Consider the following 55,395-nt stretch of genomic DNA (forward strand, 5'->3'; position numbering starts at 1 on the left):
ACCGCCCGGACGATCGGCGAGGACCTCCCACCGGCGGTGGTCGACTGCCTGGCCCGGCTCAACCGGGAGCCGGCGGTGAGCCGGATCCGGCTGGCCGGTCTGAGCACCGAGGACGTCGGGGTGCTGATGGCCGGGCAGCTGGGCGCCGTGGGCGGGCGCTCGCTGGCCGGGACCGTGCACGACCGCACCGCGGGCAACCCCTTCTTCGTGGTCGAGCTCGCCCGCTGGATGGTGGGCGCCCACGACCTGCACCTCGACGGCGTCCCGGTGCCGCCATCGGTCGGCGAGGTGCTGCGGCACCGGCTGGAGCGGCTGCCGGCCGGCACGCGGGAGGTGCTCGAGCTCGCCGCCGTCGCCGGGCGTGAGGTGGGCCTGGACCTGCTGGAGGCTGCCGGCACCCCGGCGGAGGACGCGCTCGCCGCACTGGACTCCGCGACGGCCTACGGGCTGGTGGTCGAGGGTGGCCGGCCGTGGAGCTGGCGGTTCACCCACGCCCTGGTGCAGGAGGTGCTGTACGCGGACCTGCCGCGGCTGCGGCGGGCCCGCCTGCACGCCCGCCTGGCCGCGGCGCTGGAGCGGCCTGCCACCGGCCGGGCCGACGACGCGCTGGTCGAGCGGCTGGCCCACCACTTCGTCGAGGCGGTCCCGGTGGCCGGCCCCGGGCCCGCGCTGCGCTACTCGACCGCCGCCGCGCAGGCCGCCCGCCGGCGGCTGGCGCACGGCGAGGCCGCCGCGCACGTGCGCCGGGCCCTGTCGCTGCTCGACCCGGCCGCGGCCGACGCCGCCCGCACCCGCCACGACCTGCTCACCGCCCTCGGCAACGACCTGCTGCGCAGCGGCGAGCCCACGGAGGCGCGCGACGTGGTCGCCGACGCGATCGCGGTGGCCCAGGAGCTGGACGACCGCCGCTGCCTCCTGGAGTCCGCGGCCGTCTGGGGCTCCCCGACGCTGTGGAACTGGCGGCCGCACGGCGTCGTCGACCACGAGATGGTGGCCCTGCTGGAGGACCTCCTCGACGACCGGGAGGAGAGGGGTGGGTGGGTCGCGGACACAGCCGGGCCCGAGGAGCAGGCCCGGCTGACCGCCCGGTTGCTCGGCACCCTCGGCGTGGAGCTGGCCTTCAGCGAGGACCTGCAGAAGGGGCCGCGCTATGCCGAGCGCGCGGTCGCGCTGGCCCGCGAGGTCGGGGACCCGGAGCTGCTCGGTCGCACCCTGAACAACCACTCCCTCGCCGTGTGGGGGCGCCCGGGCGCGGCCGAGCTGCGGCTCGCGGCCACCGACGAGGCCCTGGCGCTGGCCGGGCGCGGGCTGCCGCGGCGCACCGAGTTCTACGCCCGGCTGCACCGGGCGGCGATCCGGCTGCACCTGGCCGACCTGCGCGGCTTCGAGGCGGACATGGACGCCGGTCGCCGGCTGTCGATCTCGCTGTCCGGCCCGGAGGTGCGCCCGCACGTGCTCTGGCAGCAGGCGGGGGCGGCCTGGCTGGGCGGGGACGCGGCACGCGCGGAGGAGCTGACGACCGAGGCGTACGAGCTGTACCGCAGGGTCACCCCGCACGCCCTGCACGCCTACGCCGCGCACCAGTTCACCCTGCGGCGCGGCGACCACCGCCTGCCCGAGGCCGTGGACCTGCTGGTGCGCACCGGCGACGAGGGCAACCCGGTGCTGCAGCTGATGGCGGTGCTGGCCGCCGCGGAGTCCGGGGACCTCGCCACGGCGCGGCGGCTGCGCAAGCGGTGGGGTCGCACCCACGTCCGGGACTGGGCCAGCGACGTCGCCACGCTGCTGGAGGCCGAGGTGGCGCTGCAGATCGGCGACGTGCCGGAGATCGAGATGGCCACCGTGCAGGTGCTGCCGTTCCGCGGCCGGCAGGCGGTGCTCGGGACGCCGTCGTTCAGCCTGGGCGCCTACGACGAGCTGCTGGGCCGGATCGCCGAACGCACCGGGGACACCGTCGCCGCGCGCGAGTGGTGGCGGGCGGCCCGCCGGCAGGGCGTCGCGGTCGGGTCGCCGCACCAGGTGGCGCTGGCCGACTCCCACCTGGCGCGGGTGCCCGAGGAGACGGCCACCCGACCGCGCCGGAGGCGATCCAGCGCACCCAGGTCGGCCTGACGCCCGCCGCGGCGATGATCACGGCCCCTGATCGTCGCTCGGCACCCGCACCGTGGTCGTCACCCGCACCACACTGGGCCGGGGCGGGACCGAGCCGAAGCCGAAGCTGACCGGCGGGCGGACCGGCGCCAGCCCGCCCAGCGGCTCGCCGTCCCACGACCCGTCGGCCGCCGTCACCGCGTGCAGGTCCTGCACGCCGTACCACTCGGTCCGGCCGTTCCCGGCCGAGCCGGTGGTGCGCAGGCCGGTCACCAGCCGCGCCGGCCGGTCCAGCAGACCCACCCAGGCGGGGGTCCGGGCCAGCGGCGCCGGGACGGCGCGCAACAGCCACCCCAGCGGGGGACGCCGTCCGGTGCGGACAGTCAACCGCAACGGTCCGGCCGACACCGTCCAGGTCCGCTCGTCGGGCCGGTGGACGCCCACGTCGAGGACCCGGACCTCGTCGAAGGCGTAGGTGGCGGCGATGAACTCCGCGGCCGCCGCCGACGGGGCGAGCAGCACCCGGTGCTCGTCGGGGCGCTGCACCATCACGTCGGAGAGCGGCCCGAGCGGCGACCGGGGCCAGTGCCCGACGACGACGCGGGTGCCCGACGTCGTGCCGGCACCCAGGATCCAGCCGTCGAAGCGCAGTCGCCCGGTCATCGGGCTCAGCGGGTCGTGGCGCGGCTACCGGTGACGACGGTGACCTCCCCGGTCGGGTCGAACAGGTCCACGGGGCCTCCGGCCCGGTCGGCGGGGGTGGGCCAGCGCACCCTACCGAGGGCTCCCCCGGCGCCGATGCCCCGACCGGTCGGGGCGGACGCATCGTCCGCTCCGCGTGAGGCGCCCGCCCCCGGCGGCGGCCAGGCTGCTGCGCGGGGCGGGACGGTCCCGCCCGGGAGGGAGCGACGCCATGTCCAGCGCCTCGCAGAGCTTGCCGGAGGCCAACTGGCAGGCCGAGGCCCACGTCGGCGCCTACGGCTACGACGACCGGCCCACCGGCTGGGCGTCGTGGATCACCTTCGCCGGCGTGATGCTCGTGCTGATCGGCCTGCTCTCGGCGATGGAGGGGGTCACCGCGCTCGTCAACGACGACTTCTACGTGGTCCGGGCCGACGCGCTGCTCGTCGCGGTCGGTTTCACCACCTGGGGGTGGGTCCACCTCGTCCTCGGTGTGGTGGGGATCGTCACCGGCGCGGGCCTGATGCGGGGCGTCCGGCTCGCCCGCGTCGTGGCGGTGGTGTTCGCCGTGGTGAGCGCGCTGGTGCACCTGGCCTTCCTGCCGGCCTACCCGGTCTGGTCGACGCTGGTGATCGCGTTCGACGTCGTCGTCATCTACGCCGTCACCGTGCACGGGCAGGAAGTCGCCTCGCCGCGCTGACCGCGACCGGGCCGGGCGGCCCCGGCGCGCGCGGTGTGCCAGCCTGCCCCCATGAGCGCACCCGCCGCCGAGACCGCCGTCCTGGGCGCGACCAGCGAGGTCGGACCGCTGCGGACGGTGCTCCTGCACCGGCCGGGGGCCGAGCTGCGCCGGCTGACCCCGCGCAACAACGACGAGCTGCTCTTCGACGGCGTGCCCTGGGTGCCGCGTGCGCAGGAGGAGCACGACCGCTTCGCCGCCGAGCTGACCGCCCGCGGTGTCGACGTGCTCTACCTGGACCGGCTGCTGGCCGAGGTGCTGGCGGTCCCGGCCGCGCGCGACGAGCTGGTCGCCGCAGCGGTCGACGATCCGCGGCTGGGTGCCACGCTCACGCGGACGGCGGCCGCGTACCTGGCCGACCTGGCTCCCGATGAGCTCGCCGGCACGCTCATCGCGGGACTGGCGCACGACGAGCTGCCCGGCGCGCGTGGCCTGTCCTACGAGCTCATGGACCGGCACGACTTCGTCGTCCGCCCGCTGCCCAACCTGCTGTTCACCCGCGACTCGTCGGTGTGGGTCGGCGACCAGGTGGCGGTCACCTCGCTGGCGATGCCGGCCCGGCACCGCGAGAGCACCATCACCGCCGCGGTCTACGCCCACCACCCGCGGTTCGCCGGCGCCGCGCAGCTCTACGACGCCTCGCTGGAGCACCTCGAGGGCGGCGACGTGCTGCTGCTGGCGCCGGGCGTGGTGGCGGTCGGCGTGGGCGAGCGGACGACGCCGGGCGGTGCGGAGCGGCTGGCGCGGCGGGTGTTCGCCCGCGGGCTGGCGCACACCGTGCTCGTCGTCCCGATCGCCCAGCAGCGGGCGACCATGCACCTGGACACCATCGCCACGATGGTCGACGTCGACGCGCTGGTCATGTACCCCGCGGTCGCCGACTCCCTGGTGGCCTGGACGGTCACCGGCGAGGTCGCGCCGGAGGACGGGGACACGACCGACCTCACCGTCCGCGGGCCCGCACCGTTCGTCGAGGCGGCCGCGACGGCGATGGGCATCGACCGGCTGCGGGTGATCGACACCGGCCTCGACCCGGTCACCGCCGAGCGCGAACAGTGGGACGACGGCAACAACACCCTCGCGCTGGCCCCGCGGCTGACCGTCGCCTACGAGCGCAACACCGTCACCAATGCCGCGCTCGAGGCGGCCGGGATCGAGGTGGTGCGGATCGCCGGGTCGGAGCTGGGCAGCGGCCGGGGCGGCCCGCGGTGCATGTCCTGCCCGGTCCGCCGCGACCCGCTCTGAACCCCGCTCGCTCCCGGAGCGAGGCCGGCCGTCCCGGGGAGGCGGCGCAGCTGCGGGTGGGCAGCCGTGCCCGGCTCTGCCACCCTCCTGTGCACCGACCCCGAGGCGGGGTCGTGGACCGGGCGTACCGCCTGGCTGCCTGGTTCCCGGAACCGGCGCCGAGGAGAGACCCATGTCCGACGTGATGCGCGCGTTCGTGATGCTCGAGGTCGGCAAGACCGCGGTGGTGGAGAAGCCGGTCCCGACGCCGGGGCCGGAGGAGGCGGTCGTGCGGACGACGGCGGCACTGATCTGCACGTCCGACGTCCACACGGTGAAGGGCGCCCTCCCGGTGGAGAACGGGCGCACCCTGGGCCACGAGTCGGTGGGCGTGGTCCACGCCCTCGGCTCGGCGGTGTCCGGGTTCACCGAGGGTCAACGGGTCGCGGTCAACGCCGTGACCCCGTGCTTCCGGTGCAGCTACTGCCAGCGGGGGTTCACCAGCCAGTGCGGCGGCGCCCTCGGCGGCTACCGGTACACCGCGCAGATGGACGGCAACATGGCCGAGTACTTCGTCGTGCCCGCGGCCGCGGCCAACCTCGCGCCGATACCGGACGACGTCACCGACGAGCAGGCGGCCTACACCTGCGACATGCTCTCCACCGGCTTCATGGGGGCCGAACACGCTCGTCTCCAGCTCGGCGAGACGGTGGCTGTCTTCGCGCAGGGACCGGTCGGGCTGTGCGCGACGATGGGGGCCAACCTGCTCGGCGCCGGGCGGGTGATCGCGGTGGAGTCACGGCCCGAGCGCAAGGACCTGGCCCGGCGCTTCGGCGCGGACGACGTCGTCGACTTCACCGAGGGCGACCCCGTCGAGCAGATCATGGACCTCACCGGCGGCGAGGGGGTCGACGCGGCCATCGAGGCGTTCGGGTTCCCGGAGACCTTCGAGGGTTGTCTGCGCGTCACCAAGGCCGGCGGCAGGGTCTCCAACATCGGGTACCACGGGGAGAACCCCGCGCCGCTGCAGCTGCCCCTCGACAGCATCGGGCTCGGTATGAACGACAAGTCCATCCACACCGGGCTGTGCCCGGGCGGCAGCGAGCGGATGGGCCGGCTCCTCCGGTTGCTGCAGACCGGGCGCATCGACCCGACCCCGCTGACCACCCACCGGTTCGGCTTCGACGAGGTCGAGCGCGCCTTCGCGATGATGCAGACCAAGGAGGACGGCATCCTCAAGCCGCTGATCACCTTCGCCTGACCGTCCCGGCGGTCCACCGCCCGGGCTCAGGTGGCAGGTGCCCACCAGGCCGGCGAGCGGACTACAGCCCCTGGGCGAGCCGGTGGTAGGCGGCGCTCCAGCGCAGCTCCTTGGCCAGCGACCGGCGGGTCGTCTCGGCGTCGATGAGCACCAGCTCGGTGGAGAACACCTCCGCGAGATCGGTGAGCTCCTCGGCCCCCAGCGCCGTCGACAGCACGGTGTGGTGCGGGCCGCCGGCGGTCAGCCAGCCCTCGGTCGCCGTCGCGAAGTCCGGCCGCGGCTGCCACACCGCGCGGGCGACCGGCAGGTTCGGCAGGGGCTCGTCGGGCTCGACGACGTCGATCTCGTCGGCCACCCAGCGGAACCGGTCGCCCAGGTCGCACCAGCCCACGACGACGCCCTCGCCCGGGGCCGCGGTGAACACCAGCCGCGCGGGGTCCTCGCGGCCGCCGATCGACAGCGGGTGCACCTCCACCCGCGGCGTGTCCCCGGCGATGGTCGGGCAGACCTCGAGCATGTGCGCGCCGAGGATCTTCGGGGTGTCGGTGTCCAGGTGGTAGGTGTAGTCCTCCATGAAGGAGGTGCCGCCGGGCAGCCCGTGCGCCGCCACCTTGAGGGTGTGCAGCAGCACCGAGGTCTTCCAGTCGCCCTCGCCACCGAAGCCGTAGCCGTCGGCCATGAGCCGCTGGACGGCGAGGCCGGGGAGCTGGCGCAGCCCGCCGAGGTCCTCGAAGTTGGTGGTGAAGGCGCCGAAGCCGCCATCCTCCAGGAAGCGTCGCAGCGCGGCCTCGATGCGGGCCTGGTAGCGGACCGCTTCGTGCTGCTCCCCGCCCGGGCCGGCGTCCTCGGCGAACCGGTAGAGGTCGCCGTACTCCTGCACGAGCGCGTCGACGGCGGAGTCCTCGACGGACTCGACCACCTCCACCAGGTCGTTGACGCCCCAGGTGTTCACCGAGACGCCGAACCGGATCTCGGCCTCGACCTTGTCGCCCTCGGTGACCGCCACGTTGCGCATGTTGTCGCCGAAGCGGGCCAGTTTGAGCGTGCGCACCGCGTCCGCGGCCGCCGCGGCGCGCGCCCACGAGCCGACCCGGGTGAGGACCCGCGGGTTGGCGACGTGCCCGGCCACCGTCGTCCGCGGCATCCGCAGCCGGGTCAGGACGAACCCGTACTCACGGTCCCCGTGGGCGGCCTGGTTGAGGTTCATGAAGTCCATGTCGATCGTCGCCCACGGCAGGGCGGCGTCGGCCTGGGTGTGCAGGTGCAGCAGCGGCTTGCGCAGCGCGTCCAGCCCGGAGATCCACATCTTCGCCGGGGAGAAGGTGTGCATCCAGGTGATGACCCCGACGCAGGACGGGTCCTCGTTGGCCTCCCCCATCGCCCGCCGGATGGCCCCGGCGTCGGTGAGCACCGGCTTCCAGACCACCCGGATCGGGACCTCACCGGCCGCGTCCAGGGCCTCGGCCACGCGCCGGGACTGCTCGGCGACCTGCTGGAGGGTCTCCTCGCCGTACAGCCCCTGGCTGCCGGTCAGGAACCAGAGCTCGTGCCCGGCGAAGGGGTCCGTGCGCATCAAGCAGCCTTCCTCACTGTCCGTAGACGTTCTGGTAGCGCGCGTAGAGGGAGTCGACGTCGGCCTGCGCGATGGGCAGGGGCTCACCGAGCTGGCGCGACAGGTGCACGGTGCGCGCGACGTCCTCGGTCATGACCGCGGCCTTCACCGCCGCGCGGGCCGAGGGGCCGATGGTGAACACACCGTGGTTCTGCATCAGCACCGCGGGCGAGCGGGAGCCCGACAGCGTGGCCACGATGCCCTGGCCGATCGAGTCGTCCCCGATGAGCGCGAACGGGCCGACCGGGATCGGGCCGCCGAACTCGTCGGCCATCGCGGTGAGCACGCACGGGATCGGCTCGGCGCGGGCGGCCCAGGCGGTGGCGTACGGGCTGTGCGTGTGCACCTGACCGTTGACCTCGGGCATGGTCCGGTACACGTAGGCGTGCGCGTCGGTGTCGCTCGAGGGCTTCTTGACCCCGTCGACGACGGCGCCGTCGAGGTCGCAGACGGTGATGCCCTCCCAGGTCAGCTCGTCGTAGGAGACGCCGCTGCCCTTGATGACGAACAGGTCCTCGCCGGGCACCCGCTCCGAGACGTTGCCCGAGGTCCAGGTGACCAGCCCGTAGCGGGTGAGCTCGGCGTGCAGCGCGGCGACGTGCTCACGCTGCTGCCGGTGGGTGCCGCGCTCGGTGCGCGGTGCGGTGGTGGTCATTCGCTTGCCTCCTCGGTGGGGATGGCGGAGGTCGTCTCGGTGTCGGCGGTCCGCCGCTGGCCGACGCCCACGTGGTCCACGGCGGCCCGCTCGACCGGGAGTGCGGCGACGTACCGCTGCATGAACGCGTCGAAGCCCGCGACGTCGATCGGGTCGGGCTCGACCGTCCGCAGGCTCGCGCTGGTGAAGACCGTGGTGTCCAGGTGGTCCGCCAGGCTCCGGTCCGGCGCGCGGTCGGCGGTGAACGCGGCCAGGACGGCGATGCCCCAGGCGCCCCCCTCGCCGGCGACGTCGCCGACGGAGACGGGGGTGTCGATCGCGGCGGCCAGGAAGCGTTGCGCCACGCCCTCGGTCTTGAACAGGCCGCCGTGCGCGAACATCCGGTCGAGCCGCACGCCCTCGGTCTTCTGCAGGACGTCCATGCCGATCCTGAGGGTGGCCAGGGAGGCGAACAGGTGGGTCCGCATGAAGGTGCCGAGGTCGAGCCGGCTGTCCGGGGAGCGCAGGAAGAGCGGCCGGCCCTCCTCGAGGTCGGTGATCGGCTCCCCGGAGAGGTAGTTGTAGGCGAGCATCCCGCCGCAGTCGCTCGCGCCGCCCAGTGCGGCGGTGAACAGGGTCTCGAAGACCTCCGACGGGCCGACCTCGGCACCCAGCCCCCGGGCGAACTCGGCGAACAGCCCGACCCAGGCGTCCAGCTCACTGGCCCCGTTGTTGCAGTGCACCATGGCCACCGGGTCCCCGGCCGGCGTGGTGACCAGGTCCAGTTCGCGGTGCACCCGGGCGAGCTCACGCTCGAGCACGACCATGGCGAAGATGCTCGTCCCGGCGGAGACGTTGCCGGTACGCGGAGCGACCGAGTTGGTGGCGACCATCCCCGTGCCCGCGTCACCCTCGGGCGGGCAGAGCGGGATGCCGGGGCGCAGCCGCCCGGTCGGGTCGAGCAGCGCCGCGCCTGCTCCGGTGAGCGTGCCGGCCGGCTGGCCGGCAAGTCTGACGGCGGGCAGCAGCTCGGCCAGGGTCAGCTCGACCCCGACCTCGGCGGCCAACTGGTCGAACCGGGCCAGCATCCCGGCGTGGTACCCGCGGGTGGCGCCGTCGATCGGGAACATGCCGCTGGCGTCCCCGATGCCGAGGACCTTCTCGCCGGTGAGCTGCCAGTGCACGTAGCCGGCCAGGGTGGTCAGGTGGTCCAGCCGAGCGACGTGTTCCTCGCGGTCCAGGATCGCCTGGTAGAGGTGCGCGACGCTCCACCGGTGCGGGATGTTGCAACCGAACTCCGCGCTGAGCCGCTCGGCGGCCCGACCCGTGTTCGTGTTGCGCCAGGTGCGGAACGGCGTGAGGAGCGCACCGTCGGCGTCGAACGCGAGGTAGCCGTGCATCATCGCCGACACGCCGAGGGCGCCGACCGTGGTCAGCTCGACCCCGTGGCGTCGCCGCACGTCGCCGGCCAGGGCCGCGAAGCTCTGCTGCACCCCGGTCCAGACGTCGTCCAGCGAGTACGTCCACAGCCGGTCCACCAACTGGTTCTCCCAGTCGTGGCTGCCGACGGCGAGCGGGGTGTGGTCCGGACCGATCAGCACCGCCTTGATCCGGGTCGACCCGAGCTCGATCCCCAGCGCCGTGCGACCGCCGGTGATCGCCGGCCCGGCATCCATCGTCATGTCAGGAGACCCCTTCGACCACTGCGGACAGGCCCGGTTCCAGCGATCCGGTCGACCGGGGACAACGACGCACGAGCGGATGTTAGCGCTAACACAGACAGGTTCACACCCCGGCGGGCAGGGCTCGGGCGGGCACGGGACCGGTGCTCCCACGGACCAGCAGGGTCGGTGGGACCGGGTCGAGGTGCAGCTCCTCGCCCCTCAGCCGGGCGAGGACCAGGCGCACCCCCCGGCGGCCCAGCTCCGCGAAGTCCTGCCGGACGGTGGTCAGCGGCGGGGTGAAGTACGGGGCCTCGGGCAGGTCGTCGAAGCCGACGACGCTGACGTCCCGCGGCGCGTCCAGCCCCTCCTCGTGGAAGGCGGCGAGCAGCCCCAGCGCCATCTGGTCGTTGGCCAGGAACACCGCGGTCACCTCCTCGCCGGCGCGCACGCGGGCGGCGAGTTCCTTGCCCGCGGCGTACCCGGACGACGGCGTCCAGTCCCCGCGCAGGTACGGGGGGACGGGGGCGCCCGAGGCGCACAGCTCGGCCCGCCAGCCGGCGATGCGGTCGCGCGCCTCCTGCGAGTCGGCCGGTCCGGTGACGTGGTGCACCGTCCGGTGGCCGAGGTCGAGCAGGTGCCGGGTGGCCAGCCGGGCGCCGGTCACCTGGTCCACGCCGACGGCCGGCTCCTCCACCGCGCCCCCGCTCTGCACGGTGACCAGCGGCAGCGGCACGTCGATGAGGTGCAGCGCCTCGGCCGCGTCGTCGTAGGTGGCCAACGCGACGACGGCGTCGACGGACTGCCCGACGAACCGGTCCACCGCCTCCCGCATCGCCTCGGCGGTCGCCTCGTCCAGCACGGTCACCGACAGCGAGTAACCCGCGTTGCGGGCGGCCTGCTCCAAGCCGACCAGCGTCTGCGCCGGGCCGTACTGGTTGATGGTGACGGTGACGAAGCCGATCGTGCGGGTCGAGCCGGTGACCAGCGCCCGCGCGGCGGGGTTGGGCCGGTAGCCGAGTTCCCGGATCGCCCGCTCGACGCGCTCCCGCGTCTGCGGGGCCACGTTGCGGTGCCCGTTGATGACCCGGGAGACCGTCTGGTGCGAGACCCCGGCGCGAGCCGCGACGTCCGACATGACCAACGCTCGCGTCGCCCCCTCGGGCTCCACCGTCACCCCTCCGTGTCGACGGGGCGTCCCTGCCCCGGATGTCGTGGCCGCGCGGGCCGGGGGCGGCCCCGCGGGATCCCGCGGGGCCCCCGCCGACCTCAGCGCGAGGTGCCGGCCCGGCGCTTGTTGTAGACGTCGAACGCGACGGCCAGCAGCAGCACCAGACCCTTGACCACCGACTGGATGGACTGGTCGATGCCCATGAGCTGCATGCCGTTGCTCATGACCGCCATGATCAGACCGCCGACCATGGCGCCGACGACGGTGCCGACGCCGCCGGTGACGGCCGCGCCGCCGATGAAGCAGGCCGCGATCGCATCCAGCTCGAACATGTTGCCCGCGCTGGGCTGGGCACCGTTGGACCGCGACGAGAAGACGATGCCGGCGACCGCGGCCAGGAAGCCCATGTTGACGAAGATCCAGAAGTTGACGGCCCGGACCTTGACGCCCGACAACGTCGCGGCGGCCAGGTTGCCGCCGATCGCGTACACCTGGCGTCCGAAGACGGTGCGCTTGGTGATGACGCCGTAGGCGATGATCAGCACGGCCAGGACGATCAGCACGATCGGCAGGCCGCGGGCGTGGGCCAGCTGCCAGGCGAAGGCCATGACGACGGCCCCGACCGCGACGATCTTCGCGACGAAGAGCGGGAAGCTCTCCACCGGCTGCTGGTACTTGATGCGGGCGATGCGGGTGCGGAAGTTGCTGAACGCGTAGCCCGCGACGGCGACCGCCCCGATGAGCAGGGTGAACGCGTCGTAGCCGTTGCCGCCGAGCAGCCCGTTGAGGAAGCCGCTGGCGATGCGGCCGTACTCGGACGGGAACGGCGACAGCGAGATGTTGTCCAGCACCTGCAGCGTGAGCCCGCGGAACAGCAGCATGCCGGCGAGCGTCACGATGAACGCCGGGATGCCGACGTAGGCGACCCAGAAGCCCTGCCACGCGCCGATGGCCAGGCCGACGGCGATGGCGGCGAGCGCGCCGGCCCACCAGGGCATGCCCTGGCGGATGACCAGGACGGCGGAGACCGCCCCGGTCAGCGCGACCACCGACCCGACCGACAGGTCGATGTGCCCGGCGATGATCACGATGACCATGCCGATGGCCAGGATCAGGATGTAGCTGTACTGCAGGACGATGTTGGTGACGTTGCCGGGGCTCAGCGACGTCCCGTCGGTGAGGATCGCGAACAGCGCGACGATCACCACGAAGGCGACGTAGATGCCGCTCTGCCGGAGGTTGCTCGTGAGCAGGGCCCGGACATCGCTGGTCCCGGTGTGCAGTGCGACAGCGGGGGCGACGTCCTTGGGAGCCGTGGCGGTCTGGGCCTCCGGCTCCGACGCGGGGGGAACGGTCCTGGTCATGCCGCGAGCTCCTTCTCCTTGGTCATGAGCTCCATGAGGTTCTCCTGGGTCGCCTGGCCGACGGGCATCTCACCGGTGATCCGGCCCGCGGACAGGGTGTAGATGCGATCGCAGATGCCCAGCAGCTCGGGCAGCTCGGAGGAGATGACGAGCACCGCCTTACCGTCGGCGACCAGCCGGTTGATGATCGTGTAGATCTCGTACTTCGCACCCACGTCGATGCCGCGGGTGGGCTCGTCGAGGATCAGCACCTCGGGGTCGGTGTACAGCCACTTGGACAGCACGACCTTCTGCTGGTTGCCACCGGAGAGCTTGCCGACGATCGAGGTGACGCTCGGCGCCTTGACGTTCATGCTCTTCCGGTAACCCTCGGCGACCTTGATCTCCTCGTTGCCGTTGACGAAGCCCCTGGTGGCGAGCTTGCCCAGGGCGGCGGCGGAGACGTTGCGCCGGATGTCCTCGATGAGATTGAGGCCGTAGTGCTTGCGGTCCTCGGTGGCGTAGGCGATGCCGGCGTCGATCGCCTCGGAGACGTTGCGGGGCCGGATCTCCTTGCCGTGCACGAACATCCGGCCGGTGATGTTCCGCCCGTAGGCGCGACCGAAGATGCTCATGGCCAGCTCGGTGCGACCGGCCCCCATCAGACCGGCGATGCCGACGACCTCGCCGGCGCGGACGGTGAAGTTGGCGCCGTCGACGATCTTGCGGTCCTGCGTGGGGTGCCAGACGGTCCAGTCCTCGACGCGCAGCACCTCCTCGCCGGGGTGCGACTCGCGCTCGGGGTAGTAGCTCTCCAGGTCCCGGCCGACCATCCCGCGGATGATCCGCTCCTGGGTCACCTCGCCTGCGTGCAGGTTCAGCGTCTCGACGGTCCTGCCGTCGCGGATGACGGTGACGTTGTCGGAGACCGCGGTGATCTCGTTGAGCTTGTGGGAGATCATGATGCAGGTGATCCCGCGCTCGCGGAGGCGCCGGAGCAGGTCGAGCAGGTGCGCCGAGTCGTTGTCGTTCAGCGCCGCGGTCGGCTCGTCGAGGATGAGCAGCTTGACGTCCTTCGACAGCGCCTTGGCGATCTCCACCAGCTGCTGCTTGCCGACGCCGAGCTGGCCCACCGGAGTGACCGGGTACTCCTCCAGACCCACCGAGCGGAGCAGCTCCGCGGCCTCGGCGTTGGCCTTGTTCCAGTCGATGAGCCCGCCACGGCCGCGGCGCTCGTTGCCGAGGAAGATGTTCTCGGCGATCGAGAGGTAGGGCACCAGGGCGAGCTCCTGGTGGATGATGACGATCCCGACGTGCTCGCTGTCGCGGATGCCGTTGAAGCGGACCGGCTGACCGTCGTAGACGATCTCGCCGTCGTAGCTCCCGGCCGGGTAGACGCCGGAGAGCACCTTCATCAGTGTCGACTTGCCGGCACCGTTCTCGCCGCAGATGGCGTGGATCTCGCCGCGGCGGACCTGCAGGTTCACGTCCGACAGCGCCTTCACGCCGGGGAACGTCTTGGTGATGGAGCGCATCTCCAGGATGTGGTCGTCCATGGGACCTCGTCGTCCTGATCGTCGGTGCGCACCGGGCGCGCCCGCGGATGGTGGAGAGTGTGCGCCACCCTCGCGCGGGTGGCAGGTCCTACGGGACGCGCGTCCCGTGGGGCCGGCCGGGCCCGACAGCGACCGCTGCCGAGCCCGGCCGTGCTCAGGTGACGGCGGTCAGTCCGACTGGCCGCTGGCGACCTCTTCGGCCGTCCAGTAGCCGGAGTCGACCAGCACCGACTGGATGTTGTCGGCGAAGACCGTCTCGACCGGGAGGAGGTACGACGGCACGACCTTGACGCCGTTGTCGTAGGTCTCCGTGTCGTTGGCCTCGGGCTCGTTGCCCTCCGCGAACGCCGCGGCGGCGGCGACGGCCTGCTCGGCCAGCAGACGGGTGTCCTTGAAGATCGTGGAGCTCTGGACCCCGTCGGCGATCAGCTTGACCGAGGCGATCTCGGCGTCCTGACCGGTGACGATCGGCATCGGGTTGGCGGCGTCGAGAGTCGGGCCGTACCCGGCGTTCTGCAGGGCGGTGATGATGCCGCGCGAGATGCCGTCGTAGGGCGACAGGACGCCGTCGACGCGCGAGCCGTCGTTGTAGGTGGAGGTCAGCAGGTCCTCCATGCGCCGCTGGGCGGTCTCCTGCTGCCAGCGCAGGATCGCGGCCTGCTCGATGTCGGTCTGGTTCGACTTCACGACCAGCGTGCCGTCGTCGATCTTCGGCTGGAGGACCGACATGGCGCCGTTGAAGAAGAAGAACGCGTTGTTGTCGTCCAGGGAGCCGGCGAACAGCTCGATGTTGAACGGCCCGGTGGCGGTGCCGGCCGAACCGTCGGCGTTGAGGACGCCGAGGCCGGTCAGGAGCGCGGTGCCCTGGGCCACGCCGACGGCGAAGTTGTCGAAGGTGACGTAGAAGTTGACGTTCTCGCTGTCGCGGATCAGCCGGTCGTACGCGATGACGGGGATGTCGTTGGACGCCGCGTTCTCCAGCTGGCCCGCGAGCGCCGTGCCGTCGATCGCCGCGATGACGAGGATGTCGGCACCCTCGGTGATCATCTGGTCGATCTGCTGCGACTGGGTGGGGATGTCGTCACCGGCGTACTGCAGGTCGACGGAGTACCCCTCGGCCTCCAGCTGCTCCTTGACGTTGTTGCCGTCGGCGATCCAGCGCTCGGAGGTCTGGGTCGGCATCGAGACACCGATCGTCAGGTCCTCCGCGCCGCCGCCGCTCCCGGCGCCGCCGCTGCCCCCGGCGCCCTCGCCGCCGCAGGCCGCCAACGAGAGCGCCAGCACCGCGCTCGTGGCGGTCAATCCGAGCCTTGTCCGCACTGCCATCTCCTCCTCGAGACGTCTGCCCGCCGGATGACCGGCGTCCAGGCTCGCCCGGGGCGAGCGCATAAGTGTGAGCGCTAACAACCGCAGCGCGTCAACTCCTCGAGGACAAGAAACCGTCACGTTCTCGTAACGCCTGCTCCATTCGGGTGCACCCGGTCGGGACGAGGTCGCCCTGCGTCGCGACCGCGGACACCCGGCGGGACCTGCGTCGCCCCGAGAGCCGGCACGGGAGCCGCGCCCACCCTCGTGTCACGGCGGGCGCCCCGGACGCACTCGTACCCCGCCCACGAGCGTGGGCGGGGCACGGGTGCGGTCAGGCCCGCCCGGGGGCGCGGACCGTCAGCGGAGCGTGATCTGGCGCGAGAGCAGGCCCGCGCGGGCCCGGCGCTCGTCGGAGGTCAGCGGGTCGGTCACGGCCAGCGCCTGCTCCAGCCGGTCTCCGAACTCCCGGGCCGGACCGGTCCACTCGCCCGCCGAGGCGTCGGCGGGCAGGTCCCACACGGGGACGACGAGCCCGTGGGCGCGGAAGGCGCCGGCGTACCGGGTGCCCTCGCCCAGGGTGATCTGCTCGGCGGCGCGCAGGCGGGCCAGGGCGTCGAGCAGCGGGTCCTCCGCCTCCGGGCGGACCCAGCGCAGGTGGGCCCGCTCCCCGCCGGGACGCACCCAGTAGGCCGCGCCGAGGTCCGGCAGCAGCTCGGTCGGCAGCACGGCCGCGTTGGCCTGCTCGAGGCCGGCCTGCGCGGCCGGCCCGGCGTCGGTCCCCTCGAACCAGAAGCCGAAGTCGGGGTGCACGGTCACCTCGAGCGGCGCGTCGAGGTCGATCAGCTCCTGCAACCGCGGGCCGGCCGACCCGGCGCCGCCGATCGGGCCCGGCTCGACCGGCGCGCCCTTCGGCGCCTCGAGGGCGGCCGCGAGCGCCGTCCCGAGGTCGCGGCTGACGTCGTCGGACGAGGTCTGCAGCTGGGCGCCGAGCACGATCTCCCCGTTGGCGCGCACCAGGGCAGGCGCTCCGCCGGGCAGCACGCTGGCCAGGGTGACCTCGCGCCCGTCGGCGGTCCTCAGTGGCGCGGTCGCCGCGGGCACCAGCTCGCGCAGGGCCACCCAGTGCGGCTCTCCGGGCAACCCCTCGAACGGGCGGGTCACCGGCGGGGCGTAACCCGAGCCGTGGCAGTGCTTGTACCGGCGGCCGGAGCCGCAGGGGCACGGAGCCTTGGGGTTGACGCCGCCGTCGGCGGTGGGGACAGCGGAGCGCTTGCGGGTCGCGGAGCGGGCCATGGGGTCGAGCGTAGTGAGAGGCCCCCGTCCCCCTCCCACCCTCGCGAGCTCGGCGGGAGCCTCTGGACGGGGGCCTTCTACGCTCCCGGGCGTGACGCCCGCCGCGCCCCTCGACCTCACCGATCCCGCCGTCGTCGCCGACCCCTACCCGGCGTTCGCCCGGGCGCGCGGGGTGGCCCCCGTGCAGTGGCACGAGGAGCTGGGCCTGTGGCTGGCGTTCACCCACGCGGAGTCCAACGCCGTCCTGCGCGACCGCCGGCTGGGCCGGATCTGGCAGGACAGGGAGCCGGCCGAGCGTTTCGGCGACTTCAACCTCATCCACCGCAACGCCATCCTGGAGATGGAGCCGCCGGACCACACCCGGCTGCGGCGGCTGATCAGCACCGCGTTCGCCCGCGGCCACGTGGAACGGCTGCGGCCGTGGGTGGAGCAGCTGGCCGGCCGCCTGGTCGACGAGCTCATCGAGCGCTCCGGCGGGTCCGAGCCGGTCGACGTCCTCTCCGGGATGGCCGAGCAGCTGCCGGTCGACGTCATCGCCGAACTGCTGGGCGTGCCCGAGGCCGACCGGCCGCTGTTGCGCCCGTGGTCGAACGCGATCGTGAAGATGTACGAGTACGGGCGGACGACGGCCGTCGAGGAGGCCGCCGAGCGCGCCGCCGGGGAGTTCGTCGCCTGCCTGCGCGAGCTGGCCGCCGACCGGCGTCGGCACCTGGGTGAGGACCTCGTCAGCCACCTGGTGACGGTCCGCGACACCGAGGGCGACCGGCTCACCGAGGACGAGCTGGTGACCACCTGCATCCTGCTGCTCAACGCCGGTCACGAGGCGACGGTCAACGTCACCGGCAACGGCCTGCTCGCGCTGCTGCGCTCCCCCGACCAGCTGGCGCGGCTGCGGGCCGACCGGGCGCTGCTGCCGACGGCGATCGAGGAGCTCATGCGCTTCGACTCGCCCCTGCAGCTGTTCGAGCGCACCGCCACCGAGGACGTCGAGATCGCCGGCGTCACCGTGCGCGAGGGGCAGAAGATCGCCGCGCTGCTGGGCTCGGCCAACCACGACCCCGCCGTCTTCGCCGCCCCGGAGGCCCTCGACGTCGGGCGCACCGACAACCCGCACATCACCTTCGGCGCCGGCGTCCACTTCTGCATCGGCGCCCCGCTGGCCCGCGTGGAGCTGCAGGCCTCCTTCGGCGCGCTGCTCGACCGCACGTCGCGGCTGGAGCTGGGCGGGGAGCCGGTGCGCCGGCCGGAGTTCGTCATCCGTGGCCTGGCGCAGCTCCCCGTCGTCCTCGCCCGCTGACCTCGAGGAGCGCTGCGTACCGACCGGTAGAAGGTGAGCGGTGTCACTGGCACGATCTGTGGCCATGCGTGGGCTGATGCAGGACTACCCCCTGACCATCGATGCGATCTTCCGGCACGTCGAGCAGCACTACGGCGACGGCACGATCGCCACGACCGGGCCCGGCGGCGTCACCCGGACGACGTACGCGGAGTGGGCCCAGCGCACCCGCCGGCTCGGCGGCGTGCTCGACACTCTCGGCGTCAGCGCCGACGGCCGGGTCGGCACGTTCGCCTGGAACTCCCAGCGGCACCTGGAGCTGTACTTCGCCGCGCCGTCCACCGGCCGGGTGCTGCACACGCTCAACGTCCGGCTGTTCCCCGAGCAGCTCACGTACATCGCCAACCACGCCGAGGACGAGGTGGTCTTCGCCGACCGCACCGTTCTGCCGCTGCTGTGGCCGCTCATCGACACGATGAAGACGGTCAGGCACGTGGTCGTGATGGACGACGGCGGCGACAACGAGATCCCCGACGACCCCCGGGTCCTGGACTACGAGACGCTGCTCGCCGAGGCCGAGCCGGTCGACTTCCACGTCGACGACGAGAACCGGGCCGCGTCGATGTGCTACACGAGCGGCACCACGGGCAACCCGAAGGGCGTCGTCTACAGCCACCGCTCGACGTGGCTGCACACCATGGGCGTGATGGCGCCCAACGCCTTCGGCCTGGGCATCCAGGACGTCGCGATGCCGGTCGTGCCGATGTTCCACGCCAACGCCTGGGGCATCGCCCAGGCCGCCCCGGCCGCCGGCTCCTCGCTGGTCATGCCCGGGTCGATGATGCAGCCCCAGTCGCTGGCCGACCTGATCGTCGAGGAGGGCGTGACCTTCACCGCCGGTGTCCCGACCATCTGGCAGGGCGTGCTCCCCCACCTGGCCGGCCGCCCGCACAAGCTCCGGGAGATCGGCTGCGGCGGCTCGGCGGTGCCCAAGGCGCTGTCGGAGGCCTACCGGGAGCAGGTCGGCCTGGCGATCCTGCAGGCGTGGGGCATGACCGAGACCCACCCGGTGGCGTCGTCGGGGATCCTCCCGCCCCGGTACGCCGACGCCGACGACGCGACCAGGGCCAGCCAGCGGGCGCGCGCCGGCATCCCGTTCCTGGGCGTGGAGGCCCGGATCGTCGATGCCGAGACCCTGGAGCCGCAGCCCTGGGACGACAAGGCCACCGGCGAGCTGCAGGTCCGCGGCCCGTGGTGCGCGCAGGACTACTACAACCCCGACGCCGGGGTGGTGCTGTCGACGCCGGACGGCTGGATGAGGACCGGCGACGTCGCCGCGATGGACGAGTACGGCTCGATCCGCATCGCCGACCGCACCAAGGACCTCATCAAGTCCGGCGGGGAGTGGATCAGCTCGGTCGACCTCGAGAACGCGATCATGAGCCACCCGAAGGTGAAGGAGGCCGCGGTCGTCGGCATCCCGCACCCGAAGTGGGACGAGCGCCCGCTGGCCTGCGTCGTGCTCCAGGAGGGCGAGTCGATGACCGAGGAGGAGGTCCTCGACCACCTCAAGCCGCTGGTCGCCAAGTGGTGGCTGCCGGACGCGGTGACCTTCATCGACGAGGTGCCCAAGACCAGCGTCGGCAAGTTCTCGAAGAAGGACCTCCGGAGCCGGTTCGCCGCGTTCCCCATCGAGAGCTGAGCGAGGACCCCTCCCGGGCGGTGCCCGGGAGGGGCCTAGCGCACGAAGGGTGGCTGGCCGGTCTCGCTCACCATGGGCCGGCCGGCCGCCTCCCACTCGCCCATGCCGCCACCGACGTTCACCGCGTCGAAGCCGTTGGCGTTCAGCCAGGCGGCGACCCGCGCGGACCGGCCGCCGCTGCGGCAGACGACGTACAGGGGGTCGCCCTCGGGGAGGTCGTCGAGGCGGGCCGGGACCTCGCCCATCGGGACGTGGGTCGCACCGTCGATGTGGCCGACCACCCACTCGTCGTCCTCACGGACGTCGAGGACGACGGCGTCCTCGGGGACCTCGACGGCGGGGACGGTCGGCACCTGCTGCGGCATCACCCAGCCATCGTGACACGCGTACGGGGGGATGCCGGGCTGCGAGGATGGGCCGCGATGAGCACCGACGCCGCCGCTCCCGTGCGCGACCCGGCCTGGTCCCTGTCCCGCTCGGCGATCGGGTTGTGGATCACCGAGGGGGTGCTGGGCACGCTCCTCTACGGGGCGCTGGTGGCCGCGTTCGTCCTCTTCGTGCCGGTCGGTGGCCCGGTGCCGGTGCTGCGCTGGGTGCTGCCGGCGCTGGTGGCCGTCTACGCGGTCGTGGCGATCGGCATCCGGCCGTGGTTCCGCCACCGCGTGCACCGCTGGGAGGTCACCGCCGAAGCGGTCTACACGCTGACCGGCTGGCTGACCCGCACCTGGACGCTGGTGCCGGTGTCCCGCATCCAGACCGTCGACGTCACCCGCGGGGTGCTGCAGCAGCTGTTCGGCCTCGCCACGGTCGCGGTGCTCACCGCCTCCAGCCAGGGCACCGTGCGGGTCTGGCACCTGGAGGCCGACGTCGCCGCGCGGGTCGCCGACGACCTCGCCCGCCGCGCGGAGCTGGTCCGCGACGAGGCCACGTGACGGGGCCCGGGGCGCAGCCGGGCACCTGGCCCGGCGCGGAGCCGGGGACCGGGCCGCCGACGCCGCCGCAGGCACCGCCCGGGCGGCGGACGTCACCGCGGATCGTGGCCGTGCACACCGCCACCTTCCGCCAGGCCCGCCAGCTGGTGCCGGCGCTGATCCCGGTCGCCGCGGTCGTCGGCTTCGACGACGGGCTGACGACCGTCGTCGTCCTGGCCGTGGCGATCACCGCGCTGTCGCTGGCGGCCGCGGCGTTGAGCTGGTGGCGGTTCAGCTACGCCGACGGGCCGACGGCGGTCGTGGTCACGCGGGGGCTGCTGGCCCGGTCGGTGCGCACGGTGCCCAACGACCGCATCCGCGGCGTGGAGGTCGAGACCCCCCTGCTGCACCGGCTGTTCGGGCTGGTCCGCGTGCGCGTCGACGCCGCGGCGGGCTCGGTCGGCGTCAACGAGGAGGAGGTCGTCGTCGACGGCGTCCCGCGCGCCGAGGGCGACCGGTTGCGGGAGTCGCTGCTGGCCCGCCGGGGCAGCGCGCCGGGCCACGCCTCGGCACCGGCGGACGGCGTCGCCGAGGAGCTCCCGGAGGAGGAGTTCGCCCGCTTCGACAACCGCTGGCTGCTGTACGCGCCGCTGGTCGGCAGCTACCTCGTCGTCCCGCTGGCCGCCGTCGGCACGCTGTTCCGGTTCCTCGACGAGCTGCCCGACGGCCTGGTCCCCCGGCTCGACGGCCCCGACCTCTCCGACGTCCAGGTGGTCGTGGTCGCCGTGGTGCTCGCGGCGGTGCTGCTGGCGCTCGCGGCGGTGGTGGGCGCCGCGGTGGTGAACTGGCGCTTCCGGCTGGTGCGGCGCGGCGGGTCGCTGGTCGCCGTCCGCGGGCTGCTCACCCGGAGGCACACCGAGCTGGAGGTCGACCGCATCCGCGGCGGCACGCTCAGCGAGGGCCTCGGCATGCGCTGGGTGGGCGCCGCCCGGGTCAACGCGCTGGTCACCGGCCTGGGTCAGGCCAACCGGCGGGGCCAGCTGCTGCCGCTCGGGCCGCGCAGCGAGGCCGAGGCGCTGCTGCGCCGCCTGGCCGACGACCCGGGGGTGCTGCGGTCGCACCCGCCGGCCGCCCTCCGCCGGCGGCTGGTCCGCGCCGTCTCGGCCGGCCTGCTGCTGACCAGCGCCGGCGGGATCGCCACGGCGACCCTCGGCTGGTGGTGGGTGCTGGCGGCCGGCGTGGCGCTGACCGTGCTGAGCGTGCCCATGGGGATCGGTCGCTACCGCTCCCTCGGGCACGCCGCCGGACCGCGCACCTTCAGCGTGCGCAGCGGCTGGCTGGTACGCGAGCAGGCGGTCCTGCAGCGGCGCGCCGTGGTCGGCTGGCAGGTGCGGCAGAGCGTCTCCCAGCGCCGGCAGGGGGTGGCCACCGTCGTGGCATGCGTCGGCGCCGGCAGCGGCGGCTACGCCGCGGTCGACCTGGCCGCCGGTGACGTCGCCGGGTTCACCGGGGCCGCGTCGTCGGGGACGTGGGCGGGCACCCTCGCGCCCTGAGGTCCTGTCGGTGGCCGGGCCTATGGTCCGGCGACACCGACGAGAGGAGTCCGACCGTGCCCGACGTCGACACCAACCAGCCCCTCGGGACGCCGACCTGGGTGGACCTCGCCGTCCCGGACCTGCACTCCGCGCTGGACTTCTACCGCGCGGTGTTCGGCTGGGAGTTCCGGATCGGTCCCGAGGAGTACGGCTCCTACACGACCTGCCTGCTGCGCGGCCGCCCCGTCGCGGCGGTGTTCGTCGACCCGGGCCGCACCCCGGCGTGGGACGTCTACCTCGCGACGCCGGACTGCGACGACACGACCGCCCGCGCCCGGGAGGCCGGCGCCACGGTGCTCGAGGAACCGACCGACGTGATGGCCCAGGGCCGGATGGCGATGCTCCTCGACCCGGCGGGTGCCCGGGTCGGGCTGTGGCAGGGCCGCGACCACGTCGGCTGCCAGGTGGTCAACGAGCCCGGCGCGCTGCTCCGCAACGACCTGGTCACGCCCGACGCCGACGCCGCGCGGCGCTTCTACGCCCGGGTCTTCGACTTCGGCCTCGACGGCAACCCCGACATGCCGGGGTTCGACTTCACCTTCCTGCGCCGCCCGGACGGCCACGAGGTCGGAGGTGTCATGGGCGCTCCCGAGGCGTCCGGCTCGGCGTGGAGCACGGTGTTCGAGGTGGCCGACGCCGACGAGGCGGTGCGCCGGGCGGTGGCCGCGGGCGGGTCGTCCCCCGGCGCCGAGGACTTCCTCTACGGGCGGCTGGCCGCGATCGCCGACCCCGCCGGCGCGGAGTTCTCCGTCATCGCCCGGCCGGCGGGCTGAGCACCTCCGCACCGGACAGCGCGGCGGCCAGCCCGGCCGCGGCCGCGGCGTGCCCGTCGGCGAGCAGGCCGGCCGCGGCCAGCACGTACCGGCGGTCGACGACGACGGTGGCGTCGGCCAGCACGCCCCCGGCGCCCCCGCGGTCGGCGGCGACCCGGGCGGCCGCGGCCGCGAGCGCGGCCGGCTCGGCGTGCCGGAACACCCCGCCGGAGAGGACGACCAGGCCCGAGCCGCGCGCCCCCGCGCCGTCCGGCCCGTAGACCGCCTCGGCCCGCAGGTGCCGGCGCAGCGCGATCGTCGCCGCCGCGACGCCGAGGTCGAGCGGGTCGTCGCCGACCAGCGGCACGTCCTCCGCGGCGGCGGCCGCCCTCAGCGCGCCGACGCTCACCGCCACGCCGAGGTCGCCCTCGACCGTGCGCCGCGCCGCCGGGACCCCCACCGCCTCGCGGCCGAGCGTCGACTGCTCCGCGTCCGGGTCGGGCACGCAGTACACGTCGGTGGTCGCCCCGCCGACGTCGACCACGGCCACGCCGGGCGCGGGCAGCCCCGACCGGGCCGCCGCCAGCACGCCCACCCCCGCGAGGACGGCGTCCGGGGTCACAGTGCGCACCCACGCCCGCAACCGCGGGTCGGTGGAGAGCCGCGGGCCGCCGATCACGTGCCGGAGGAACACCCCCCGGATGGCCGCCCGCGCCGGTTCCGGGGCCAGCCGGCCGATGTCGGGGAGCACGTTGTCCGTCGCGCTCACCGGCACCCCGCCCGCCCGGAGCACCGCCGCCACCTCGTCGCGGACGGCGGCGTTGCCGGCCAGCACCACCGGGACGGACAGACGAAGGGCCCCCTCCTCCCCACCCGTCGCACGCTCGGGGCGGGACCCGGGAGGGGGCCGACCCTGCAGCGGAGCCGAGGCGGCCAGGACGGCCGCGTTGTGCCGCAGCACCGATGCCTCCCCGCCGTCGGTGCCGCCCACCAGCAGGACGACGTCGGGCTGCGCGGCGGCCAGCCGGGCCAGGCCCTCGCCGGTCAGCCGGCCGGCCGCCACGTGCACCACGCGGGCACCGGCCGACAGCGCCGCCCGGTGCCCGGCCTCGGCGCTGATCAGCTCCTCGTAGCCGACCACCGCCAGCCGCAGCCCGCCGCCCGCGCTCGAGCAGGCGACCACCGGCGCGGCGGGGAAGCCGGCGGTCGCGGCCAGCACCCCGCGGACGACGTCGGTGGCGTCGGTGGGCGCCTGCGCGGTGGCCAGCAGCTCGCCGGCCGGCAGCCCGACGAGGGCGGCCTTGGTCCAGGTCGAGCCGATGTCGACGCAGGCGACGCTGCTCATGTCCGGTGCAGCCCGGCCGCGGTCGCGGCGGCGGTGAGCGCGTCCAGCCCGAGGGCCTGCACGGGCCCGAGCGCGCCGACGTCCCGCAGCCCGTGCTGGGCGGCGTGCGTGGCACCCTCGGCGAGCAGCTCGGCGGTCAGGCCGTAGGGCTCCGGGCCGGCCAGCTCGACGCGGCTGAGCACCGCACCGGCCCGGTCGCGGACCTCGGCCACGGTGCGGGTGCGCGCCTGCGCGAGGGTGCGCTGAGACGGCGCCTCCCCCACCCGGGCGCCGACCACCGCGGCCAGCCGCTGCGCGCCCTGCCGCGCCAGCGGCAGCCGTCCGATCAGCGGTGCCAGCGGAGCCAGCCGGTGCGCCACCGGGGTCAGCGCGCCGAACCAGTCCAGGTGCACGCCGACCTCGCGCAGCCCGGGGGCGAGCCCCGGGAGGGTCAGGTGCTCCGCGCCGCCCACCGACAGTCCGCGTCGCGGCCGGCCGGCGGCCTCGAACCGCCACACCCGCCGGCCCGCCGCCTCCTCGCGGAGCCGGCCCCCGGCGAAGGCGAACCCGGGCTCGAGCAGGACGCCGGCCAGCGAGACCAGCGTGCCGCGGGAGAACGCCTGCCCCGAGGTGCCGTCGAGGGCGTACCCGATGTCGACCCGGTGCGCGCGGTCGCCGGCCTCGACCAGCGCCAGCGCGCCGGCGAGCGTGCCGGGGACGTAGTCCAGGCCGAAGGCGGGCACCAGCGCGGCGCCGGTGGTCACGGCCCGCGGGCCGGCGTCCTCGAACACCCGGCGGATGAACGGCGGCTCCCCGGTGGAGTCCAGGTAGACCGCGCCGGCCGCGACGGCGGCCTCGACCGCCGGGTCGCCGAGCCGCAGGAACGGGCCCACGGTGGTGACCAGCACGTCGCCGGCGCCGAGCAGCGCCCGTACCGACGCCGGGTCGGTGACGTCGGCCGGCGCCGTCGGCAGCCCGCCGAGCCGGTCGGCCAGCGCCCCGAGGCGGGCGGGGTCGCGGCCGGCGAGCACCGGCCGGGCCCCGCGCGCGACGAGGGCCTCCGCGGTCCGGGACCCCGTGTAGCCGGTCGCACCGAGCAGGACGATCCGCGTACTCACCGGACCGACCCTAGCCAGGCGTGGTGATCGAGGAGCCCGGGTAGCGGGGCCCGCGATGCACTCCGGACGGGTCGCCTGCCGCACCTCACGACTGCGGCCCCCCGGCGCCCCTGCCCAGGTTCACCCGGCCGGCGAGCGCGGCCGCCTCCACCCGGGTCGCGACACCGAGGCTGCGCAGCAGGTGGGCGACCAGCCGCTTCGCGGTCCGCTCCGACACGTGCAGCGTCGTGGCGATCTCCATCGTGCTGGTGCCGTCGGCGACCAGCCGCCACAGCCGCCGCTCGTCGGCGGTCAGCCGCTCGGCGATGCCCTGCTCGCCGGTCGGGGCGGCGTCCTCGAGCAGCCGGCGCAGCAGGTCCTCGGGCAGCACGGACCAGCCGTCGAGGACGGCGAACAGCGGGCGGACCAGCGCCTCGGGGTCGGCGGTCTTCGGCAGGAACGCGGCGGCGCCCGCCCGCAGCGCCTCGATCGCCCCGTCCGCCTCGGCCAGCCCCGACAGGGCGACGACGCGGACCATCGGATCGGCGCGGCGCACCGCGGCGATCGCCCGGCTCCCGCCCGGCGGCGGCATGTGCAGGTCGACCACAGCGACGTCGGCGTGGTGGCGGCGCACGAGCGCGGCCGCCGCCGAGGCGTCATCCGTCGTCCCCACGACCCGCACCCGCCCGTCACTCACCTCGGGCAGCAGCAGGGCCAGCCCCCGGCTGAACAACGGGTGGTCGTCGACGAGCACGACATCGACCGGACGGCGCTCAGCACCGGCGTCGGACAACCCCATCTCACCCCACACGGTCGCTGCGCCCGGCGCGTCGGTGACCGGACCGCACGACGGAGGTGCCCATGACCCTGGCCGCCCACCCATCGACGCCCCACGCCCGCTCCCGGCTCCTGTCCGACCTGCTGCGCCTGTTCCGCGGCCACCTCCACCGGCCCCGGCCCGCGACGCCGGACGAGGCGCCGGTCAGCCCCGAGGACGCCGTCGTCCGGGCGCTGTGCCACGACATGCGCACCCCGCTGGCCTCGCTGGAGGCGGTGCTCGGGTCGCTCGGCGGGAGCGGGAGCACGTCGACCCAGGCGGCCGACCCGGCCGAGCTGCTGGAGCTGGCCCGCGCCCAGACCGCGCACCTGTCGTCGATGCTGCGCACCGCGGCGGCCACCGGCGGTGCCATCGCCCGCAGCCGGGGGACCCGCACGCTGGGCGACGTCGTCCGCGTCTCCGCGGCCACCTCGGGCCTGCCGGCCGCCCAGCTCACCGTGCGTTTCGACGGCGGCGCGGAGGACGTCGCGGTCGCCGACGCCCGGGTGCAGCGGATCCTGGCCAACCTGCTGGAGAACGCGCACCGCCACGGCGAGGACGCCCCGGTGCACCTGGCCGTCACCCGCCGCCCGGCCTGGGTCGACCTGGCGCTCACCCAGGCCGTCGCCCGGCCCGAGCGGCTGATCAGCCATCTCGGCAGCGACCTCCCGCCTCCGGACCTGACCGGCCTGGGGCTGTGGTCGGTGCGGCGGCAGACCCGGGAGCTGGGCGGCCGGGTGGTGTGGGCGGTCGACGGCCCGTCGCTGACGCTCACCGTGCAGCTCCCCGACCGGTGAACGCAGCCGCGCCGGGCAGGCCCCGTCCAGCGGCTCGCCGCGCGAGCCTGCGAGCACTGCGGAGGACGGGTCCTCTCGATTGGCACGCGGGGGCCACCGCTCGGCACGGGCGGGCCACCGGGCGCGGGCAGATCCCTGGTGTCACCGCATCGGCGGTGGTCGCGACGACGCCAGGGAGAACACGCACATGTTCACGCACACCCACGCCCTGCAGTACGAGGCCAAGCCCGACGGTCCCGACCCGGACTTCGCCCGCAAGATGCAGGAGGTCCTCGGCGGTCAGTGGGGCGAGATGACCGTCGCCACGCAGTATCTGCTGCAGGGCTGGAACTGCCGGTTGCCCGGCAAGTACAAGGACCTGCTCCTCGCGATCGGCACCGAGGAACTGGCCCACGTCGAGATGATCGTGACCATGATCGACCGGCTGCTGGACCACATCCCGCTCAAGCCGGACGCCGCCGACCGCACCAAGGAGGCCGCCGCCGGGTACGGCCAGCACAACCCGCAGCACCCGATCGTCAACGGCGCCGGCGCGTCCTACATGGACAGCATGGGCAACCCCTGGACGGGCGCCTACGTCACCGCCAGCGGCAACTTGATGGCCGACTTCATGTACAACGCCACCGCCGAGATGCAGGGCCGGCTGCAGGTGGCCCGGCTCTACAACATGACCGACGACCCCGGCGTCAAGGACCTGCTGCGGTTCCTCATCACCCGCGACCACTACCACCAGCAGCAGTGGCTGGCCGCGATCGAGGAGCTCAAGGACGACGGGCTCGAGGGCATCCCGGTGCCCGAGGCGTTCCCGCTGGAGGAGGAGGTCGGCGACCTCGGTTACACCTTCATCGACGCCTCCGACGGCCCGGACGCCGCCGCCGGCCGCTGGGCCTCCGGTCCGTCCATCGACGGCCGCGGCCAGTTCTCCGCCCGGCCGATCGAGGCGACCGCCGACGCGCCGATCCTGCCCCCGGGCGACCCGCGGCTGTTCCCGACGCCCCAGCAGCCGGGTCAGTCGATGCTGCAGAAGGCCAAGGACATGCTCAAGTGAGCGAGCGCTCCCGGTCCCGCACCTGATCCACCGCCGTCCTGCGCCGTCGCCGCGCCGGTGGCCGGGTCCTCGCCGACCCGGCCGCCGGCCGGCGGGACGCCTCCACCCCCGGAGGAAGCACCGTGCACCTGTCCCTCCCCGCCGTCCTGCTGACGGTGGTCTACGCCGCGGCCGTCGCCGTCGCGGTCACCGCCCCCGGTGAGCACGCCGTGGCCGGACTCGTCGTCCTCGCCGGCCTGGTCACCCGCTGGGCCGTGCGGCACCGCCGCGCCGGGGTCTCGCCCGCCCCCGTCGCACCCGCCGTCGACGCCGTCCTGGCGCCCGACACCACCCCGGCCCGGGCCGCCGCCGCCTGACCGGGTGGTCTGACCGTCCCGTCGCCGCACGACCAGCCTGGCTCACCGTGCGGCGTCCTGGCTGGCTGCCGGAGGTGAGCCAGGACGCGGCGCGATCAGTCGAGCTGATCGTGCGCAGGAGGGCCGGCACGTTCCACACACGCGCGAGGCGCGCGCCCCCGGATGGGGACGCGCGCCTCGGCGGGCTCACCTCAGTGCTGGACGGCCTTCTCCGCACCGATCCCGGTGAACGCCCGCACCTCGAGCTCGGCCCACTTGGCCTCGTCCGGCTTCTCCTTGGACAGGATCGTGCCCAGCCAGCCGAGGAAGAACGACAGCGGGATGGACACCAGGCCCGGGTTGTTGAGCGGGAACCAGGAGAAGTCGACCCCCTGGATCAGCGAGGTGCTCTTGCCGGTCGCCTCGACGATCGGGGCACCCGACACCACCGGCGAGAAGATGATCAGCGTGATGCACGCGATCAGACCGCCGTACATCGACCACAGCGCGCCCTGGGTGGTGAAGCGCTTCCAGAACAGCGTGTAGAGGATGGTCGGCAGGTTCGCCGACGCGGCGACGGCGAAGGCCAGCGCCACCAGGAAGGCGATGTTCAGCCCGGCCTGCAGCGCCAGGATGCCCAGCCCGATGGAGATCGCGCCGATGACGACGGCGGTGATGCGGGCGACCTTCACCTCGCCGTTGGGCGGCACCTTGCCCTTCTTGATCACCGAGGCGTACACGTCGTGCGCGAACGACGCGGACGCCGTGATCGTCAGTCCCGCGACGACCGCGAGGATCGTGGCGAACGCGACGCCGGCGATGATGCCCAGCAGGATCGTGCCGCCGAGCTCGAAGGCCAGCAGCGGCGCGGCCGAGTTCACCGCACCCGGCGCCGCCAGGATCGTGTCCGGGCCCACCAGGGCACCGGCGCCATAGCCGATGACCAGGCTGAACAGGTAGAAGATGCCGATCAGCCAGATCGCCCACACCACCGAGCGGCGGGCGTCCTTCGCCGTCGGCACGGTGTAGAAGCGCATGAGGACGTGCGGCAGGCCCGCCGTCCCGAGCACCAGCGCCAGGCCGAGGGAGACGAAGTCCAGCTTCGAGGTGTCGGTCGCCCCGTACTGCGCGCCGGGCGCCAGGACGTCGCGGCCGGCCACGGCGTTGTCGACCGACGCGCCGAGCAGCGCGGACAGGTTGAAGCCGTAGAGGGCCAGCACCCACAGCGTCATGACCAGCGCGCCGGCGATGAGCAGGGAGGCCTTGATGATCTGCACGTACGTGGTGCCGCGCATGCCGCCGACGAGCACGTAGATGATCATCAGCGCGCCGACGAGGACGACGACCAGCGCCTGGGCCGCCTCGCCGGTGACGCCGAGCAGCAGCGTCACCAGGCCACCGGCGCCGGACATCTGCGCCAGCAGGTAGAACAGCGACACCGCGAGGGTGGAGATCGCCGCGGCCGTGCGGACCGGGCCCTGCCGCATCCGGAAGGCCAGCACGTCGGCCATCGTGAACCGCGCGGTGTTGCGCATCAGCTCGGCGACCAGCAGCAGCGCCACCAGCCAGGCGACGAGGAAGCCGATCGAGTAGAGGAACCCGTCGTAGCCGAAGACCGCGATGGCGCCCGCGATGCCGAGGAACGAGGCCGCCGACAGGTAGTCACCGGCGATGGCCAGGCCGTTCTGGGTGCCACTGATGTTGCGCCCGGCCGCGTAGTAGTCGGCGGCGCTCTTGTTGGTTCGGCTGGCCCGGAACGTGATGACCAGGGTGATCGCGACGAAGACCGCGAAGATGGAGATGTTGACGGCGGGCTCGCCGATGGTGCCCGAGTCGGCGGCGGTGACGAGATCAGCCACGGGTCGCACCCCCACCGACGGAGCTGTCCGGGGCCTCGGTGCCCCGCGCGTACTCGTGGTGCTCCAGCCGGCCGCGCATCTCGTCGGCGATGGGGTCGGTCTGCCGGTTGGCGTGCGCGACGTAGAGGTGCGTGATGACGAACGTCGTGAGGAACTGCCCCAGCCCCAGCAGGAGACCCAGGTTGACGTTGCCGAACACCCGCGTCGACATGAGGTCCGGCGCGTAGGTCGAGAGCAGCACGTAGAGCAGGTACCAGGACAGGAAGGCGACGGTCATGGGGAAGGCGAACCGCCGGAACCGCCGCTTCAGCTCCACGAACTCCGGTGAGTCCTGGGCCTGGCGGTACTCCTCCGGTGTCAGCAACCTGCGTTCGTCGGGTGGTGTCACGGTGCGTCCTCCCCTGTCGGGCCGGTGACCAGCGGGATCGTGATCGCGGTCACTGTAGGCAGCGCTCCGCCCCGCCGTCTCCCCTTCGACACCGAACCGTGTCGCACGACCGTCCGACGGGCGTAACCGTGGGGGAACGCGCAGGCGCTGCAATGGGTCATGGCTGCATCCGGAGAGACGGCGACGGGCTGGTTCCCGGTGGCACGGGCCGCCGACGTCGGGACGACGCCGGTGCCGGTGGGCGCCGGCGGGCGGGCGTACGTGGTGGTGCGGCTGCGACCGGGCGGCGAGGTGAGCGCCTTCCCCGCCCGCTGCCCGCACCGGCTGGTGCCGCTGGCCGCGGCCACGGTGACCGGGGGTCGCCTGCAGTGCCCGTACCACGGGTGGCGGTTCGACGGTGAGGGCCGGTGCGCGTCCATCCCCTCCCTCGGCGACGACGGCACCCCGCCCCCACGCGCGGACCTGGCGATGCCGTGGGCCGTCGACGAGCGGCACGGCTGGATCTGGCTGGCCCCGGACCGCACCGCCGTCGCGACGCCGCCGCGGCCGTCCGCCGGCACCGCCGCCGAGCCGGCACCGCCCCCGCCGCAGCCCCGCGGCCCGGTGTTCGGCAATCTCGAGCCCGCGCTGGAGCACGCCTGGCACCCCGTGGCCCTCTCCGGCGAGCTGCGGGCCGGCGGCTGGCTGCAGGTTCGGCTGCTCGGCCGCACCTGGCTGCTCCGCCGCACCGCCGAGGGGCTGCAGGCCGAGCCCCCGGCGTTCGGGGTGCGGGAACGGCTCGGCGTCATCTGGCTGGCGCCGGCCGAGCCGCAGGACGTGCCGCTGGACGTGCCCGAGGACGGCGACCGGCGGTTCGTGAGCACCTGGCTGCCGCCGGCGCGGTCGCCCGGGCCGGCCGGGCCGCTGGCCGACACGTTCCTCGACGTCGCGCACGCCCCGTTCGTGCACAGCCGCATCGGCGGCCGGCCGGACGACGCGGAGGTCCCGCCGTTCGAGGTGACCCCCGAGGACGGCGGGTTCCGGGCCGCGCTGGAACGGCCGTACGAGACCCCGCACCACCCGGACGGCATCGACGGCCCGCCGGTCCGGCGCCGGGCCACCTACACCTACCGGGCGCCGTTCCAGCTGCGGCTGCGGCTGGACTCCCCGGCCACGGGCGCCGTGACCACGGTGCTGTGCCTGCTCCAGCCGGAGGACGCCGACTCGACCCGCGTCTACACGCGGATGCTGCTGTCCGCCGGCCCGGGTGCGCGGCTGCCCTGGCCCGACGACGTCGCCCGGGAGGTCGCCATCCAGCGGCACGTGCTCGCCGAGGACCTCGCCGTCCAGGCGCTGCTGCCCGACACCGGCCTGCCGCTGGACCTGCGCGACGAGCTGCACGTGCGCTCCGACCGGCTAGGGGTGGCGCTGCGGCAGGCACTGGGCGACTTCGCCGCCACCCTCCCCCGGCTGCGCGGCGTCGCCTGAGCCCGGGCCCGCCCTCACTCCGCGGGCAGCAGCTCCCCGCAGCCGGGGCACCGGGTGGGCGGGTCCTCGTCGGCCATGCGACCGCAGGCGGGGCAGACCCGCCGCAGCCAGCAGGCCGGGTCCCCGCCCTCGGGCTCGGCGGCCGGTTCCCCGGCGGACGTCGGCGACACGGTGCCCATCGTGCGCAGGGCGGGCCCCGGGGACAACGCCGGGCCCGGCCCAGGCCGGTGCCGCGCACCGCGCCGGCTCGGTCGCGGCGGGACGGCCACCCCGGCTGGGATGCTGGCGGTCGTGCCGTCCGCCGCCTCCCGCCGCACCGCGTTCGCCGTCGTCGCCACCCTCGCCGGGCCCGCCACCTGGGTGGCCCGCGCCGCCTGGGGCCTGCCCACCGCGCTGGGGGCCAGCCGCCGCGAGGTGCGCCCCTACGCCGCGGGCTCCCCGCAGTTCGCCCACGGCCGGTTCCACAACCGCCTGAGCACCCCGCAGCTGCCGCCGGCCAGCGCCCGGCGCGGCCTGCTGCGGCAGATGCACGAGGAGCGGCACACCGGCCTGCCGGCCCGGCCGGTGCCGCTGGCTAGCGCGGAACTCCCCGCGGAGGCCGGGGAGCTGGCCGTCACCTGGTTCGGTCACTCCACGGCGCTGGTCGAGGTCGACGGGCGGCGGGTGCTGGTCGACCCGGTCTGGGGTGAGCGGGTCTCGCCGTCCCCGCTGCTCGGCCCCACCCGGCTGCACCCGGTGCCGGCACCGCTGGCCGCGCTGCCGCCGGTGGACGCCGTCCTGGTGTCGCACGACCACTACGACCACCTCGACCTGCCGACGGTGCGCGAGCTGCTGCGCACCCAGACCGCCCCGTTCGTCGTGCCGCTGGGCATCGGCGCGCACCTGCGCGGCTGGGGCGTGCCGGAGGAGCGGATCGTCGAGCGGGATTGGGACGACGCGGCCGAGGTGGCCGGGCTGACGCTCACCTGCACCGAGGCGCGGCACTTCTCGGGCCGGTTCCTCACCCGGGACACCACCCTGTGGGCCTCGTGGGTGATCGCCGGCCCACGGCACCGGGTGTTCTTCGGCGGTGACACCGGCTACACCCCCGCGTTCGCCGGCATCGGCGCCCGGCTGGGTCCCTTCGACCTCGCCCTGCTGCCGATCGGCGCCTACAACGACGCCTGGCAGTACGTCCACATGACGCCGGAGGAGGCGGTGCGCGCCCACGGCGACCTCGGCGGCGGGCTGCTCGTGCCGGTCCACTGGGCGACGTTCAACCTCGCGTTCCACCGCTGGGCCGAGCCGGTGCAGCGGCTGTGCGCGGCGGCCCGGCGGTCGGGGGTGCAGGTCGCCGTACCGCGCCCGGGCGAGCGGGTCGACGTCCTCGCGCCGCCCCCGCTGGACGACTGGTGGACTGCCATCGGCTCGGTCGCCGACGAGCCGACCGATGCCGGCGACGCCGGGGTGGGCAGCTCGGTGCTGGCACGGGCGGCGTCCTGGCTGGTCGCCCGCCGGCAAGCCTGAGCGGGTGGCTCCGTCGGCGTGACGTCGACGGGTCCACTCCGCTCAGCGCAGCAGGCCGGCCACCTCGGGCAGGTCGGCCGCCTCGCGTCGCGGTGTCCCGCCGTCGGGGTCGAGCGTGTGACCCGGACGGCGCAGCCGGACGACGTCGATGCCGGCGGCCAGCGCGCCGCGCACGTCCCGCGCCGACGTCGCCACGTGCGTGAGCCGCCCCCCTGCCAGCTCGACGGCCCGCCGGTAGATCCCGGCCGCGGGCTTGTAGGCGCCGAGCCGCTCGGAGGTCAGGACGGCGGCCGGGTCGAGCAGGCTGCCGACCAGCGGCGCGACGCGGGTGCGGGCGAACACCGCGTCGTCGACGTTGGAGAGCACACCGACCGGTCCCAGCCGGGACAGCGCGGACAGCCCCTCGGGGACGTCGGGCCACAGCGGCCAGTCACCGACCGAGTCCAGCAGCGCGACGCTGTCGGCGGTGGCGTCGCGGTCGACGCCGAGGTCGGCGTAGGTGGCCGCGAGCGCGCGGCGGCTGTGCTCGGCGAACGGGATCCAGGCCGGCTCGTCGCGCTGGGAGGCCTTGTTGGCGGCGTCCCAGCGGTCGTAGAGCCGCCCGCCGTCCGCGCCGGTGATCCGCGCCAGCGCGGCCGACCCGCCGGTGCGGGAGTCGATCAGTGCGCTGAACAGGTCGACGGTGACGAGCATCGGCCCAGTTTGGCGGAGTCGCTCGGTGCCGGTCCCCCGCACTCGAGCGACTCCTGTGACCGTTCACTTCGAATGAGCATCGATGGAGCACTCACGAGCGGCTTGGGTCCAGACCTGACCACCGCGACGCGCACTCGGTATGAGCAACGGCCGCAAGTCATTCACGTTGGGTGAGCCATACAGCGGCAGCGACGTTCACCTATTGCGATCACGGAGCGTAGGTCTGGGTTCAGCAGCACGGCGCAGCGGAACTCTCCGGACGAGGCCTCGATGCGGTGAGGGCACCTCGTGCGGCTGGACCTGGACCATGATCGCGACTTCACCGGTCTTGGCCGCCCGCGTTGGTGTCAATGGCGTCCGTCAGCTTCGCCCTCGAGGTCAAGGGCGAAAGCCAGGCCGCCAGCGAGGCGGTCACCACCAGAGCCGTCGAGATGTGCTCCCAGCTCGACTCAGGAGCAGTTGCCTTGGGCGACGTAGCGCTTGGCAGTGGTGGTCGAGGGGGCGCTCGACCAGTTCCATCTCGCTGCGGCCACCCGGTAGTAGTACTCGAACCCGTCGGTCCGCGCCCCGCTTGTCCAGATGGTGTTGGTGACGCCGGTGGCGATGGTCGTGAAGGTGCCGTTTGGGGAGGTTGCCTGCGAAACGGTGTAGCTGGTGGCACCGGCCGCGGCGGGCCAGGCGAGTTGGATGGTGCTCCCCGTCGGCGAGACGCAGCTGGCGGTCACCTCGGTCGGTGCGGTGAGGGAACCGGCGTGCGCGTGCGCCTGTGACCCATCGGCGAGCCCGGCCGACCAGGCGGCACCTGCCGGTTGGGCTGGTGCCGCCATCACCGCGGTTACGACGGCGACCACTGCGGTGCGGTGGGCGACTCGGACACGCTGGATCACGAGGCCGGGGGATTCTGCTCGATCAAGGGGGTCAGTCAGTTGGCGGATGCCGTCAAGGAGGTGGACACCGGACTGGTGGTGGTGGACACGCCCTCGGGTGCAGGGCTGGCGCTGATCCCCGTGAATGACGGCATCGAGAAGTAGGCGCCTTGGCACTCGTTCGGGCTCTCGCTGCCCATGCTGGCTGCGTCTGTCAGGGTGACGGAGAGTTGACCGTTGGCCGCGACGACCAGCGGAGCGGCGAGCTCCCGGATGGCGCCCGACGTGGCGGCGGCCTGCGTGTAGCTGACCAGGCTCCGGCTCGAGTCGCACAACGCGATCAGGTCGTCGTCGTGCCAGGGGTCGTCTTTGTACCCGGGTGCATAGGTGGTGTGGGCCGGCAGGTACAGAGCAGAGACGACCACCGGGAACGGATTGGGGTTCTTGATCGCGGCGGTGACGTCGCCGGTTCCTCCCGGGTAGAGCAGCCCGTTGAGACCCGGGGTGGAGGCGGCGGTGATCGACAGGTTGTCGATCTTCGCCGCCTTCGCCTTTCCGTTGGATCCGGCGTCCAACCCGACGAGCCATGTCGCAGTGGCGACACCCCCGCACAGCATCAGGATCGTCAGTGCGGTCACCACGCGCGCGCGCCGGCCCACAGACAGTCCGGGCCGGTGCGTCGCGCGGAGTCCGCTTCGGCATCTGGTCCGGGTCATGGCTTTGCGCCTCTCTCGTGGAACCGAGTCGTCTCGCTGGGTCTGCACATGTGATCGGCAGGAATGCGAGGACCTTGAGTCGAGCACCGGATCTCAAAACGGCCGAGCCGCGCACCCCATCGCCCGCCGCGGCGTCGCCCACGGCTCCGGTCTGGGCAGGAAGCGATGGGTGGTCGAGCGCGGCTTCGCCTGGCTGCACGCCTTCAAACGACTTCGGACCCGTTATGAGCGCCGCGCCGACATCCACCTCGGCCCGCCAGCTCACGGTCGTTCTGCATTGAGTTCTGAGTGAATATCGCCTCGGAAGACAGAAATGCTCACCTTGAGTGCACGTTGGCCGTTCACAGTGAACGGTCACAGCTCCGCTCAGCGCAACAGCTTGGACAGCCGCCGGTCGGCCAGCGGCTTGCCGCCGGTCTGGCAGGTCGGGCAGTACTGCAGCGAGGTGTCGGCGAAGCTGACCTCGCGCACGGTGTCCCCGCACACCGGGCAGGGCAGGCCGGTGCGGGCGTGCACCTGCAGCCCCGACCGCTTCTCGCCCTTCATCGTCGCCGCCTGCTGGCCGACCTGGCGCTCGAGCGCCTCGGTGAGCGTGGCCCGCATCGCCTCGTACAGGCGGAGCACCTCGTCGTCGCTGAGCTTGTCGGCCATCTTGAACGGCGACAGGCGGGCGGCGTGCAGGATCTCGTCGGAGTAGGCGTTGCCGATGCCGGCGACCAGCGTCTGGTCGGTGAGCGCGCCCTTGAGCTGCCCGGAACGCCCGCCCAGGAGCGCCGCGAACGTCTCCCGGTCCACGGCCAGCGCGTCGGGGCCGAGCCGGGCGATGCCGGGCACCTCGGCCGGCGTCCGGACGACGTACACCGCCAGCCCCTTGCGGGTGCCGGCCTCGGTGAGGTCGAAGCCGTCCGGCGGGGTCTCGTCCTCGGCGGCCAGGTGGACGCGGAGCGCCAGCGGCCCCTTGCCCGGCTTGGGCGGGGCGGCCGGCAACCCGGTCCGCCAGTGCAGCCAGCCGGCCCGCGCCAGGTGGACGACCAGGTGCAGGCCGGACACGTCCAGGTCGAGGAACTTGCCGTGCCGGGCGACGCCGGTCAGCTCCAGCCCACCGAGCGCGGACAGCGGCGGGTCGAAGGTCTTGATCGCCTGGACGGCGGCGAGGTCGACCCGCGTCACCACCCGGCCGACGGCGTTCTCGCGGAGGAACGCGACCAGGGCCTCCACCTCGGGCAACTCGGGCACCCGGTCATGATGCCCCCGACCTCCCCCGCCGCGCCGTCCCCGATCAGGGGACTTCCGGCCTCCATCCGTCGGTTTCCGGAGCGGGTGCCAGGCCTGGCGCGCACCCGAACCGGGCAGGAGACACGCCGACGCCGGGTACCCGGTCAGCGACACCGCGCGAGGGGACGGTTAACGCGGCGGAAGAGGAACGCAAAAAGGGGGGAAAGTCGGGCGAGGAGGCCTGAGGAGCGCGCTGACACGCGCAGGATGCGGCGATCCGGAACGAGCGAGGTCGAGGTGCCGCACCACCTCTCCGCCCTCACCTCCGAGATCGCGAAGCTCCTCTCGACGGGCGGTACCTGATGACTCACGCGCACACCACCGTCATGGGCAAGGTCCCCGACACGCCTCCTTCCGCGCCCATCAAGGACCGGTTCATGGGCGTCGACGTCGGCCGGGGGGTCGCCCTGCTCGCGATGCTGGGGGCGAACGTCTCCTACGTCACCCTCACGGACGACGACACGGTGACGCTGTCCGGGATGACCGTGATCGGTCGGTCCGCGACCCTGTTCGTGATGGTCGCGGGCATCAGCCTGGCCTTCATCTCGGGCGGGCGCCGCCCGGTGCAGGGAACGGCTCGACGAGCGGCCCGGGCGAACATCGCGGTCCGGGCACTGTTGATCGGCCTCATCGGCCTCGCCCTGAGCTACGTCGCCCCGCCCGACCTCGGTGTCATCCTCACCTACTACGGGGTCTTCTTCCTGTTGGCCATCCCGCTGATCGGCCTGCGGCCGCGCATCCTGATCGGCATCGCGGGTGCGCTGGTCGTGGCGGGACCCCTCGTCCTGATGGCGGCGTCCTACTGGGACTGGCCGGCCCCCTTCGACTCCGATCCGACGTTGAGCGCGCCCTTCACCGACCCCCTGGGCCTGCTCCTCCAGCTGCTCGTCACCGGGACCTACCCCGCGGTCGTCTACATGGCCTACATCTGCGTGGGGCTGGCCATCGGCCGGCTGGACCTCTCCTCTCCCAGGGTCGCCCTCCGACTACTCGTCGGCGGGCTGGCCCTGGCGCTCGCCGCCTGGTCCGCCTCGTGGCTGCTGTTGGAGCGACTCGGCGGCCTGCAGGCCCTGCTCACGTACTCGGGCCCGGGGACGACCCCGAACCAGATCATCTGGGACGGGGAACTGGCGGAGTCGTGGTGGTGGCTGGCGACGCGTGTGCACCACTCCGGCGCGCCACTGGACATGCTGCACACTCTCGGCTCGGCGATGGCCGTTCTCGGCGCCGTACTGCTCCTGACCCGGCTCTCTGTCGCGCGACGCCTGCTGCGGCCGGTCGCGCTGGCGGGCGCCATGACCTTGACCGTCTACTCCGCCCACGCCTTCGTCCTGGGCTCGAGTCTGCGGATCGAGAACGAACTCGCCCTGTACCTGGCGCTCGTGGGCGCTGCACTCGTCTTCGCCGTCCTCTGGCACCGCTGGTTGGGGCAGGGGCCCCTGGAGCGGCTGGTGGCCATCCCGGCCGACCGGGCACGGGCCGCCGTCCTCGCCGGCCGCTTCCCCCCGCGGTCCGCTCCCAGCGCCAGGGGTGCCACGACGTCGCGCCCGCCCGTCCCCGGTCCGCGGGACCCCCTGCCACCCCGGGACCGCCGGCCCGGTCAGTAGCGGCTGGTCCACGCCGGGCCGTCCCGACAGTCGACACCCACGCGGGTCCCGCCGCTCAGCGGACCCGCGCGGGCCCGGGATCAACTGGCGCCGTTGTCCTCGTTCAGCCGGACGGTGGCGCCGGGCTCGTGCCGCGCCTGGTCGGCGACCGCCGCGGCCACCGCGTGCGTGACCTCAGGGTCGAACACGCTGGGGATGATGTAGTTGGCGTTGAGCTGGTCGTCCTTGACCACGGCGGCGATCGCCTCTGCCGCCGCGAGCAGCATGCCGTCGCTGATCTCCCGAGCCCGCGCGTCGAGCAGCCCCCGGAAGACCCCGGGGAAGGCCAGCACGTTGTTGATCTGGTTGGGCAGGTCCGAGCGGCCGGACGCGACGATCGCGGCGTGCTGGCGGGCCCGCACCGGGTCCACCTCGGGGGTCGGGTTGGCCATCGGGAAGACGACGGCCTTGTCGGCCATGCGGGCGAGGTCGTCGACGTCGAGCACGTTGCCGGCGCTGACCCCGATGAACACGTCGGCGCCCGCGAGCGCGTCGGGCAGCTCCCCACGCACGCCGTCGGGGTTGGTGCGCTGCGCCAGCTCGCGCTTCGCGGGCGAGAGCCGCTCGTCGTCGGGGACGAGGATGCCCTCACGGTCCCAGACCAGCACGTGGCGGGCGCCGGCCTTGAGCATCAGGTGCACGATCGCCGTCCCGGCCGCACCGCCGCCGGCGACGACGATCCTGACGTCCTCGAGCCGCTTGTCGACGACGCGCAGGGCGTTGCGCAGGGCGGCCAGCGCGACGATCGCCGTCCCGTGCTGGTCGTCGTGGAAGACCGGGATGTCGAGCTTCTCGCGCAGCCTGGCCTCGATCTCGAAGCAGCGCGGAGCGGCGATGTCCTCGAGGTTGATGCCGCCGAAGCCGGGGGCGAGCAGCTCCACGGTGCGCACGATCTCGTCGACGTCCTGGGTGTCCAGGCAGATCGGCCAGGCGTCGATGTCGGCGAACCGCTTGAACAGGACCGCCTTGCCCTCCATGACCGGCATCGCCGCGCCGGGGCCGATGTCGCCGAGGCCGAGGACGGCGGAGCCGTCGGTGACCACCGCGACGGTGTTGCCCTTGATCGTCAGCCGGCGGACGTCGTCGGGGTTCTCCGCCAGCGCCAGGCACACCCGCGCGACACCGGGGGTGTAGGCCATCGACAGGTCGTCGCGGGTCTTCAGCGGGACCTTGGAGGCCACCTCGAGCTTGCCGCCGAGGTGCAGCAGGAACGTCCGGTCGCTGACCTTGCGGACCTTGACCCCGGTGACGGCGCGCAGCGCGTCGACCATCTCCTCGGAGTGCGCGGCGTCGGCGGCCGAGCAGGTGACGTCGACGGTGAGCCCGTCGGAGCGGGAGTCGACGACGTCGATCGCGGTGACCGCGCCGCCGGCCGAGCCGACCGCCGTGGCGATCCGGCCGATCGACGCCGGGTCGCCGTCGGCGGTGAGCCGCACGGTGATCGAGTAGGAGGCCGAGGTCACCGGCCCGCGCGGCGGCGTCGCCGGCTCGCCGAGGGAGGTGTCGTCGGTGCTGGGCGTGGCTGCGGTGTCGGTGCTCATGGCGGGCTCCATCGTCGCACCCCGGCCCCCGGCCGCCGCCGTTCTGGTCACAGTGGTCGTGTGGGGTCCAGCACCTCGGTCGGCAGCGGGCCGCCCGACCCGCCGGGTCAGGACGGCGGCCGCGACACCCGCCCCTCGGCGCGCGCCTTGAGCCCGTCGCAGAACGTGCGGAACGACGGGTTGAGGTCCGGCGTGGTCCGGCCGAGGATCGCGGCCAGCGGCCCGGTGTGGTCCTCGCGCACGGTGAGCACCGTACCGCCGTCCTCCTGACCGTCGAGGCGGTAGGTGCGCTCGATGACCGCCAGCCCGAACGGCAACCCGGCGCGCCAGCGCATCACCTCCCCGGGCCGGATCTCGGTGACGGTGACGACGAACGGTCGGCTGCGGATCATCGTGGCGTAGAGCGTCAGCCGCTCTCCCAGCGCGACGTGCCCCTCCACCCGGTCGACGCCGGAGTCCCAGTCCCGCCAGCTGCCGACGTCGACCAGCAGCGCCCACACCTGCACAGCCGGCGCGTCGATCCGGGCGGCCGCCTCGAAGCTCCTCATCGGTCCCCTCTCATCCGGCGCGCACGCCGGTGACCTGCAGATACGTGTTCGGCACCACGATCCCCGGACCCCCGCCGCGGGTGGCGCTGCCCCACATCTCGGCGAACTCCCGCTCCAGGGCGGCGCGGCCGGCGTCGTCGAGGCGCTGCACCGCCGCGTGCACGGGGCCGAACCAGTCGCGGTAGCGCTGCCACTGCGCCTCGACCGAGGGGGCGGTGAACTGCACGGTCCGCTCGGTGTGCTTCACCTGCCGCAGCTCCCCCCGGCCGAGGAGCCCGTCGACGCCGTCCGGCGTCCCCCACAGCAGCGGGTCCCCGGTGGCGTCCTCGGGGTCGTGCCGGGCCACGAGCGCGAGCAGCCGGCCGCCGGGGGCCTCCGGTCGCCAGGCGGTCAGCCCCAGCCGGCCGCCGGGCCGCAGCACCCGCAGCAGCTCCCCCGCGGCCTGCGCCGGGTCGGCGGCGAAGACCACGCCGAACGTGGACACCACGACGTCGAACGACGCGTCCGGGAAGGGCAGGTCGCAGGCGTCGGCGACCTGGGTGTCGAACGCCAGGCCCTCGGTCTCCGCCCGCCGGAGGGCGTGGTCGAGCAGCTCGGGGACGATGTCGGTGCACACGACGTCGGCGTCGCGGCGGGCGGCGGCCAGCGCGGTGTTGCCGGTGCCGCCCGCGACGTCCAGCACCCGGTCCCCCGGGCGGACGGCGAGATCGGCGACGAGCTGCTCGCTGGCCGGCACCAGCCGGACCCCGACCCGCTGGTAGTCCCCCGCCGCCCACACCTCGCGGGTCCGCGAGGACGTGGATGCGGCCATGCCCGCAGTGTGCCCCGCGTCACATCCGGTGGGTAGGGGCGGGTCAGCCGACCAGCAGCGCGGCCCGGTCCGGGCGGAGCACCGTCCGGACGGCGAGCGCCCCGGCGACGAGCAGGGCGGCCGGCCACGGCCGCGCCGGTGACCAGCGCCGGTCCACCGTCGACGGCGACCGCGACCAGCCCCCACACCACGGCGACGGCGAACGGCCCGGCCGCGACGCGCGCGACGAGTACCAGCGCCGTCGCCAGGGCCGCCACCGCCGCGAGCGCGACGACCGCCCACACCTGCGCCGCCGGCCCCTGGGCCGGTGCCCCGAGCGCCACGCCGGCGGTGGCCACCTGGACCGCCGACGCCAGCGTCACCCACCCCAGCAACAGCCCGGTGACCGCCGCGGGCAGCAGCCGGGCCAGCCCCGCGGTGGGCACGTCCTGCAGTCGCGCCCAGGCCGTCGCCACCGCCGCCACGATGGCGAACAGGAGCACCGCCGGGATCATCGGCGCGTCGTCGCCCACCAGCGGGAACACCACCTCCCACACGGCGTTGCCCGCGAACGCGGCGGCCAGGGGCCAGCCGGTCCGCCGGTGCACCTCCCGCTCCCGCTGCGCGGGGAGCGCCGCGTAGACCGCCCAGGCGAGCGCCCCGGCGAAGACCAGGACCCAGATGGAGAAGGCGTAGCCGGCAGGGGTGATCAGCGACCGGCTCCCGTCACTGACCTCCCCCACGCTGCGTCCGGCGACGACCGTCCCCAGCGGGCTGCCCCCGATCTGGGCGACGGCCGCCACCAGCACCGCCACCGACCGCACGCCGTCCGCACGCCGTCTCGTCGTCACCCCACCGGCCTACCCAGGCGCGGCGGCGCGTCACGCCGCACCCGGCCCGCGGCTGCGTCGTCCGCCAGCGCACGGGCCCACGCGACCAGCCCCTCGACGTCGACGCCGTGCGGCGGGTCCGCGGCGTAGGCCTCGACGTTCCCGGCGCCGCGCTCGAGCAGCGTCGCCGCCCCCCGCGCGTTGCCGCGGGCGGCGTGCGTGAGCCCGACCGCCAGCTGGGCCAGCCCCCGCCACAGCCGGCGCTCGTCCCCGGGCGCGGACTTCCAGGCGTCCTCGAGGACCTCGTGGGCGTGGAACGGGCGCCCGGCGTCGAGCAGCCGCTGCGCCTCGGCCAGCGACTCCGCCGGCGGCCGCACCACCCCCTCCGGCGCCCGCTCCACCCCGGCGGCGTCGTAGGGCAGCGGGCGGCCCAGGGCGTCGCGCGGGCGGGCGTTGCGCGCGCGACCCTGCGGATCGCGGTCCCGGTCGGTGTCCATCCCCCGATCCTGACGCGAGCTCCGGGCGACGGCCCCGTCGTGTCGGTGGTCGGGTGCAGGATGGGGGTGAGGACGGCCACAGAAGGGCCGCCCCCGCACCGACCCGCGGTCGTCGTCGACCGGTCCGGACCTGGAGGGGGTGGGGCCCGTGGCCCCGGTCATCGAGGAGCGCGCGGCAGCGCTCGACCTGCACGCCGCGCGGGCGCACGTCACCGCCACCGCCCTGCGTCCCGGGCCGGTGGGCACCGTCGGGCTGGAGCTCGAGGCGCACCTGGTCGACCTCGACGCCCCCGCGTCCCGGGTGCCGTGGCCGCTCGTCCGCGAGGTCCTCGACGCCCTGCCCGCCCTCCTGCCCGGCGGCAGCCGGGTCACCGTCGAGCCCGGCGGGCAGGTGGAGCTGTCCGGCCCGCCGCTGGCCGACGTGGCGGCGGCGGTGTCGGCCCTGCGGATCGACCGGGACGTCGTGGCCGCCGCGCTGGCCGGCGAGCGGCTCGGCCTGGCCCCGGTGGGCGCCGACCCGCTGCGCCGGCCGCGCCGGGTGAACCCGGCCGCCCGGTACGCCGCGATGGAGGCGCACTTCACCGCGCTGGGCTGCGCCGCCGCCGGGTCGGCGATGATGACGGGGACGGCGTCCCTGCAGCTCAACCTGGAGGCCGGACCGTTGGGCGGGTGGGGCGAACGGGTCGCGCTGGCCCACCAGCTCGGCCCCGTGCTGGTCGCCGTGTCCGCGTGCTCGCCCGTGGCCGACGGGCGGCCCACCGGCTGGGTGTCGTCCCGTCAGCGGGTGTGGGGCGACCTGGACCAGGCGCGGTGCGGGCCGTTGCTCGGGAGGGCCGACCCGGCGCGGGAGTGGGCCGAGTACGCCCTCGCCGCCCCCGTGATGCTGGTGCGCGACCCGGTCACCGGGGACGCCGCGCCGGTGCGGGCGCGCGTGCCCTTCGCCGCCTGGGTGGCCGGCGCGGCGGCGCTGGGCGGGCGGCGTCCCACCACGGTGGACCTGGACTACCACCTGACCACGCTCTTCCCGCCGGTCCGCCCGCGCGGTTACCTGGAGATCCGCTACCTCGACGCCGCCCCGGAGCCGTGGTGGCCGGCGCTCGCCGCGGTGACCGCGACGCTGCTGGACGACCCGATGGCCGCCGACCGGGCCGCGGCCGCGAGCGCCCCCGTGGCCGGGGCCTGGGACCGCGCGGCCCGCGCCGGCCTGGCCGACCCACCACTGCACGCCGCCGCACGCGCCTGCCTGGCCGCGGCGCGCGACGCCGTCCCCGCGCCGCTGCGCCCCGAGGTCGAGGCGCTGGCCGAGCTCGTCGACCGCGGGCACAGCCCGGGCGACGCCCTGCTCGACGCCGCCCGCACCGGCGGGCCCGCCGCGGCCCTGCTGGCCGCCACCGCGCCGACCCTGCCGGCGCCGACCGCACCGGAGGCCCGATGAGCGACGTGCGCGAACTCCTCGCCCGCGAGCTGACCGCCGCCCGCGACCGCACGCTGCGGCTGACCGACCACGACGACCCGGAGCTGCTGGCCCAGCACACACCGCTGCTGAGCCCGCTGGTCTGGGACCTCGCGCACATCGGCCAGCAGGAGGACCTCTGGCTGCTGCGCGGCGGCGACTCCGCGTGCCCCGGGCTGCTGCCGCCCGACGTCGAGGCCCTGTACGACGCGTTCACGCAGCCGCGCGCCGTCCGCGCCCGGCTGCCGCTCCTGCCGCCGGTGGAGGCGCGGGCGTTCTGCGCGGAGGTGCGCGGGCGGGTGCTCGACCGGCTCGACCGCGCCGGCGACGAGGACCCGTTCGACGTCGCGATGGTGGTCAGCCACGAGCAGCAGCACGACGAGACGATGCTGCAGGCCCTGAACCTGCGTCCCGGCCCGCCGCTGCTGGGCACCGGCACCCCGCCGCCGCCGGGCCGCCCCGGGGTGGCGGGCACGTCGGTGCTCGTGCCCGGCGGGGAGTTCGTCCTCGGCGTGGACGCCTCCGACGAGCCGTTCTCGCTGGACAACGAGCGCCCAGCGCACGGGGTGCACGTCCCCGCCTTCCGGATCGGTCGGGTGCCGGTGACCAACGCCGAGTACGCCGCGTTCGTCGCCGACGGCGGGTACGCCGACCGCCGGTGGTGGTCCGGGCGTGGCTGGGCCCACCGGGTGGAGGCCGGGTTGCAGCGGCCGCAGTTCTGGGGGCCCGACGGGACCCGCACCCGGTTCGGCGTGGTCGAGCACCTGCCCCCGGACGAACCGGTCCAGCACGTCACGTTCTTCGAGGCCGAGGCCTACGCGGCGTGGGCCGGCGGCACGGGCGTCGTCCCGGCCGGGGCGCGGCTGCCCACCGAGGTGGAGTGGGAGAAGGCGGCGGTCTGGGACCCGGCCACCGGCCGGCGCCGCCGCTTCCCGTGGGGGTCGGCCGAGCCGACGCCGGCGCTGGCCAACCTCGGCGGGACGGCGCTGCGCCCGGCGCCGGTGGGCGCCTACCCCGCGGGCGCCTCGCCCTCCGGCGCCGAGCAGCTGATGGGCGACGTCTGGGAGTGGACGTCGTCGTCGTTCCGGCCGTGGCCGGGCTTCCGGCCGATGCTCTACGCCGACTACTCCGCGCCGTTCTTCGGCGGCGACTTCCGCGTGCTGCGCGGCGGGTCGTGGGCGGTGGCGCCGTCGATCCTGCGGCCGAGCTTCCGCAACTGGGACCACCCGATCCGCCGGCAGGTGTTCAGCGGTCTCCGGCTGGCCTGGTCGGTGGAGGAGGCCGACGCCTGATGTGCCGCCACCTGGCCTGGCTCGGCCGCCCCCGGTCGCTCGCGTCGCTGGTGCTCGAGCCGCCGTCGTCCCTGCTGGTGCAGTCGTGGGCACCCCGCCGCCAGCGGTACGGCACGGTCAACGCCGACGGCTGGGGGGTCGGCTTCTTCGCCCCCGGCCGGTCCGGGCCGGCGCGCTGGCGGTCGGCGCGGCCGCTGTGGGCGGACCCCTCGTTCGCCTCCGTGGCGCCGGTGCTGGATTCGGGCTGCGTGGTCGCCGCCGTCCGGTCGGCGACGGTCGGCATGCCGCTGGAGGAGAGCGCGGTGGCGCCGTTCACCGACGGCCGGTGGCTGCTGTCGCACAACGGCCGCGTCGACCGGTCGGTGCTGCCACCGGTGCGGGACGCCGAGTCCACCGTCGACAGCGCCCTGCTGGCCGCCCTGGTCTTCTCCCGCGGCCTGCGCGCCCTCGGGACGACGGTGCGCGAGGTGGCCGCCGCCGACCCGGACGCCCGGCTCAACCTGCTGGCCGCCGACGGCACCCGGCTCCTGGCCACCACGTGGGGGGACACGCTGTCCGCGCTGGTCACGGCCGAGGGGACCGCGCTGGCCAGCGAGCCGTGGGACGACGATCCCGCGTGGACCGACGTCCCCGATCGGCACCTGGTCGAGGTGACCCCGGACGGCCTGACGCTCACCCCGCTCGACTGACGCCCCGAGGAGCCCCGTGCCGAACTCGCTGACCAGCCATCTCGCCCCCGGCGACGCCGCGGCCGCCCTGCGTGCCGACGCGCTGGCCGGGTTGACCGCGACACCGAAGTCGCTGCCGCCGCGGTGGTTCTACGACGCGCGCGGCAGCGAGTTGTTCGACGAGATCACCCGCCTGCCGGAGTACTACCCGACCCGTGCGGAGCGGGCGATCCTCGCCGCGTACGCCGGGGAGGTCGCCGCGGCGTCCGACGCCGACGTGCTCGTCGAGCTCGGCAGCGGGACCTCGGAGAAGACCCGCCTGCTGCTCACCGCGCTGCGGGAGGCCGGCACGCTGCGCCGGTTCGTGCCCTTCGACGTGGACCCCTCGGTGCTGCAGGGCGCGGCCACCGCGGTCACCGCCGAGTACCCCGGCGTGGAGGTGGACGCGGTGGTCGGCGACTTCACCCGGCACCTCGCCGAGCTGCCCCGGTCGGGACGGCGGCTGGTGGCGTTCCTCGGCTCCACGATCGGCAACCTCGAGCCGGGGCCACGGGCGGCCTTCCTGGCCGAGCTGGCCGGCACGCTGCAGCCGGGCGACTCCCTCCTGCTCGGCACCGACCTGGTCAAGGACCGCGACCGCCTGGTGCGCGCCTACGACGACGCGGCGGGGGTGACGGCGGCGTTCAACCGGAACGTGCTGGCGGTGCTGAACCGGGAGCTGGACGCCTCGTTCGACCCGGACGCGTTCGAGCACGTCGCGGTGTGGGACGCCGAGCGCGAGTGGATCGAGATGCGGCTGCGGTCGCGGGGAGCCCAGGTGGTGCGGGTGGCCGCGCTCGACCTCGACGTCCCCTTCGCCGCCGGCGAGGAGCTGCGGACGGAGGTCTCGGCGAAGTTCCGCCGGGCCGGCGTCGAGGCGGAGCTGACCGCCGCCGGGCTGGCGGTCACGCACTGGTGGACCGATCCGGACGGCGACTTCGCGCTGTCCCTCTCCGTCCCGGACCGGAGGGCCCGGAAGGGGGTTCGGCGTCACCTGCATCCAGCCACCACAGGGACCAGGAAGGAGGGGTGACAGGCACCCCACCTCCGGAAGGACCCGCACCGTGGCCCGAACCCGCACCGCCGTCGTCCTCGCCGCCGGCACCACCGGCACCCTGCTCGCCCTCGGCGCCTCCCCGGCGCTGGCGGCCGACACCGCGACCGTCTCGATCCTGCACGCCGTGCCCGCCACCCCGGTGGACGTGTACGCCAACGGTGAGCGCCTCATCGACGACTTCCAGCCCGGCACGCTCACCGACCCGCTGCAGCTGCCCGCCGGTGACTACGACCTCGCGCTCTACCCGGCTGACGCGCCCGACGCCTCCGGCGCCCCGCTGCTGTCGGCGGACGGGGTCGCCGTCCCCGCAGGGGCGAACGCGACCGTCGTCGCCCACCTCGACGGGGACGGCGCACCGGCGCTCACCCCGTTCGTGAACGACACCTCGGCCGTCCCGGCCGGCCAGGCGCGCGTCGTCGTCCGGCACACCGCCGCGGCGCCGGCGGTCGACGTCCGGGCCGGTGGGAGCGTCGTCGCCCCGGGTCTGACCAACCCGGACGAGGCCACCCTCACCGTGCCCGCCGGCACCGTGAGCGCCGACGTCGTGCTGGCCGGCACCGACACCGTGGCCATCGGCCCGGCCGACCTCGACCTCGCCGAGGGCGCGACCACGATCGTGTACGCCTGGGGCTCGGAGGACGCCGGCTTCGAGCTCGCCGTCCAGACGATCTCCGGCGCCCACTCCGCCCCGTCCGGCGTCCCCGGCGGCTCGGCGGGCCTGGCCGACGACGGCTCGTTCCCGGCGCCGCTGGCCGCGCTCTCCCTGGTCGGGCTGGCCGCCGCCGGTCTCGCCGCCCGCCGGCTGGCGAGCACGCGGGTCTGACCGCCTGCGGCGAGGAGGGCTGATCGATGGTGCGCCCCGCTGCCGCCGGCCTGGTGCTGGGCCTGGCCCTGGCGGTCGGTGCGCCGGCCGTCTGGCTGGCGACCCGGGAGCCGGCGGCGGTGGGCGCACCGATCGAGCAGACCCTCCCCGCCCCGGCGTCACCGGCTCCCGGCCCCGGGCTAGAGCCCGCCCCCGGCGACCTGCCGCCGGTGACCACGCGGGCCGCCGCGCCCGCCGCGGTGCCCGCAGTCCCGCCGCCGGTCACGGTGGCCGTGCCGGCCGCCGGGGTCGCGGCCCCGGTCGACGCGGTCGGCGTGCGGGACGACGGCCAGATGGCGGTCCCCGACGACGTCGAGCGCGTCGGCTGGTACCGGTTCGGGGCAGCACCGGGAGCCGACGGCTCGGCGGTGCTCGCCGGTCACGTCGACGACCGCGAGCAGGGCCTGGGCGTCCTCGCGCCGCTGCGGGAGACCGCGATCGGCACCGAGGTGCTGGTCACCGACGCGGCCGGGGCGGTCACGCGGTGGCGGGTCGTGTCGCGGGAGGTCGTCGAGAAGGAGGTCCTGCCGCTGGACCGGCTGTTCGCCCGCGCCGGCCCACCGCGCCTCGTGCTGGTGACCTGCGGCGGCCCGTTCCTCCCCGAGCTGGGTGGTTACCGGGACAACGTGGTCGTCGTCGCGGACCCCGCGCCGTGACCGGCGTCCTGGACCGCCGCGTCGCAGGGCCTAGGGTCGACCGCGTGCCACCCGCCCTCGTCCCCCCGGCTCCCGAGCCGGACGACGCCGAGGTCGGCCGCCGCTTCGCCGCCGGGGACGAGCAGGCCCTGGCCTGGGCCTACGAGCGCTGGGCCGGCCAGCTGCACGGCATGGCGGTGCGGGCGTTCGGTCCCGGCCCGGACGCCGAGGACGTCACCCAGCAGACGTTCGTCTCCGCCTGGACCGGCCGCGCCGGCTACCGCCCCGATCAGGGCCCGCTGCCGGCCTGGCTGGTCGGCGTCTGCCGGCACAAGATCGCCGACACGTGGGCCCGCCGGGACCGGCAGCGCCGCACCGCGGAGGCCGCCGTCGCCCAGGCGCAGGCCGCGCCGCAGGTCGGCGGCCCGCTGGTCGACGCCGCCGTCGCCGATCGGGTGCTCCTCCTCGGCGAGCTGGACCGCCTCGGCCAGCCACAGCGGGGCATCATCGAGCTCGCCTTCTTCGAGGACCTCACACACGCCCAGATCGCCGCCCGCACGGGGCTGCCCCTGGGCACGGTCAAGAGCCACATCCGGCGCACCCTCGAGCGCCTGCGGACCCGGTTGGAGGTGGACGGTGCCGCACTGCAGTCCTGAACAGCTCGCCCTGGCGGCGTTGCGCGAGCCGCTACCGGCCTCCGACGCCGCGCACCTCGACGGCTGCGCGCAGTGCCGGGCGGAGGTGGCCTCCCTGCAGCGCGGGGTCGACGTCCTGGCCGTACCCGCGCTGGCCGCGCCGGACAGCTCGGTGCCGCCGCCCCCGGCGGTCTGGGCGGCGATCGCCGCCGCCACCGGCGTCCACTCCGCCCCGCGGCCGGAGGTCGTCGCCGGGGCGGGTCCCGCGGCGGACACCGTCGCGCCTCCCGCACCGCCGCCCCCGCAGGCGGAACGCGCCGCCGCCACCGTCACCCCGCTGCGGCCGCGCCGGTCCCGCCTGCTGCTCGCCGCCGCCGCGGCGCTCGTCGTAGGCGCCGGCATCGGCGCCGGCGCGGTGGCCCTCAGGAGCGGGGACGACGACGGCGTCGCGGTGGCCGCGGCCGCACTGGACCCGCTCGAGGGCAGCGGCGCCTCCGGCCAGGCCCGGGTCGTGGAGCAGGACGGCGGTCTCCGGGTGCTCGAGGTGGACCTCACCGCACCCGGTCTGCAGGACGGCTTCTACGAGGTCTGGCTGATCGACGAGGCCGTGGAGGCCATGGTGTCCGTCGGCGTCGTCCAGGGCGGCCGGGAAGTGGCCCTGCCGTTGCCGTCCGGCCTCGATCTGGGGCAGTACCCGGTGGTCGACGTCTCCGTCGAGCCGCTGGACGGCGACCCGACGCACTCCGGGGAGTCGGTGGCCCGGGGCCTGCTCGACACCTGACCGCGCCTAGCGTGGAGCGGTGACCCTGCTCGAGCCCGACCTCGTCCACGAGGACCTCGGCGCCACGTGGCGCTCCGCCCGCCCCCGACCGGCCGGCCGGCACCTGGACAGCGCCGCCTGCAGCCGGCAGAGCCACCGGGTGCTGGAGGCGGCCGCCCACCACGCCCGGCACGAGGCCGAGCTGGGCGGCTACGTGGCCGAGGCGACCGCCGACGACCTGCTGCAGCAGGGGCGGTCGGTCATCGGCGGTCTGGTCGGGATGGCCGCGGCGGACGTCGCCTTCGTCGAGTCGGCCCAGGCCGCGCTGGTGGCGCTGCTGTCGGGGTGGCGGCTGCCGGCGGGTACCCGGGTGGCCTGCCTGCCCGGTGAGTACGCGCCCAACGTCGCCCAGCTGCGCGCCGCCGGGCTCGCCCCGGAACCGCTGCCCGTCGACGACCTCGGCCGGGCCGACCTCGACGGCGTGGCCCGGCTGCTGGCCACCGACCCGCCGCGGTTCGTGCACCTGACCCACATCGGCAGCCACCGCGGCATCGTCCAGCCCGCCCGGGAGGTGGCCGCGCTCTGCCGGGAGGCCGGGGTGCCCCTGGTGCTGGACGCCGCGCAGTCCCTCGGCCACGTCGACACCGACCTGGGCGCCGACGTCGTCTACTCGACGTCCCGCAAGTGGCTGGCCGGGCCGCGCGGCGTCGGCGTGCTCTGCGCCCGGCCGGCGGTCACCGCCCGGCTCACGCCCGTGCTGCCCGAGCCGGCCGACGTCCCGCCGCTGCGGGCGTTCGAGTCCGGGGAGGCCCACGTCGCCGGCCGGGTGGGCCTGGTGCTCGCCGTCGGGGAGCACGTGGCCGCCGGGCCGGACCGGGTGCGGGCGCGGCTGGCGGCGCTGGGCCGGGCCGGCCGCGAGGTGCTGGAGGGGGTGGCCGGCTGGCGGGTCGTGGAACCCCGGGACGAGCCGACCGCGACCACCACGCTGCGCCCGCCGGACGGCGTCGACGTCGTCACCACCCGGGCGCGGCTGCTGACCGAGCACGGGATCGTGACCACCGCGATCGGACCGGAACGGGCGCCGGGTGAGATGACCGGGCCGGTGCTGCGGGTGTCCCCGCACCTGGACGCGACCGTCGAGGACCTGGAGGCCCTCGCCGCCGCCCTCTGACGCAGGACCCGCTGCCCGCGACCGGCCGGGAGGGACGCGGTGTGGCGGGACGGATCGGTCCGTCCCGCCACGCCGCTCGTCAGCCGAGGGCGCCGGTGAGCAGCGCCCCCGCGCCCGGGATGGACGGGGTGTGCCCCAGCGCCTTCAGCACCTCGTAGGTCGTCGCCGTGGCGGCGGTGACGACCGGCAGGCCGAGCTCGTCCTCCACCCGCTGGACGGCGGCCAGCGAGGGCATCTGCACGCAGGCCGACAGCACGATCGCCTCCGCGCCCTCCCGCTGCAGGCCCCGGGCGATCTCCGGCAGCCCCGCCGGGTCCAGCCGGCCGACGGCGAGGTTGTCGGGCACCTCGAGGGCGACGGCGTCGACCACCTCGACGCCTTCTCCCTCCACGTACTCGCGCACGAGCTGGGTGAGCGGGGCCATGTACGGCGTCACCATCGCCACCCGGTGCACGCCGATCGCGGTCAGGGAGCGCACCAGCGCCCCGGCGCTGCTGACCACCGCCGCCGGGTGCCCGTTCGCCCGCGCCGCCTCGCCGATCACCTGCTCGGACTCCTTGTGCGCGCCCGGGCCCTGGGCCATCACCGCCACCAGGCAGGCGTAGGCGATGACGTCGACGTCGGCGTCGGAGACGGCCGCGGCGCAGTCGGCGGCCTTGCCGACCATCGCGGCCAGCTCCTCCTTCGTCACCTGCTTCATCGCCGCGCGGGCCGAGTGGAAGGTGTAGCGGTGTCCGGTGGCCTCGGTCTGCCGGCGGAACAGCTCCGGCAGCTCGGTCTCCATCGTGGTGTTCGAGCTGGGCACGATCAGCCCGATCCGCGAGGCGTCGGGCACCCCGGGCGCGGGGGACGCCTCGCAGGCGGCGGCGTCGGTCGTCAGGTCGGCGCTCAGGTCGTGGCTCATCAGTAGCCGTCTCCTCCATCGGGCAGGTCCCCCGGGCTGGGGTTCAGGTGTGTGTCGACGTGCGCCGCCCGCCCGGAGATCTCACGCCAGACGCTCTCCGGGGTGATCGGGAGGCTGGACAGCTCCACGCCGTGGTCGGCGAGGGCGTCACAGATGGCGTTGGCGACCGCCGCACCGGGCGGGATCGTGCCGGCCTCACCCACCCCGCGGACCCCGAAGGGCGTCACGGGCGAGGCGACCTCGGTGTGCAGCAGCTCCAGCGGCGGCAGGTCGGCCGCCGTCGGGACGAAGTAGTCGACCATCGAGCCGTTGACCAGTTGGCCGGTGTCCGGGTCGTAGCGGAGCTCCTCGGTGAGCGCCGCGCCGAAGCCCTGCGCCAGCGCCCCGCGGATCTGCCCCTCGACGATCGTGGGGTTCACCACGGTCCCGGCGTCGTGCACCATGACGAACCGCTCGACGTCGAACTCACCGGTGCCCGGGTCCACCGACACCAGTGCCGCCGCCGTGCCGAAGGAGTAGGCGGCGTCCGAGGGCTCGAAGTGCGAGGTCGCCTCCATACCCGGGTCCTCCCCCGGCGGGATGCCCTGGCCGGTGATCGCGCCGGTGAACACCTCCGCGAGGGTGACCTGCACGCCCGAGACGTCCCGGTGGCGGACGACGGAGCCGGCGATCTCGAGGTCGGCGGCCTCGGCCTCCAGCTTCCCGGCGGCCAGCCGGAGGGTCTTGCGGGCCAGCTCGTCGGCCGCCTCCTTCAGCGCGCCGGCCGCGGCGATCATCGTCCGGGACGCGAACCCGCCGGTGTTCAGCGGCGAGGACGCGGTGTCCCCGGCGTGCACCTTCACCACGTCGTAGGCGATGCCGAAGACGTCGCTCACCACCTGGGCGAACGCCGTCTCACTGCTCTGTCCCATCGAGGAGACGCCGGTGTAGACGTCGATGCCACCGGACCGGTTGGCCCGCAGGGTGACGCTCTCGTGCGCGCCGAACTGCGAGCCGCGGTTGGCCAGGAAGCGGGCGCTGGCGTAGCCGGTGCGCTCCACGAAGGAGGAGAAGCCGATGCCGACCAGCCGGCCGTCGGCCCGCGGCACCCGGGGCGCGTCGCGGTGGGCGTCCCACCCGATCGCCTCGGCGGCCATCCGCAGGCAGCGCTCGTAGTCGCCGCTGTCGTAGACCGCGCCGGTGGGATTGCGCCAGGGCAGGTCCTCCTGCTTGACCATGTTGGCCGCGCGGAGCTCCACCGGGTCCAGGTGCAGCCTGCGGGCCAGGGTGTCCATCAGTCGCTCGTAGGCGAAGTTGACCTCCGGCTGGCCGTAGCCGCGGTAGGCCCCGATCGGCGTCTTGTTGGTCAGGGTGACCCGCCGCTCGGCGTACCCGTCCTCGACCCGGTAGGGGCCGTTGAGCACCACGCTGGACAGCTGGGCGGAGCCGAACGGCGAGTTCCAGCCGCCGATGTCGGTGGCGTAGACGTTGGTCATCGCCAGGATCCGGCCCTCGGCGTCCGCGGCGATCCGGTAGTCGTGCACCGATTCGCGGGCGTGCGTCGAGGCACGGAAGTGCTCGGCGCGGTCCTCGGTCCACTTCACCGCCCGGCGCAGCGCCATGGCGTGCAGGCAGGCCAGCACGTCCTCGGGGAACACGCCGAGCTTGAGGCCGAAGCCGCCGCCGACGTCGGAGGCGACCACCCGGATGTCGCTCTCCTGCAGCCGCAGCACCTCCGCCAGCGACTTGCGGACCAGGTGCGGCACCTGCGTGGAGACGTGCACCGTGAGCTCGCGGGCGCCCGGCCGCCACTCGGCGACGACGGCGCGGGTTTCCATCGGCAGCGCCGTGACCCGGTTGATGCGGAACCGGCCCTCGACCACGACGTGGGCCTCGGCCATGCGGGCCTCGGGATCGCCGCTGCCGTCGGAGTTGGCCGCCAGCAGGTTGGAGTCCAGGACCTCCGGGTGCAGCACCGGCGCGTCCGGCTCCAGGGCAGCGAGGACGTCGATCACGTGCGGCAGCGGCTCGTAGTCGACGTCGATCAGCTCGAGCGCGTCCTCGGCCAGGTGCCGGCTGGTGGCGACCACGCTGACCACCGGCTGGCCCTCGTGCGTGGCGACGTCCTGGGCGAGGGCGAAGTACGGCAGTCGCGGGGCACCCGGCACCGGCCGGAGCACCGGCAACGGCTCCGTCGCCGCCCGCACCTGGGCACCGACCAGCACGTGCAGGACCCCGTCCAGTCGCTCGGCGGCCGAGGTGTCCACCCGCAGCACCCGGGCGTGCGGGTACGGGCAGCGGAGCACGGCCATGTAGAGCGCCCGGGCGGGCTCGACGTCGTCGGTGAAGCGGCCGTCACCGCGCAGCAGCCGGTCGTCCTCCTTGCGGACCGCCGACGAGCCGATCCCGCCGGCCCGTGGGGCGGTCGTCGGGACGGCGAGGGGCTTCTCGACGGTGGTCATCGCAGGGCCTCCGGCGACGGGTCGGCGTCCTCGGCGCGCTGCGGGTGCTCGGCGAACCACCGCTCGATCGCGGTGACGACGTTCTCGTAGCCGGTGCAGCGGCACAGCACGCCGGCGATCTCCTCGCGGATCTCCTCCCGGGACGGGCAGCCGCGGCCCTGCTGGCCGAGGGCGGTGGCCGTCATGAGGAAGGCGGGGGTGCAGAAGCCGCACTGCAGCGCGTGCTCCTCCTTGAAGGTCTGCTGCAGCGGGTTGAGCCGGTCGTCCTCGGCCAGGGACTCGACGGTCCGCACGGAGCGGCCGTCGAGCTGGCAGGCCAGCAGCAGGCAGGACTTCACGGCCTCGCCGTCGACCACGACCGTGCACATCCCGCACGAGCCCTGCTCGCAGCCGACGTGGGTGCCGGTCAGGCCGAGCCGCTGGCGCAGGAAGTCGGCCGCGTGCAGCCGCGGCGGCACGGTGGCGGTGACCTCCTGGCCGTTCACGGTGGTGGTCACCGTGACCAGGGGTTCGGTCCCCACCTCGGATGCCGTGCTCATCGGCGGTTTCCCGGGCGCATCTCGGGGACGGTGAGCTCGCCGGCGTCGACGATGAGGGCGTCGTCGAGGTAGAGGCTGCAGCCGCGCAT

At 74.7% G+C, this 55,395-nt stretch carries 52 protein-coding genes and 1 pseudogene (1 of these 53 only partly in view); 26 read left to right on the plus strand and 27 right to left on the minus strand.

Going from position 1 to position 55,395, the window contains the following annotated elements:
• A protein-coding gene (locus CRP39_RS23265; protein WP_172442598.1) for an ATP-binding protein crosses the window boundary here: on the plus strand, nucleotides 1-2,112 show its 3' portion. 1,296 nt of this gene lie to the left of the window's left edge; the window shows 2,112 of its 3,408 coding nt (coding positions 1,297-3,408); its start codon lies beyond the left edge, outside the window; its stop codon occupies nucleotides 2,110-2,112.
• Between the two features lie 18 nt (nucleotides 2,113-2,130).
• Here CRP39_RS23265 and CRP39_RS23270 read toward each other — a convergent pair whose 3' ends face one another.
• Nucleotides 2,131-2,754: a hypothetical protein gene (locus CRP39_RS23270; RefSeq protein ID WP_097208764.1), complete on the minus strand. Its 624-nt coding sequence runs from the start codon at nucleotides 2,752-2,754 to the stop codon at nucleotides 2,131-2,133.
• Nucleotides 2,755-3,004: 250 nt separating this feature from the next.
• Here CRP39_RS23270 and CRP39_RS23275 point away from each other — a divergent pair, with 250 nt between their 5' ends.
• The 3 genes from CRP39_RS23275 (at nucleotide 3,005) to CRP39_RS23285 (ending at nucleotide 5,996) form a co-directional block, all read left to right on the plus strand.
• Complete coding sequence (locus CRP39_RS23275; protein ID WP_097208765.1) at nucleotides 3,005-3,472, plus strand: DUF7144 family membrane protein; 468 nt, start codon at nucleotides 3,005-3,007, stop codon at nucleotides 3,470-3,472.
• A 51-nt stretch (nucleotides 3,473-3,523) separates the two neighbouring features.
• The gene (locus CRP39_RS23280) at nucleotides 3,524-4,756 is read left to right on the plus strand and encodes an arginine deiminase (RefSeq protein WP_097208766.1); all 1,233 of its coding nucleotides are present in this window, start codon (nucleotides 3,524-3,526) and stop codon (nucleotides 4,754-4,756) included.
• A 172-nt stretch (nucleotides 4,757-4,928) separates the two neighbouring features.
• Nucleotides 4,929-5,996: an NAD(P)-dependent alcohol dehydrogenase gene (locus tag CRP39_RS23285; protein ID WP_097208767.1), complete on the plus strand. Its 1,068-nt coding sequence runs from the start codon at nucleotides 4,929-4,931 to the stop codon at nucleotides 5,994-5,996.
• Between the two features lie 61 nt (nucleotides 5,997-6,057).
• Here CRP39_RS23285 and araA read toward each other — a convergent pair whose 3' ends face one another.
• From araA to CRP39_RS23325, 8 genes are all read right to left on the minus strand, one after another.
• The gene (gene araA / locus CRP39_RS23290; RefSeq protein WP_097208768.1) at nucleotides 6,058-7,569 is read right to left on the minus strand and encodes an L-arabinose isomerase; all 1,512 of its coding nucleotides are present in this window, start codon (nucleotides 7,567-7,569) and stop codon (nucleotides 6,058-6,060) included.
• A 13-nt stretch (nucleotides 7,570-7,582) separates the two neighbouring features.
• Nucleotides 7,583-8,263, minus strand: a complete 681-nt coding sequence (locus tag CRP39_RS23295) for an L-ribulose-5-phosphate 4-epimerase (RefSeq protein ID WP_097208769.1) — start codon at nucleotides 8,261-8,263, stop codon at nucleotides 7,583-7,585.
• The gene (locus CRP39_RS23300) at nucleotides 8,260-9,924 is read right to left on the minus strand and encodes a xylulokinase (RefSeq protein ID WP_097208770.1); all 1,665 of its coding nucleotides are present in this window, start codon (nucleotides 9,922-9,924) and stop codon (nucleotides 8,260-8,262) included. The genes CRP39_RS23295 and CRP39_RS23300 overlap by 4 nt, the downstream gene beginning before the upstream one ends.
• A 103-nt stretch (nucleotides 9,925-10,027) precedes the next feature.
• Nucleotides 10,028-11,041 (minus strand): LacI family DNA-binding transcriptional regulator, encoded by a 1,014-nt coding sequence (locus CRP39_RS23305; RefSeq protein ID WP_097208771.1) that lies wholly within the window; start codon nucleotides 11,039-11,041, stop codon nucleotides 10,028-10,030.
• A 131-nt stretch (nucleotides 11,042-11,172) separates the two neighbouring features.
• Complete coding sequence (gene mmsB, locus CRP39_RS23310; protein WP_097208772.1) at nucleotides 11,173-12,438, minus strand: multiple monosaccharide ABC transporter permease; 1,266 nt, start codon at nucleotides 12,436-12,438, stop codon at nucleotides 11,173-11,175.
• A complete protein-coding gene (gene mmsA / locus CRP39_RS23315) occupies nucleotides 12,435-13,973 on the minus strand; it encodes a multiple monosaccharide ABC transporter ATP-binding protein (protein WP_097208773.1) in 1,539 nt (512 codons plus the stop codon). The genes mmsB and mmsA overlap by 4 nt, the downstream gene beginning before the upstream one ends.
• A 168-nt stretch (nucleotides 13,974-14,141) precedes the next feature.
• Nucleotides 14,142-15,299 (minus strand): multiple monosaccharide ABC transporter substrate-binding protein, encoded by a 1,158-nt coding sequence (chvE, locus tag CRP39_RS23320; RefSeq protein ID WP_097208774.1) that lies wholly within the window; start codon nucleotides 15,297-15,299, stop codon nucleotides 14,142-14,144.
• A gap of 339 nt (nucleotides 15,300-15,638) precedes the next feature.
• On the minus strand, nucleotides 15,639-16,574 hold the full coding sequence (locus tag CRP39_RS23325; RefSeq protein ID WP_097208775.1) for a DUF5926 family protein: 936 nt from the start codon (nucleotides 16,572-16,574) through the stop codon (nucleotides 15,639-15,641).
• A 91-nt stretch (nucleotides 16,575-16,665) separates the two neighbouring features.
• On the opposite strand from CRP39_RS23325, the gene CRP39_RS23330 reads away from it, so the two are divergent.
• Together CRP39_RS23330 and CRP39_RS23335 are read left to right on the plus strand one after the other, a co-directional pair.
• Nucleotides 16,666-17,871, plus strand: coding sequence for a cytochrome P450 (locus tag CRP39_RS23330; RefSeq protein ID WP_245854065.1), 1,206 nt, complete (start codon nucleotides 16,666-16,668; stop codon nucleotides 17,869-17,871).
• Between the two features lie 64 nt (nucleotides 17,872-17,935).
• A complete protein-coding gene (locus CRP39_RS23335; RefSeq protein ID WP_097208776.1) occupies nucleotides 17,936-19,552 on the plus strand; it encodes a long-chain fatty acid--CoA ligase in 1,617 nt (538 codons plus the stop codon).
• A gap of 35 nt (nucleotides 19,553-19,587) precedes the next feature.
• Here the strand turns inward: CRP39_RS23335 and CRP39_RS23340 are convergent, their stop codons facing one another.
• Entirely contained in the window at nucleotides 19,588-19,917 is a 330-nt protein-coding gene (locus CRP39_RS23340) for a rhodanese-like domain-containing protein (RefSeq protein ID WP_097208828.1), read from the minus strand.
• Between the two features lie 57 nt (nucleotides 19,918-19,974).
• Here CRP39_RS23340 and CRP39_RS23345 point away from each other — a divergent pair, with 57 nt between their 5' ends.
• The 3 genes from CRP39_RS23345 to CRP39_RS23355 are packed head-to-tail and all read left to right on the plus strand — an operon-like array spanning nucleotide 19,975 to nucleotide 22,831.
• Nucleotides 19,975-20,484: a PH domain-containing protein gene (locus tag CRP39_RS23345; protein WP_097208777.1), complete on the plus strand. Its 510-nt coding sequence runs from the start codon at nucleotides 19,975-19,977 to the stop codon at nucleotides 20,482-20,484.
• Complete coding sequence (locus CRP39_RS23350; protein WP_097208778.1) at nucleotides 20,481-22,016, plus strand: PH domain-containing protein; 1,536 nt, start codon at nucleotides 20,481-20,483, stop codon at nucleotides 22,014-22,016. Before CRP39_RS23345 ends, CRP39_RS23350 begins: the two co-directional genes overlap by 4 nt.
• Before the next feature lie 56 nt (nucleotides 22,017-22,072).
• Complete coding sequence (locus tag CRP39_RS23355) at nucleotides 22,073-22,831, plus strand: VOC family protein (RefSeq protein ID WP_097208779.1); 759 nt, start codon at nucleotides 22,073-22,075, stop codon at nucleotides 22,829-22,831.
• Here the strand turns inward: CRP39_RS23355 and CRP39_RS23360 are convergent.
• The 3 genes from CRP39_RS23360 to CRP39_RS23370 all read right to left on the minus strand — a co-directional run bounded on the left by CRP39_RS23360 (nucleotide 22,809) and on the right by CRP39_RS23370 (nucleotide 26,030).
• Nucleotides 22,809-24,155, minus strand: a complete 1,347-nt coding sequence (locus CRP39_RS23360; RefSeq protein WP_097208780.1) for a glutamate mutase L — start codon at nucleotides 24,153-24,155, stop codon at nucleotides 22,809-22,811. The two genes, CRP39_RS23355 and CRP39_RS23360, sit on opposite strands and share 23 nt — an antisense overlap.
• On the minus strand, nucleotides 24,152-25,252 hold the full coding sequence (locus CRP39_RS23365; RefSeq protein WP_097208781.1) for a saccharopine dehydrogenase family protein: 1,101 nt from the start codon (nucleotides 25,250-25,252) through the stop codon (nucleotides 24,152-24,154). Before CRP39_RS23365 ends, CRP39_RS23360 begins: the two co-directional genes overlap by 4 nt.
• A gap of 85 nt (nucleotides 25,253-25,337) precedes the next feature.
• Nucleotides 25,338-26,030 carry a response regulator gene (locus CRP39_RS23370; protein ID WP_097208782.1) on the minus strand — a complete coding sequence of 231 codons (693 nt, stop codon included), beginning with the start codon at nucleotides 26,028-26,030 and terminating at the stop codon, nucleotides 25,338-25,340.
• A gap of 62 nt (nucleotides 26,031-26,092) precedes the next feature.
• On the opposite strand from CRP39_RS23370, the gene CRP39_RS23375 reads away from it, so the two are divergent.
• From CRP39_RS23375 to CRP39_RS23385, 3 genes are all read left to right on the plus strand, one after another.
• Nucleotides 26,093-26,845 carry a histidine kinase gene (locus CRP39_RS23375; RefSeq protein WP_097208783.1) on the plus strand — a complete coding sequence of 251 codons (753 nt, stop codon included), beginning with the start codon at nucleotides 26,093-26,095 and terminating at the stop codon, nucleotides 26,843-26,845.
• Between the two features lie 187 nt (nucleotides 26,846-27,032).
• The gene (locus CRP39_RS23380; RefSeq protein ID WP_097208784.1) at nucleotides 27,033-27,893 is read left to right on the plus strand and encodes a manganese catalase; all 861 of its coding nucleotides are present in this window, start codon (nucleotides 27,033-27,035) and stop codon (nucleotides 27,891-27,893) included.
• Between the two features lie 122 nt (nucleotides 27,894-28,015).
• Nucleotides 28,016-28,249, plus strand: coding sequence for a hypothetical protein (locus CRP39_RS23385; protein ID WP_097208785.1), 234 nt, complete (start codon nucleotides 28,016-28,018; stop codon nucleotides 28,247-28,249).
• A 191-nt stretch (nucleotides 28,250-28,440) separates the two neighbouring features.
• Here CRP39_RS23385 and CRP39_RS23390 read toward each other — a convergent pair whose 3' ends face one another.
• A complete protein-coding gene (locus CRP39_RS23390) occupies nucleotides 28,441-30,087 on the minus strand; it encodes a solute symporter family protein (protein ID WP_097208829.1) in 1,647 nt (548 codons plus the stop codon).
• Complete coding sequence (locus CRP39_RS23395; RefSeq protein ID WP_097208786.1) at nucleotides 30,080-30,475, minus strand: DUF485 domain-containing protein; 396 nt, start codon at nucleotides 30,473-30,475, stop codon at nucleotides 30,080-30,082. Before CRP39_RS23395 ends, CRP39_RS23390 begins: the two co-directional genes overlap by 8 nt.
• Nucleotides 30,476-30,634: 159 nt before the next feature.
• On the opposite strand from CRP39_RS23395, the gene CRP39_RS23400 reads away from it, so the two are divergent.
• Entirely contained in the window at nucleotides 30,635-31,942 is a 1,308-nt protein-coding gene (locus CRP39_RS23400; RefSeq protein WP_097208787.1) for a Rieske 2Fe-2S domain-containing protein, read from the plus strand.
• 14 nt (nucleotides 31,943-31,956) lie between these two features.
• On the opposite strand, the gene CRP39_RS27080 is transcribed toward CRP39_RS23400, so the two are convergent.
• Nucleotides 31,957-32,112 (minus strand): hypothetical protein, encoded by a 156-nt coding sequence (locus CRP39_RS27080; protein ID WP_172442599.1) that lies wholly within the window; start codon nucleotides 32,110-32,112, stop codon nucleotides 31,957-31,959.
• Nucleotides 32,113-32,233: 121 nt separating this feature from the next.
• Between CRP39_RS27080 and CRP39_RS23405 the strand changes: the two genes are divergently transcribed.
• Nucleotides 32,234-33,448 (plus strand): MBL fold metallo-hydrolase, encoded by a 1,215-nt coding sequence (locus CRP39_RS23405; RefSeq protein ID WP_245854066.1) that lies wholly within the window; start codon nucleotides 32,234-32,236, stop codon nucleotides 33,446-33,448.
• A gap of 42 nt (nucleotides 33,449-33,490) precedes the next feature.
• On the opposite strand, the gene CRP39_RS23410 is transcribed toward CRP39_RS23405, so the two are convergent.
• The 3 genes from CRP39_RS23410 to CRP39_RS23420 form a co-directional block, all read right to left on the minus strand.
• On the minus strand, nucleotides 33,491-34,141 hold the full coding sequence (locus CRP39_RS23410) for an HAD family hydrolase (protein WP_097208789.1): 651 nt from the start codon (nucleotides 34,139-34,141) through the stop codon (nucleotides 33,491-33,493).
• A gap of 449 nt (nucleotides 34,142-34,590) precedes the next feature.
• On the minus strand, nucleotides 34,591-34,992 hold the full coding sequence (locus CRP39_RS23415; protein WP_143426744.1) for a hypothetical protein: 402 nt from the start codon (nucleotides 34,990-34,992) through the stop codon (nucleotides 34,591-34,593).
• Between the two features lie 71 nt (nucleotides 34,993-35,063).
• Nucleotides 35,064-35,648 carry a hypothetical protein gene (locus tag CRP39_RS23420; RefSeq protein WP_143426745.1) on the minus strand — a complete coding sequence of 195 codons (585 nt, stop codon included), beginning with the start codon at nucleotides 35,646-35,648 and terminating at the stop codon, nucleotides 35,064-35,066.
• A gap of 193 nt (nucleotides 35,649-35,841) precedes the next feature.
• Here CRP39_RS23420 and CRP39_RS23425 point away from each other — a divergent pair.
• Nucleotides 35,842-36,015, plus strand: a pseudogene (locus CRP39_RS23425) (transposase); the annotation flags it as partial.
• Nucleotides 36,016-36,089: 74 nt separating this feature from the next.
• On the opposite strand, the gene CRP39_RS23430 reads toward CRP39_RS23425, so the two are convergent.
• Nucleotides 36,090-36,959 (minus strand): Fpg/Nei family DNA glycosylase, encoded by an 870-nt coding sequence (locus CRP39_RS23430; RefSeq protein ID WP_097208792.1) that lies wholly within the window; start codon nucleotides 36,957-36,959, stop codon nucleotides 36,090-36,092.
• 341 nt (nucleotides 36,960-37,300) lie between these two features.
• Here CRP39_RS23430 and CRP39_RS23435 point away from each other — a divergent pair, with 341 nt between their 5' ends.
• Nucleotides 37,301-38,605, plus strand: a complete 1,305-nt coding sequence (locus tag CRP39_RS23435; RefSeq protein ID WP_097208793.1) for a heparan-alpha-glucosaminide N-acetyltransferase domain-containing protein — start codon at nucleotides 37,301-37,303, stop codon at nucleotides 38,603-38,605.
• An 80-nt stretch (nucleotides 38,606-38,685) separates the two neighbouring features.
• Here CRP39_RS23435 and CRP39_RS23440 read toward each other — a convergent pair whose 3' ends face one another.
• From CRP39_RS23440 to CRP39_RS23450, 3 genes are all read right to left on the minus strand, one after another.
• Nucleotides 38,686-40,185: an NAD-dependent malic enzyme gene (locus CRP39_RS23440; RefSeq protein ID WP_097208830.1), complete on the minus strand. Its 1,500-nt coding sequence runs from the start codon at nucleotides 40,183-40,185 to the stop codon at nucleotides 38,686-38,688.
• Nucleotides 40,186-40,292: 107 nt separating this feature from the next.
• Nucleotides 40,293-40,733 (minus strand): SRPBCC domain-containing protein, encoded by a 441-nt coding sequence (locus CRP39_RS23445; RefSeq protein WP_097208794.1) that lies wholly within the window; start codon nucleotides 40,731-40,733, stop codon nucleotides 40,293-40,295.
• 10 nt (nucleotides 40,734-40,743) lie between these two features.
• On the minus strand, nucleotides 40,744-41,544 hold the full coding sequence (locus tag CRP39_RS23450) for a class I SAM-dependent methyltransferase (RefSeq protein ID WP_097208795.1): 801 nt from the start codon (nucleotides 41,542-41,544) through the stop codon (nucleotides 40,744-40,746).
• A gap of 138 nt (nucleotides 41,545-41,682) precedes the next feature.
• Here CRP39_RS23450 and CRP39_RS23455 point away from each other — a divergent pair, with 138 nt between their 5' ends.
• Complete coding sequence (locus tag CRP39_RS23455) at nucleotides 41,683-42,165, plus strand: hypothetical protein (protein WP_097208796.1); 483 nt, start codon at nucleotides 41,683-41,685, stop codon at nucleotides 42,163-42,165.
• Between the two features lie 205 nt (nucleotides 42,166-42,370).
• Here the strand turns inward: CRP39_RS23455 and CRP39_RS23460 are convergent, their stop codons facing one another.
• Nucleotides 42,371-42,850, minus strand: a complete 480-nt coding sequence (locus CRP39_RS23460; RefSeq protein ID WP_097208797.1) for a DUF309 domain-containing protein — start codon at nucleotides 42,848-42,850, stop codon at nucleotides 42,371-42,373.
• A gap of 148 nt (nucleotides 42,851-42,998) precedes the next feature.
• Between CRP39_RS23460 and egtA the strand changes: the two genes are divergently transcribed.
• Genes egtA through egtE form a run of 9 tightly spaced genes read left to right on the plus strand, consistent with a single transcriptional unit; the run spans nucleotide 42,999 to nucleotide 51,422 of the window.
• Nucleotides 42,999-44,285 (plus strand): ergothioneine biosynthesis glutamate--cysteine ligase EgtA, encoded by a 1,287-nt coding sequence (gene egtA / locus CRP39_RS23465; RefSeq protein ID WP_097208831.1) that lies wholly within the window; start codon nucleotides 42,999-43,001, stop codon nucleotides 44,283-44,285.
• Nucleotides 44,282-45,595: an ergothioneine biosynthesis protein EgtB gene (gene egtB / locus CRP39_RS23470; RefSeq protein ID WP_097208798.1), complete on the plus strand. Its 1,314-nt coding sequence runs from the start codon at nucleotides 44,282-44,284 to the stop codon at nucleotides 45,593-45,595. Before egtA ends, egtB begins: the two co-directional genes overlap by 4 nt.
• Nucleotides 45,595-46,284: an ergothioneine biosynthesis protein EgtC gene (gene egtC / locus CRP39_RS23475; RefSeq protein ID WP_097208799.1), complete on the plus strand. Its 690-nt coding sequence runs from the start codon at nucleotides 45,595-45,597 to the stop codon at nucleotides 46,282-46,284. The genes egtB and egtC overlap by 1 nt, the downstream gene beginning before the upstream one ends.
• A gap of 16 nt (nucleotides 46,285-46,300) precedes the next feature.
• Nucleotides 46,301-47,335 (plus strand): L-histidine N(alpha)-methyltransferase, encoded by a 1,035-nt coding sequence (gene egtD, locus CRP39_RS23480; RefSeq protein WP_097208800.1) that lies wholly within the window; start codon nucleotides 46,301-46,303, stop codon nucleotides 47,333-47,335.
• A 31-nt stretch (nucleotides 47,336-47,366) separates the two neighbouring features.
• Nucleotides 47,367-48,182, plus strand: coding sequence for a DUF4397 domain-containing protein (locus CRP39_RS23485; protein ID WP_097208801.1), 816 nt, complete (start codon nucleotides 47,367-47,369; stop codon nucleotides 48,180-48,182).
• A 26-nt stretch (nucleotides 48,183-48,208) separates the two neighbouring features.
• Entirely contained in the window at nucleotides 48,209-48,877 is a 669-nt protein-coding gene (locus CRP39_RS23490) for a class F sortase (RefSeq protein ID WP_221201743.1), read from the plus strand.
• A gap of 44 nt (nucleotides 48,878-48,921) precedes the next feature.
• Nucleotides 48,922-49,512 (plus strand): RNA polymerase sigma factor, encoded by a 591-nt coding sequence (locus tag CRP39_RS23495; protein ID WP_245854067.1) that lies wholly within the window; start codon nucleotides 48,922-48,924, stop codon nucleotides 49,510-49,512.
• On the plus strand, nucleotides 49,493-50,272 hold the full coding sequence (locus CRP39_RS23500; protein ID WP_097208803.1) for an anti-sigma factor: 780 nt from the start codon (nucleotides 49,493-49,495) through the stop codon (nucleotides 50,270-50,272). Before CRP39_RS23495 ends, CRP39_RS23500 begins: the two co-directional genes overlap by 20 nt.
• Nucleotides 50,273-50,291: 19 nt before the next feature.
• Nucleotides 50,292-51,422 (plus strand): ergothioneine biosynthesis PLP-dependent enzyme EgtE, encoded by a 1,131-nt coding sequence (gene egtE, locus CRP39_RS23505; protein ID WP_097208804.1) that lies wholly within the window; start codon nucleotides 50,292-50,294, stop codon nucleotides 51,420-51,422.
• A gap of 79 nt (nucleotides 51,423-51,501) precedes the next feature.
• Here egtE and CRP39_RS23510 read toward each other — a convergent pair whose 3' ends face one another.
• From CRP39_RS23510 to CRP39_RS23520, 3 genes are read right to left on the minus strand one after another with little or no spacing between them, the layout of a single operon-like run.
• Nucleotides 51,502-52,326 carry a maleate cis-trans isomerase family protein gene (locus CRP39_RS23510; protein ID WP_097208805.1) on the minus strand — a complete coding sequence of 275 codons (825 nt, stop codon included), beginning with the start codon at nucleotides 52,324-52,326 and terminating at the stop codon, nucleotides 51,502-51,504.
• Nucleotides 52,326-54,767, minus strand: a complete 2,442-nt coding sequence (locus tag CRP39_RS23515) for a xanthine dehydrogenase family protein molybdopterin-binding subunit (RefSeq protein WP_097208806.1) — start codon at nucleotides 54,765-54,767, stop codon at nucleotides 52,326-52,328. The genes CRP39_RS23510 and CRP39_RS23515 overlap by 1 nt, the downstream gene beginning before the upstream one ends.
• Nucleotides 54,764-55,306 (minus strand): (2Fe-2S)-binding protein, encoded by a 543-nt coding sequence (locus tag CRP39_RS23520; RefSeq protein WP_097208807.1) that lies wholly within the window; start codon nucleotides 55,304-55,306, stop codon nucleotides 54,764-54,766. Before CRP39_RS23520 ends, CRP39_RS23515 begins: the two co-directional genes overlap by 4 nt.
• Nucleotides 55,307-55,395 lie beyond the last annotated feature (89 nt).

Origin of the sequence: Geodermatophilus sabuli (assembly GCF_900215145.1) — a bacterium.
Taxonomy (GTDB): Bacteria; Actinomycetota; Actinomycetes; order Mycobacteriales; family Geodermatophilaceae; genus Geodermatophilus; species Geodermatophilus sabuli.

Coding starts and splice junctions, on each gene's coding strand:
- CRP39_RS23270 (WP_097208764.1), bottom strand. CDS start 2,754: ATGACCGGGCGACTGCGCTTCGACGGCTGGATCCTGGGTGCCGGCACG.
- CRP39_RS23275 (WP_097208765.1), top strand. CDS start 3,005: ATGTCCAGCGCCTCGCAGAGCTTGCCGGAGGCCAACTGGCAGGCCGAG.
- CRP39_RS23280 (WP_097208766.1), top strand. CDS start 3,524: ATGAGCGCACCCGCCGCCGAGACCGCCGTCCTGGGCGCGACCAGCGAG.
- CRP39_RS23285 (WP_097208767.1), top strand. CDS start 4,929: ATGTCCGACGTGATGCGCGCGTTCGTGATGCTCGAGGTCGGCAAGACC.
- araA (WP_097208768.1), bottom strand. CDS start 7,569: ATGCGCACGGACCCCTTCGCCGGGCACGAGCTCTGGTTCCTGACCGGC.
- CRP39_RS23295 (WP_097208769.1), bottom strand. CDS start 8,263: ATGACCACCACCGCACCGCGCACCGAGCGCGGCACCCACCGGCAGCAG.
- CRP39_RS23300 (WP_097208770.1), bottom strand. CDS start 9,924: ATGACGATGGATGCCGGGCCGGCGATCACCGGCGGTCGCACGGCGCTG.
- CRP39_RS23305 (WP_097208771.1), bottom strand. CDS start 11,041: ATGTCGGACGTCGCGGCTCGCGCCGGGGTCTCGCACCAGACGGTCTCC.
- mmsB (WP_097208772.1), bottom strand. CDS start 12,438: ATGACCAGGACCGTTCCCCCCGCGTCGGAGCCGGAGGCCCAGACCGCC.
- mmsA (WP_097208773.1), bottom strand. CDS start 13,973: ATGGACGACCACATCCTGGAGATGCGCTCCATCACCAAGACGTTCCCC.
- chvE (WP_097208774.1), bottom strand. CDS start 15,299: ATGGCAGTGCGGACAAGGCTCGGATTGACCGCCACGAGCGCGGTGCTG.
- CRP39_RS23325 (WP_097208775.1), bottom strand. CDS start 16,574: ATGGCCCGCTCCGCGACCCGCAAGCGCTCCGCTGTCCCCACCGCCGAC.
- CRP39_RS23335 (WP_097208776.1), top strand. CDS start 17,936: ATGCGTGGGCTGATGCAGGACTACCCCCTGACCATCGATGCGATCTTC.
- CRP39_RS23340 (WP_097208828.1), bottom strand. CDS start 19,917: ATGCCGCAGCAGGTGCCGACCGTCCCCGCCGTCGAGGTCCCCGAGGAC.
- CRP39_RS23345 (WP_097208777.1), top strand. CDS start 19,975: ATGAGCACCGACGCCGCCGCTCCCGTGCGCGACCCGGCCTGGTCCCTG.
- CRP39_RS23360 (WP_097208780.1), bottom strand. CDS start 24,155: ATGAGCAGCGTCGCCTGCGTCGACATCGGCTCGACCTGGACCAAGGCC.
- CRP39_RS23370 (WP_097208782.1), bottom strand. CDS start 26,030: ATGGGGTTGTCCGACGCCGGTGCTGAGCGCCGTCCGGTCGATGTCGTG.
- CRP39_RS23375 (WP_097208783.1), top strand. CDS start 26,093: ATGACCCTGGCCGCCCACCCATCGACGCCCCACGCCCGCTCCCGGCTC.
- CRP39_RS23380 (WP_097208784.1), top strand. CDS start 27,033: ATGTTCACGCACACCCACGCCCTGCAGTACGAGGCCAAGCCCGACGGT.
- CRP39_RS23400 (WP_097208787.1), top strand. CDS start 30,635: ATGGCTGCATCCGGAGAGACGGCGACGGGCTGGTTCCCGGTGGCACGG.
- CRP39_RS23410 (WP_097208789.1), bottom strand. CDS start 34,141: ATGCTCGTCACCGTCGACCTGTTCAGCGCACTGATCGACTCCCGCACC.
- CRP39_RS23435 (WP_097208793.1), top strand. CDS start 37,301: ATGACTCACGCGCACACCACCGTCATGGGCAAGGTCCCCGACACGCCT.
- CRP39_RS23440 (WP_097208830.1), bottom strand. CDS start 40,185: ATGAGCACCGACACCGCAGCCACGCCCAGCACCGACGACACCTCCCTC.
- CRP39_RS23445 (WP_097208794.1), bottom strand. CDS start 40,733: ATGAGGAGCTTCGAGGCGGCCGCCCGGATCGACGCGCCGGCTGTGCAG.
- CRP39_RS23450 (WP_097208795.1), bottom strand. CDS start 41,544: ATGGCCGCATCCACGTCCTCGCGGACCCGCGAGGTGTGGGCGGCGGGG.
- CRP39_RS23460 (WP_097208797.1), bottom strand. CDS start 42,850: ATGGACACCGACCGGGACCGCGATCCGCAGGGTCGCGCGCGCAACGCC.
- egtB (WP_097208798.1), top strand. CDS start 44,282: ATGAGCGACGTGCGCGAACTCCTCGCCCGCGAGCTGACCGCCGCCCGC.
- egtC (WP_097208799.1), top strand. CDS start 45,595: ATGTGCCGCCACCTGGCCTGGCTCGGCCGCCCCCGGTCGCTCGCGTCG.
- CRP39_RS23490 (WP_221201743.1), top strand. CDS start 48,209: ATGGTGCGCCCCGCTGCCGCCGGCCTGGTGCTGGGCCTGGCCCTGGCG.
- CRP39_RS23510 (WP_097208805.1), bottom strand. CDS start 52,326: ATGAGCCACGACCTGAGCGCCGACCTGACGACCGACGCCGCCGCCTGC.
- CRP39_RS23515 (WP_097208806.1), bottom strand. CDS start 54,767: ATGACCACCGTCGAGAAGCCCCTCGCCGTCCCGACGACCGCCCCACGG.
- CRP39_RS23520 (WP_097208807.1), bottom strand. CDS start 55,306: ATGAGCACGGCATCCGAGGTGGGGACCGAACCCCTGGTCACGGTGACC.